We start from the raw sequence: 53,855 nt of genomic DNA, 5'->3' as shown, positions 1-53,855 counted from the left end.
AGCAGCCTCCGTCCTTCGAACGCGCGGCCCAAGGTGACCTCGTCGGCGTACTCGAGATCACCGCCCACAGGCAGACCGCTGGCCAGTCGTGTCACCTTGATGCCCATCGGCTTGACCAGACGGGCGAGGTAGGTCGCCGTCGCCTCCCCCTCGAGGTTGGGGTCGGTGGCGAGGATGAGCTCGGTCACCCGGCCGTCGGCCAGGCGGGTCATGAGCTCACGGATGCGCAGATCGTCGGGGCCCACCCCGTCGATCGGGCTGATCGCGCCGCCCAGCACGTGGTAGGTGCCCCGGAACTCGCGCGTCTTCTCGATCGCGACGACGTCCTTGGACTCCTCCACCACGCAGATCACGTGGGTGTCCCGGCGGGGATCACGGCAGATGCGGCACTCCTCCTCGGAGGCGACGTTGCCGCACGTACGGCAGAAGCGCACCTTCTCCTTGACCTCGAGCAAGGCGTGCGCCAGCCGCTTCACGTCTGCGGGATCGGCCGCGAGCAGGTGGAAGGCGATCCGCTGCGCGCTCTTGGGACCGACGCCGGGCAGCAGCCCGAGCTCGTCGATCAGGTTCTGGACGACCCCTTCGTACATGGCCTAGAACCCCGGCAACTGTCCGAGACCGCCGCCGCCCAGCCCCTGGGCCAGCGGGCCGAGCTTCTCCTGCTGCAGCTCGTCGGCCGCGCGGAAGGCGTCACGGACGGCGGCGATCACCAGGTCCGCGATCGTGTCCGCGGTGTCCTGCGCGTCTCCGGCGTCGATCACGCCCGGGTCGATCTTCAGTTCGAGCAGCTCGCGTGCGCCGTTGACCACGGCGGTGACCATGCCGCCACCCGCCGAACCCTCGACCTGCGCGTCGTTGAGCTCCTGTTGGGCGCTCGCGAGCTGCTGCTGCATGAGCTGTGCCTGCTCCAGCAGCTGCTGCAGGTTGACATCCCCTGGATTCACCTTCGTGCGCTCCTCATGGCTCCGCGTCTTTGACTGCCACGAGCCTACGGTGTTTGGGCACAGTCCCGCACTGCGGAGAGCAGGTGTTTCCGTTTGATGGCCGGGTCCCGGCCCCCCTCCAGCGTCCGGGACCCGGCCAGCACGCCGGCCGGAGCGGCCGCACCACGCCGACGTTTCAGTGGAGCACGCTAGCGACGCCAACGTTGCACACAGGTTGCGATCGTTCAATCACCCTGTGCAATCCCCCGAACGGCTTGCGCTGGGAACCCTTGACCGGGAGGGTGATTCATAGGGGTTGACTACTTGGAGTGGCCGATGAGTTACGCCAGTCTCGATGCGTACTCCCGCAAGTTGCGCGGGGCCCAGGAAGCCGCATGGACGGGGGCCACCTTGCCGGAGGGCGCCCCACGGCGGCTCATCTCGGCGTCCTGGGAGCGATCCATCGAAGCCGGCGTCGATCCCGAGGGCACCACGGCCCCGCTCGTCTACGACGTGACCAGCCTCAACGAGGTACGCGACGCGCACCCGCTCCAACCACTGCTGCCGCTCCTGGCCGGCACCCTCACCACCATGGCCGACGCCAGCGGGCACGTCGCCGTCATCACCGACGGTGACGGCAACGTCCTCTGGCGCGACGGCAACCGCACGATGATGCGCCGCGCCGACCGCGTCGGCCTCGCCGACGGCCACAAGTGGGCCGAGGGCAGCGTCGGCACCAACGGCATCGGCACCGCGCTCGCCGACCGCAGGCCCGTGCACGTCTACTCCGCCGAACACCTGATGCGGGTCCTGCACGTCTGGTCGTGCAGCGCCGCCCCGATCGTCGACCCCGACACCGACGAGGTGCTCGGCATCGTCGACATCAGCGGCACCGCGCCCAGCCTCCACCCCGCCACCGTCGCCCTGGTGACCGCCACCGCGCGGCTGGCCGAGTCACAGCTCACCGTCCGCATGTACGAGCGCGACGAACGGCTGCGCCGCCGCTTCGACGGCCTGCGCGACCACGCCGGCATCCTGGTCTCCGGCACCGGCCGGGTCATCGCCGGCGACCCCGGCGGCCTGCTCGGCGAACGCATCCCCCGGCCCGTGGCCGGCAGCCGCTACGTCCTTCCCGGCGGGCGCGCCGTACTCCTGGAGCCCTTCCACGACGGCTACCTCCTGCGCGCCGCCACCGACAGCGCGCCGCCGACGCTCCAGCTCACCTTTCTCGGCGAGGGCCAGCCCACCGCCCGCCTCGGCGGACGCCACATCGCGCTGTCCCTGCGCCACGCCGAGATCCTCGCCCTGCTCGCGCTGCACCCCCGCGGCCTCACGGCCGAACAACTCTGCTTCTACCTGTACGGCGACGCCGGCAACCCGGTCACCATCCGCGCCGAGATCCACCGGCTCCGCTCCCAGCTCGGCGACACCGTGGGCGCGAAGCCGTACCGGCTGACCTCGCCCGTCGAGGCCGACTTCGTGGAGCTGCGCAGCCTCCTGGCCTCAGGCGACCCCTCCGCCGTGGCCCGCGCCTACCCGGGCCCGCTGCTGCCCCGCTCGGAGTCCCCCGAACTACGCAGAGCCAGAGACGAACTGGAAGTCCAGGTACGCGCCAGCCTCCTGCGCAGCGGCTCCCCCGAAGACCTGTGGATCTACGCGCAGACGGCCAACGGGCGCGACGACATGCAGATCCTGGAACGCCTCAGCACCACCCTGCCCACCACGGACCCACGCGCGATCACCGCCAGAATCCGCCTACGCTCCCCCTGACGGCCGGGTGTGCCCGACCTCGTTCCCACTGACGGCAACACGGCCGTTTTCGCGGCACTCCCGGACGGCTGCGCGCGGTCGATCTCGCGGCGTTCCCTCTGACGGTCAGGTGTGGTCGATCTCGCCGATCACCTGGGCGCCGAGTTCGCGCTGGAGCAGGGCCATGCCGCCCACGGCGTCGATGTCGGCGTCGGCGTCGTTGAGCGGGTCGACGTCGTCGGAGTCCGCGCCCTTGTTCCGGCCGGGCACCGCGTCCGGCCAGGCCGAGGCACCGCCCTGACGGGGCTTGGGCGCCCGCGGACCCGACTGGGCCGCAGCCTGGGCGGCCGAACGGGCGGCGGCGAGGCCACCGGTCTTGAGTGTGGTCGCCTGGCCGGGCTTGATCGTGGCCGTCTGGCCGGGATCGGGCATGGGCGGCGTACCCGGGCTCATGTCGTCGGGCGCGTCCGGCCAGGACTCGTCCGTGGTGGTTCTGGCCGCCGCTCCCTGACCGTCCGCGGCTTGGCCCGTGGGGCTCGTTGCCGCCAGATCGTTCTGAGCAACCGCCGCGCCGTCCTGACCATCCGAGCCCGACTGCCCCTGCGCGGCCTGGGCCGGACCGCCGTGCTGAGCGCCAGAGGGGCTCGCCGGGCCACCCTCCTGCGCTCCGGCGCGACCATCTTGCGCACCGACCCCCTGCGCAACCGGAGTGCCGGGCTGGCCCCCCTGCGGCGCTTGAGCACCACCCTGCGGACCAGCGCCACCACCCTGAGGTCCCTGGTGACCGGTGCCGCTCTGAGGCCCTTGGTTGCCCTGGGGACCGCCGCTGCCCCCCTCAGGCCCTTGGTTGCCGCCCTGCGGGCCGTAGTTGCCGCCTTGGGGTCCTGGGTTGCCGGCCGGAGGGCCCGGGTGGCCGCCCTGAGGACCGGGCTGCGGTCCGCGACCACCGGGCGCGGGCGAACCACCGACAACGGCTTCGACCCGCCACTTACCACCGAGCACGTCACCCAGGGCGCTGGCCACGACGGCGTCCTTGCCACCGCCGGTGAAGTTCTTCATCGCGCCGACCTGGGCGAAGCCGAGCGTGACGATGTTGCCCTCGACACCCACGACCTGCGCGTTGGTGCTGACGTTCGCCCAGACGACGATGCTCCGCTGCTTCAGCGCCGCCAGTACGGCAGGCCACTGCGACTGAATCGCCCCAGCCCCACCAGCCGCCACCGGCCCAGCACCCATGCCGCCGGAATCCACACCCCCGGAGCCACTGACAGCCCCACCGGCACCAACCGGCCCACCTGCCGACCCTCCGGCCACGCCTCCCGGCCCAGGAACGCCCCCTGAACCACCGGCCATGCCCGCCGAGCCACCGGCACCGGGCCGCACCGCCTCAGGCCAGTCACCATCCGCCCCGCCGGCGCCGGCACCCGCAGCACCGCCCTGAGCAGCCGGTCCAGCGTGAGCCGCAGAACCGCCCTGCCCCGCAGAACCGCCCGGCCCTCCGGGACCGCCCTGCGCAGCAGAACCGGCGTGAGCCGCGGCCCCGCTCTGCCCTGCCTGGCCGCCTGCGCCATGACCCGCGGCCACCGGGTCACCCGGCCCAGCGCCATGGCCCTGACCGGCGGAGACCGGTGCGGGCGCACCGCCCGTTCCACCGGCCTGGCCGCCATGGGCGACGGGGCTGGAATGGCCTGCCGTACCCGATGAAGCGCGCGCGGCCATCTGGGCGACCACGCCGCCACGCTCCAGGCGCTCCAGGCGGGCCAGCAGCGCTTCCTCGCCCGCCGTCGCGCCCGGCAGCAGCACCCGCGCGCACATCAGCTCAAGCAGCAACCGCGGCGACGTGGCGCCGCGCATCTCGGTGAGGCCCGCGTTGAAGACCTCGGCGGCGCGGGTGAGCTCGGCCGGGCCCATGGAGGCGGCCTGGGCGACCAGGCGTTCGAGCTCGTCGGCGGGCCGGTCGAGCAGGCCGCTGGTGGCGGCCTCGGGAACGTTGGCGAGGATGACGAGGTCGCGGAAACGTTCGAGGAGGTCGGCGGCGAAACGGCGCGGGTCGTGGCCGCCCTCGATGACGCGGTTGACCGCGCCGAAGACCTTCGCACCGTCGTGCTGGGCGAAGGCGTTGACGATCTCGTCGAGCAGGTCGCCGTCGGTGTAGCCGAGCAGGGAGACGGCCTTGGCGTAGGTGATGCCGTCGTCCTCGGCTCCGGCGAGGAGCTGGTCGAGGATGGACAGCGAGTCGCGCGCCGAGCCCGCGCCCGCGCGCACGACGAGCGGCAGCGCGGTCGGCTCGTAGGGGACGCTCTCGGAGCCGAGGATCTCCTCCAGCAGCGCCCGGAGCGTCGCGGGCGGCATCAGCCGGAAGGGATAGTGGTGGGTACGCGACTTGATCGTGCCGATGACCTTTTCCGGCTCGGTCGTCGCGAAGATGAACTTCAGGTGCGGCGGCGGCTCTTCGACGAGTTTCAGCAGCGCGTTGAAACCCTCGCGGGTCACCATGTGCGCCTCGTCGATGATGTAGATCTTGTAGCGCGCGGAGACGGGGGCGAAGAACGCCCTCTCCCGCAGGTCGCGCGCGTCGTCGACGCCACCGTGCGAGGCCGCGTCGATCTCGATGACGTCGAGGTGTCCCGGCCCGGTGGCGGCCAGCGCCACGCAGGACTCGCATTCACCGCAGGGGTCGGGAGTCGGGCCCTTCTCGCAGTTGAGGCTTCTCGCCAGGATTCGGGCACTGGAGGTCTTGCCGCATCCGCGCGGGCCGCTGAACAGGTACGCGTGGTTGATCCGGCCCATGCGCAGCGCCTGGCGCAACGGCTCCGTGACGTGCTCCTGCCCCTTGACCTCCGCGAAGGTCCCGGGGCGGTACTTGCGGTAAAGCGCAAGGCTCATGCGACCATCCCGCCTGCAGGGGGCTCCCAACGAAGAGACCCCCCGCACACCCGCCAGAGCCCGCTTATCCTTGCTGCCTTCCGGCCCTGGGGAGGTTCACAGGATGACGCCGCGCGAGGGGTCCTTGGACAGTCTAGCCACAACCGGCAGTGCTTGCTGCAGCGAAATCGTGGTCTCCAGACGGCCGGGAGTCCGGTAAGCTCATCCGCGGAGGATTCGCCTAGTGGCCGAGGGCGCACGCTTGGAAAGCGTGTATAGGGCAACCTATCAGGGGTTCAAATCCCCTATCCTCCGCCAGCTCAGAGGGCTCATGCCGAGATCGATGGCATGGGCCCTTCTGCTTTGGGTCTCAGTTGTTCTCGTCGCGGGCCGCGGCAGGGGTCCTGTGATGCACTGATCTCCATGGAAGCCGTCATCACCGCGTTGATCGCGATCGCCGGGACCTTGTTAGGGTCCTTCGTGACACATCTCTTCCAGAGCCGGACCACCGCACGGGCCGAGGAGTTCACGATCTACGCCCGCCTGCGCGAGGAGCGGATGACCGTCTACAGCGGGTTCGCCGGCACGATCCTCGAGTTCCGCTCCGCCCAGTACAGCCGTGCTCTTCGCGCCTTCGAGGGCACGGACACCCCGGCATACGCGGACGCCAGGGCCACGTCACAGAGGGTACGTGTGGTCGCCTGGCAGGCGCTCTACCGGATCCGTCTCATCGCCGGCAGTTCCGAGGTGCGGGAACTCGCCGAGAACGCCATGACACTGGCGGCCGACATGCACGAGTCCGCGGACAAGGCGACCCTGAGCACGCGGGGAAATGACGTCCGCGCGGCCGTTGAGGCTTTCATAGCCGCGGCTACGGCCGAGGTCGCCGTGGGGAACGGGCTGGTCAAGCCGAGAACCGCCCCGTCCGTGGAACGCGGCGCCGCTTCGGTCTAGACCCGATGAAGTGCGGTGCCGGAGACCGCCGCGGCCAGGGCTGGGCCGATGGTCACGGCGGCCCTGATTCAGACCTGGTTGATACGCACCATGTTGCCCGCCGGGTCACGGAAGGCGCAGTCCCGCAGGCCGTACGGCTGGTCGGCCGGCTCCTGGATGACGTCGGCGCCGGTGGCCTGGATGCGCTCGAAGGCGGCGTCCAGGTCGGGGGTGCTGAGGACGACGGCCGCGTAGCTGCCCTTGGCCATCATCTCGACGACCGTGCGGCGCTCGTCGTCGCTGAGGCCCGGGTCGCTGGCGGGCGGTTCGAGGATGATCGAGGTCTCCGGCTGGCCGGCCGGCCCGACGGTGATCCAGCGCATGCCCTCGTAGGCCACGTCCTTGCGTACCTCGAAGCCCAGCGCGTCACGGTAGAAGGCGAGCGACTTGTCGTGGTCGTCGGCCGGCAGGAACATCTGGTGAATCGTGAGGTTCATGCGCCTCACGCTAGGTCGGTACGGGCGGCGGACGCTTCTCGATTCCTGATCGGTCGCATGATCCGTTTGGCCACGCACGCGGGGATGCCGTCGGCGTCGTGGGCGGCCAGGCGGCGGTAGGTGCTCGGGGACATGCCGACCAGTTCGGAGAAGCGGGTGCTGAACGTGCCCAGCGACGAACAGCCCACCGCGAAGCAGACCTCCGTGACCGACAGGTCGCCGCGCCGCAACAGGGTCATGGCCCGCTCGATGCGCCGGGTCATCAGGTAGCTGTAGGGCGATTCGCCGTAGACGGCGCGGAACTCCCTGCTGAGGTGCCCGGCCGACATGTGCGCGCCGCGCGCCAGCGCCCGCACGTCCAGCGGCTGCGCGTAGTCGCGGTCGATCCGGTCGCGTACGCGGCGCAGCAGGACGAGCTCGCGAAGGCGTGCGTCGGATCTGCCGGTCACGGCTACCAGCCTGCCCTGGCGGGCGCCGCCGTGTCCACGCGTTGGCTATGCCGGCGCCAGGAAGCGCAGGGCGCCGCTCTCGCGGGCGGTGGCGGCGGCCGACAGGCGGGCGAAGGCGTGCGGCCTGAGCAGCTCGGCGGCGCGGTCCATGGAGAAGAAGCCGTAGTCGTCGAGCTCCTCGGCCTGCAGCGTGATCGGGGCCGCGGGGTCGAGGGTGCCGCAGTCGAACATGAAGTGCATCGACGGCAGCGGACAGGTGTCCAGGGGCATGAGCCACTGGGTCACCAGCAGGTCGCCGGGCGTCGTGGTGAGGCCGAGCTCCTCCTCCAGCTCGCGGGCGCACGCCTGGGAGGGGTGCTCGCCCTCGTCGATGAGACCTCCCGCGAAGTTCCAGTGGTCGCGGTAGTTGGGCTTGACCAGGAGTACGCGCCCCCGCGGATCCGTGATGTAGGCCGCCGCGGCGGCGACGAGCTTGTTGACCGACATCCAGAAGTCATCCACCCGATCACCCTAGGGCTCAGGCGACGGCCGCCCGGGTGCGGTCGGTGGCCATGTGGACGGCCATCACGCCGAGGACGCTGCCGGTCACGTAGCGCTGCACCCGCACCCACTGCGGGCGCGTCGCGAGGAACGCCGCCAGCGCCCCCGCCGACATCGCGATCAGGGCGTTGACCAGCGTGCCGATGAAGATCTGCACCGACCCGAGCGCGAGGCTCTGCAGCAGCACGTGTCCCATCGCCGGGTCGATGAACTGCGGCAGCAGCGAGAGGTACAGAATCGCGATCTTGGGGTTGAGCAGGCAGGTGAGCAGCCCCATGGCGAACAGCCTGCGCGGCCGCTCGACCGGCAGTTCACGGGCCTCGAAGGCCGAGGTCCCGCCGGGCCTGACGGTGTTCCAGGCCAGCCACAGCAGGTACGCGGCGCCGGCCAGCTTCAGCGCGGTATAGGCGGCGGGCACGTAGGCGAACAGAGCGGTCAGTCCAAGGCAGGTCGCCGTCAAATAGACAGTGAACCCGAGCGCCACACCCATCAAGGAGATCAGACCGGCACGCCGGCCCTGGGTGATCGATCGGGAGACGAGATAGATCATGTTCGGCCCGGGCGTCAGCACCATGCCCAGCGAAACCAGCGCAATTCCCACCAAACCAGCAGTCATCCCACAAGGGTAGCCCTGTGTCAGAAATGGCTGATTACGGAGCGTACTCGGAAGGCGACCCGGGAAGTCGTCTCACATGCAGTTCGACGATGACGCGAAGCTCGACCCGTCCGAGATCGAGGACGTGCGAGCGACGGGCCCGAGGCAGGGCGGCGGCGGGGGGCGAATGCCGGCCGGATGCGCGTCGCTGCCGATCAGCGGCAAGGGCGGCGGCTGTCTTCTGCTCATCCTGGCGGTGGCCGCGCTGTTCGTGTTCAAGATCGTCCCATCCCCGTTCACCGGCGACCCCCAGCAGCAGCCGCCCCAAGGCGGACAGGCGCCGCCCGCGCCCGTCACGCCCAGCGGGAACCTGGCCGAGCGCTGCAAGACCGGCGCCGACGCCGACCAGTCGGAGGACTGCCGCATCGTCGGCATCGTCAACAGCATCCAGACTTACTGGAAGCAGGCCTTCGCCGCACGCGGCGGCAGCGCGTACACGCCGGCCAAGACGGTGCTCTTCTCCCGGGCCGTCAACACCGCCTGCGGCGCCGCCGACTCGGCCGTCGGCCCCTTCTACTGCCCCCGCGACCGCAAGGTCTATCTCGACCTCACGTTCTTCAACACCCTCCAGCGCGACTTCGGCGCCGAAGGCGGGCCCTTCGCCCAGGCGTACGTCATCGCCCACGAGTACGGTCACCACGTCCAGAACCTCCTGGGCACCATGAACCGGGTGGGCAACAGCCGCCAGGGCGCGACGAGCGGAGCCGTACGCCTGGAACTGCAGGCGGACTGCTACGCGGGAGTCTGGGCGAACAACGCCGTCAAGACGGGCTTCTACAGCGAGCCGTTCACCCAGGCCGACATCGACCAGGCGCTCAGCGCGGCCGCCGCGGTCGGCGACGACAGCATCCAGCGCAAGGTCCAGGGCCGGGTCACGCCCGACGCGTTCACCCACGGCACCTCGCAGCAACGCGAGAAGTGGTTCACGGTCGGCTACGAGACCGGCGACCCCAAGCGCTGCGACACGTTCACCGGAGCCATCTAGGGGCAGTTGCCCGGCATGGACTTCCGGGACAACGCCGAGTTAGACACCAGCCAGGTCGAGGACCGCGGCAGCGGCGGCGGTGGCGGATTCCGCGGTGGGCCGATCGCCATCGGCGGCGGCATCACCGGCATCATCGCGCTCATCGCGACCCTGCTGCTCACCAACATGGGCGGCGGCGACGAAGGCGGCGCACAGGACCCGGGCGGCAGCCTGTCGCAGCAGTGCCAGAGCGGCAAGGACGCCGAGCAGTCAGAGAAATGCCGCGTGGTCGGCGTCGTCAACAGCATCCAGGACTACTGGCGCCAGACCCTCCCGGACTACCGCACCGCCCGCACGGTCCTCTACTCCGGCGGAGTCAGTACGGCCTGCGGCGCCGCGTCCTCGGCCGTGGGCCCCTTCTACTGCCCGGCCGACCAGCGCGTCTACCTGGACCTGAGCTTCTTCGACGAGCTCCAGAGCAGGTTCGACGCCAAGGGCGGGCCGTTCAGCCAGGCGTACGTGATCGCCCACGAGTACGGTCACCACGTCCAGAACCTCAACGGCGCCCTGCGCGAGGGCTCTTCGGTCAAGACCGAACTCCAGGCCGACTGCTACGCCGGAGCCTGGGCCAAGAACGCCGTGGACACCGGCTTCTACGAGAAGGCGTTCACCGAGGCCGAGATCGCCGAGGCGCTGGACGCCGCCGCCGCGGTCGGCGACGACCGGATCCAGAGCAGGACCCAGGGCCGGGTCGACCCGGAATCGTTCACCCACGGCTCCTCCGAACAGCGTGTCGCCGCTTTCCGACAGGGCCACACCGCCGGTGATCCCGGCAAATGCGAGCCCTCCGACCTGGGCTGACGGCGGTGGAGAGCGCAAGAAATCGGATTCTCTCCTAAAATCAATGGGTGATCTTTAAGTTGGTCGGCGACGGACGCCCTTATCCCGAACATGGTCTGACACACCGCGAGTGGGCACAGATACCACCGCGGCAGGTCCGGCTCGACTCGCTGATCACCACGAAGGCCATGCTCGACCTGCACTCGCTGCTGGCCGCCGACTCCACGTTCTACGGCGACCTGTTCCCGCACGTGGTCCAGTGGCAGGGCGAGCTCTACCTGGAGGACGGCCTGCACCGCGCGCTCCGGGCGGCGCTGCACCAGCGCTCCATCCTGCACGCCAGGGTCCTCGAACTGCCCTCGGGCTGACGTTCAGCGACGGTAGTACGGCTTCGCCTTGACGCTGGCGTAGCGCTGCCAGAGGCCGCCGTTGTCCTCGAAGTCGTACCAGGCGTCCTCAAGGCGGTCGTCGACGACGTTGCAGGTGCTGCTGCGGGAGTGGCCGCGCTTGATCGGGCCCACGTAGACGGTGCCCTTGCCGACGTAGCGGCCGTTGACGTGCAGGCGGCAGGTGCCGCCCACCCAGGCGATGTCGCGGCGGGTGTTGTTGATCACCTTGATCTTGATGGCGCAGGCGGTCTTGCACCACCCGAAACTGATCTTCAGCCGGGCCCGCCCCGCGGCGGCCTGGGCCGGAGGGGTGGCCAGCGTCCCGGCCAGGGCAAGGCCGGTGACGAGCGCGAGCAGACGTTTCATGGGAGGCCCCCGGTAAAGAGTCCGTCAATTCCGGGCCATGATCATACGCTCACGAAAACACAGAAGAGCCGCCGACCCGAGGGTCGGCGGCTCCGTGTCACTGGCGGTGGTGGTGGGATTTGAACCCACGGATGAGTTGCCCCATCACACGCTTTCGAGGCGTGCGCCCTCGGCCACTAGGCGACACCACCGCGGACGAGCTTACCGGATCCGCCGAGTGGCGAAGAACTCCTTAAGCACCGCGGAACACTCCTCCGCGAGCACTCCCATGACGACCTCGGGCCGGTGGTTGAGGCGGCGGTCCCTGACGACGTCCCACAGGGAGCCCACGGCGCCGCCCTTCCGGTCCACCGCGCCGTAGACGATCCTGTCGACTCTGGCCAGCACCGCGGCGCCCGCGCACATGGTGCACGGTTCGAGGGTGACCACGAGGGTGCAGCCGGTCAGGCGCCAGGAGCCGCGTGCCTGGGCGGCCTGCCGTACGGCGAGGATCTCGGCGTGGGCGGTGGGGTCGGCGCTCGCCTCGCGGTCGTTGCCCGCGCGGGACAGGACCTCCCCCTCGGCGGAGACGATCACGGCGCCGACGGGGACCTCGCCGCGCGCCCCCGCCAGCCTGGCCTCTTCGAGGGCCAGGCGCATCGGGTCCGCGTAGGTCAACGCAGGCGGTCCAGCTCGTCGGCGAAGGCCAGGCGCTCGGCGATGACCGAGAGGATGTCGGCGGGCAGCACGCCCTCCTCCATGCTGAGCTCCAGGAGCTCCTCGGAGCTGACGCCGAGGTCGCTCAGCAGCTCGAAGTCGCCCGACGGCTTCACGCCGAGCCCGTTGGCCTCCTTGTCGGGCGCCACCCCGGCGAACTCGGCGAACAGCTCGCCGAGAGTGTCGGTCTGGACGGCGTGCGCGTCGGACAGGAAGACGCGCGGCTCCTCCTCGCCGGTGTAGCGCGCGATGGCGAACCACTCGTCCTCGACCTCGACGCACAGCAGCGCAAGCTCGTCGCCGACCAGTCCGAGACTCTCCTGTACGGCGTCGCCGAGATCGTCGACGATCTCCGCCTCGCTGAGGTCGACCTCGGCACCGCTCCAGCCGTCCTTGGTCCTGACGAAAGCCGCAGAGAAGGTGTTAGAGGCCATCCCGAACTCCCGTGAGTCAGCCGAAGACCGATTCGATGGCGCGCTCGAACGGCTCGGAGAACCCGAGTCGCCCGGCGATGCTGGACAGGACGTCCTCGGGCAGCAGGTCGATGTCGCCGGACAGGATGCCCAGCTCCATCTCGTCCAGACCGAGGTCGGCGAAGATCGACAGGTCTCCGGCGGGCAGCACCGTGTCCTCGTCCTGGAGGATCTCGTCGAGTTCGTCCTCGTCGGGGATGGGGACGTCGATGTACTCGAGGACCTGCTGGGCCAGCGGGAAGTCCCAGGAGGCGGCGATGTCGGACAGGAAGACATCGACCCGCTCTCCGAGAACGCGCAGCGCCACGAAGAACTCATCCCCCACGGCGACCAGGCCAATCGTGCCGCTCTCGCTCGGCTGCTGGCGCAAGGCGTGGATCAGGCCGTGCAGGTCGGAGGTGAGCCCGACGGGGAGTAGCTCGGCGTCCCAGCATCCGTCCTCGCGGTAGACCACGACGGCGAAATCAAGGGCGTCTTCGTCTGCCATCGTCCATCCACCCGATCCCTGACCTGACGGCCACTAGTAGGGCACCCAATCGTTCCAGACGTGCCTACCCGCCGTGGGGAGCTCCGACCAAATTGTGATCAAAACCAGTTCCGCGACGTGCCGGTACGTTCCACACAAGATAGCGTTGTCCCTTATGGAAACCCTCGTCGTCGATCATCCGCTGGTGGCGCACAAGCTCACCGCGCTGCGGGATGTCCGCACCGACTCACCGACGTTCCGCAGGCTCGCGGACGAGTTGGTGACGCTGCTCGCGTACGAGGCCACGCGTGACGTCCGGGTGACCGATGTCACGGTGCGCACGCCCGTCGCCGAGGCCCATGGGGTACGGCTGGCGCGGCCGTACCCGCTGGTGGTCCCGATCCTGCGCGCGGGGCTCGGCATGCTGGAGGGCATGACCAGGCTGCTGCCCACGGCCGAGGTCGGTTTCCTGGGCATGATCCGCAACGAGTCGACGCTCCAGGCGGAGACCTACGCCACCCGGCTGCCCGACGACCTGTCCGGCCGGCAGTGCTACGTCGTGGACCCGATGCTGGCCACCGGCGGCACGCTGGCGGCGGCGATCCAGTTCCTGTTCGACCGGGGCGCGGTCGACGTGACGGCCCTGTGCCTGCTGGCCGCCCCGGAGGGCCTGGCGCACATGGACAAGGTGTTCGCCGACTCCGGCAAGCCCATCCGCGTGGTCACGGCCGCGCTTGACGAGCGCCTGAACGAGAACGGCTACATCGTGCCCGGCCTCGGGGACGCGGGCGACCGTCTTTACGGCGTGGTCTGAGAACCTCTTTCCCTCTCCATAGACCTGCTCCTCGTTACATACTGTGTTGGTGTGGGTACGAAGAGTAAGGAAGCCGTCCCATTTTCCGGGATGCGGGCGTGAGGGAGCACGATGAACGATCGCACCGAAGCCGATCCGAGTCCGTACGCGGAAGTCGAGACGGCGCTGCGCGACGAGTTCGCCGGCGTCCACTCCGCGACCACGGTCACACGCTGCGTCGAAGCCGCCCATTACGGTGCGCTCGAAGTGACCGGCTACGCCCACGCGGGACTGGTCGAGCGGATCGCGCGCAAGCACCTTCACGTCCTGGCGCTCGTGGCCAGCGAGCGCGGCTAAGAAGATCACAACTAACCGGCGCAGTTGCGCTTTACCCCGGCTAGGTAGTGGGTAACGTATACGGCGGGTGTAGTGGGTAAGTGGTACGGAGGCGACAGTGCAGGTCAAAAAAGTCCTCACCTACGGTGGTATCGCGTTTGTCGCGTACTACCTGTTCGCGCGACCAGCGGATGCCGCTGACGCGGTCAGGGGTGCGTTCGACACGGTCTTCAACGCGGCCGACTCGCTGGCTCAATTCGTGAACAGCCTCGCATGAGACTTGTGACCCACGGGGACTCTGCTCCGTCGTCGGTCAACCGCTACCTACTCCCCCACGAACACCAGGTCATCATGGTACGGCGTCACCCAGCCGTGCTGCTCCGTCCGGTCGCCGAGGTCTTCGGCGGCCTGATCATCGCCGGGCTGCTGAGCAAGTTCTTCGGCGACAAGGGGGGCGGCACGGCCCTCGTCGTCGTCTGGTGGCTCTGGTTGCTGCTCTTGATCCGCTTTGTCTGGAAAGTCGCGGAGTGGTCGGTTGACTACTTTGTGGTGACTTCTAAGCGGATGTTGCTGACCACGGGTTTGATCACCCGTAAGGTCGCGATGATGCCGCTGCAGAAGGTCACGGACATGAGCTTCCAGCGGTCCCTGCTGGGGCGGATGCTCGGTTACGGGGAGTTCATCCTGGAGTCGGCCGGCCAGGACCAGGCCCTGTCCACCGTGGAGTACATTCCCTACCCCGAGACCCTGTATCTGGAGGTCTGCCAGATGCTTTTCCCCAGCAAGGACGAGGGGGACGATTAATCTCCCCGTAGGGAATTCTTCAGGCGGGGATACCCGATTCGGCTACTTCATGCAATCATTTGCGTGTTGTTGACCCTTCCCCGCCTTGAGAGATGAGATGCCGAGTCAGGGAACCATCGGTGACCGCGTCCGAGGACTGCGGCTGAACAGGCGGATGTCCCAGGCGCAGTTGGCCGGGCCCGACCTGTCGGACAGTTACGTCTCACTCATCGAGTCAGGCAAGCGCACGCCGACTCCTGTCGTGGCCCGCCTTCTCGCCGAACGGCTGGGCTGCACCACCGAATTCCTCCTGCACGGCATCGAGCCCAGGCAGCGTATCGACACCGAGCTCGGGCTGCGCCATGCCGAGCTTGAGCTGCAGCACGGCGACGCGGCCACGGCAGCCGAGCGCTTCACGGAGATCGTGAAGGCCGCGGACGAGGAAAACGCCATGCTCACCGCGCAGGCCCGCTTCGGCCGCGCGCGTGCGCTCGAAGCACAGGGCCGCCTCGGGCAGGCCGTCGAGGCGTTCGAACGGCTGCGCCGCGAGGCCGCCGCCCACCCCGAGCGCCTGGCCGACCTGCCGCTGACCGTGGCGCTGAGCCGCTGCTACCAGCGGGCCGGCGACCGGCTCAGGGCACGCGATCTGGCCGCGGGCGCGCTCGCGCAGGCGTCCAGGCTGGCGATCATGCAGGGTGAGCTCGCGGTGGACCTCGCCGCGGCGCTGATCGAGACGCAGGGGGAGGGCGACTCGGCGGCGATCACCTTCGTCAAGCAGGTCCTGGACGTGAGTGGTGTACCACGCGTTGTGGACCGTTCCGGAGAGATCCACGCACTGTGGCAGGCGAGCATCGCCGCGGCAGCGGGCGAGGACTCCGCTCTGGCGGTCCGCCTGGCCGACGACGCCATCATGGCCGGTCGCACCGGCCGGATCGGACGGCAGCTCGCCTTCACCGCCATGCGGTGGGCGAAGCTGGAGACGTCCCCGGTCGACGAGGCCGAGGTGCTGGCCGCCGCCGCCACGACCGTCTTCGCCGGGCTGCCCGGCACGGCGGCCGAGCACGGCGAGAGCCTGGTCGCCCACGCCCAGGTACGCCTGCGCGCCGGCGAGCCCGCCAAGGCCGGTGAGCTGGCCGGAGCCGCGATCGACCTGCTCAACGGCTCGCCGAGCAGGGCCGAGGCGCACCTGGTGATCGCCAAGGTCTCGATGGGCCTGGGCGCCGATGCCTTCCAGCACCTAGACGCCGCGCGCGACGTGCTCGCCGGGCTCGGCCGTCCGATGTACGGCTCCGACCGGCAGGCCGCGCGTTCCTGGCGCGAGCTCGGCGACCTCTACGGCGAGGCGAACGCCACCGGCCAGCAGACGGCGGCCTACCGCCGGGCGCTGGAGGCGGCAGGCGTACGCTCGTTCATGGCGGGGGTCACGGCCGACGCCCACATCACCCACGGCACCAGCTAGCCGCCTCCGCTGACCAGGGCCTTTCGGGTGGAGGCCCTGGTGATGGCACCTGCCCGGCAGGCTTAGACTTGCGCCTCTCAGGCAGGAATAATTAGGGTCTACCAGTCATTGACTCATAGGATGATTGGTTTCCCCGGAGGAGGCAGACTGTGAGTCTGCGTACGGCACAGCGGGCATCGCTCGTGGACCAGGTGATCGATCAGCTCAAGGAGCAGATCACGTCAGGGTCGTGGCCGTTGAACGGCAAGATCCCGACCGAGACCGTCCTGGCCGAGCAGCTCGGGGTCGGCCGCAACACGGTCAGGGAAGCCGTACGCGCGCTCACCCACGCCGGCCTGCTCGACTGCCGCCAGGGCGACGGCACCTACGTACGGGCCACCTCCGAGCTGTCCGGGGCCATGCTGCGCCGGCTGCGCCAGGCCGAGCAGTTGGAGATCCTCGAGGTCCGCCGGGCGCTGGAGGTCGAGTCGGCCCGTCTGGCCGCCACCCGGCGTACCGACGCCGACATCCTCAACATCGAGAGCCGCCTGGCCGAGCGCGACCGCGCCTGGGAGGCCGACGACCCCGACGCGTTCGTGGAGGCCGACCTGGCCTTCCACATGGCCGTCGCGCACGCCACCCACAACCTGGTGCTCATCGACCTGTACGAGGACTTCTCGGCCGCGCTGCGGGCCAGCATCACCGCGGCGGGCACCTCGCTCAACAAGAGCTACATCCCGCACGACGCGATCGCCCGCGCCATCGCCGCCGGCGACGCGGCCGCGGCTGAGCGGGCGGGGCACGCGTGCATGGAGCACATCCTCATCGCCCTCACCGACGAGAGCTGACCCTTCCTCCTTTCGCGTCACCCGTCCTCGTCAGTTTTTTCGTCACTCTTTTTCGTCACTCCAGGCTGCCTTCCTCGGCCACCACCAGGGCGTCGATCGCGGCGAAGAAGGCCGCGATCCCGGGGAGGTTGGCGCCCTTCTCCCGCGAGGCGGCGAAGTCGTCGGGTGAGCGCCACTCGACGATGTCGAGCCATTCGTCGCCGGGCAGGCGTACCAGGCGAGCGTTCAGGAACCCCGCCCGATCCTTCGCGAAGTCGGCCAGCATGGCGGGGCGCGCCGCCAGAAGTTCCTCGGCCTTGGCTGCCTTGAAACGGGTGAGTTCCACAGTCGTCATCCGCCTATTATAGTCATGATCAGTGACTAAACGGAGGTCGCCTTGCGGCGCAGCGAGTACAAGAAGGTGGACCCTGACCTGGGGATACTCGCCAGCCGGACGTTGTTCGCCTTCCAACGGGAGCTGTTCACCACCCTTGCCCAGCAGGGCCATCCCCGCCTTCGTCCCCGGCACGGGGCCGTGCTCGCCTACCTGGATGCCGAGGGGAGCCGCGCCACCGACCTGTCCGCGCAGTCCGGGCAGCACAAGCAGGTCATCGGGACGTTGGTGGATGAGTTGGTGGAACTTGGATACGTGGAACGCCGCCCCGACCCCAAGGACCGCCGCGCCAAGCTGATCGTGCCTACCGAGTTGGGGCTGGACCAGATGGCCAGGAGTGACGCGGTCGTACAGGAGATCGAGCGGCGGCATGCCGCGACGGTCGGGGAGGCCGAGTGGGCGGCCTTCAAACGCGTGTTCCGCGAGATCACCACCTGAACCGGCGGCGATCCACGGTTTGATCTCGCGATCCCACGATCCCGCGCGTCATGATCCCGCGCGTCGTGACCCCTGTCCCCATCCCGCGGTTGGTGATCCCGCGGTCAACGCGCCCGCATACGGCCGAGAGCGCTCAAACGCCCTTGAGAACACGATCAAGTGCCGCGCGGCCGGCGGGTCCCCAGTGGGGCTTGCCGCCGGGAAGGCCCTGATCTCCGTTCTGCCCCATGAGCATCAGGAAGAGGCACTTCAGGGCGGCCAGTCCGCGGGCACGCCGGATCGCCGCTTCGTCCGCATGCGCGTACGTCTCGAAGAACCGTGCGGCCATGCCATCGGGCAGCAGGACCCATGCGGCGGCGAGGTCCCAGGCCGGATCGCCGACGAATACGTCGCCGAAGTCGACGATGCCGCAGAGCGTCCCGTCCGAGACGACGACGTTGGCCGGATGGAGATCGCCGTGCACCCACACCGGCGGCCCCTCCCACCCGGCGGCCGCGACGGCGTCGTCCCAGACATGCCGGACATCGGCGGCATCCTCCGGCGACACAGCCTCCAGGAACCTCTCGAAGCCGCCCGTGCAGTCCCGGGGGTGAGTACCGCGGTCCGTAGCCGTCGGCGCGTCGGCCGGCGCCTCCACGTGAAGCGCCCGCAGAAACCCCGCCAGCACGTCGGCCGCATGGTCGCCGCGACTGATCGCCCCATGATCCAGCGGCTCCCCGGGAACCCACGTCATCACGGTCCAGTGCTTGGGAAACCGCTCGGACGGTTCACCGAACCGCACCGGGGTCGGCACCGGAAGCGGCAGCCGTGGAGCCAGCACGGGCAGCCACCGCCGTTCCTTGAGCTGAAGTTCGGGGGTGGGATCCATGCGCTGCATCCGCACGGCCAACTCGTCCCCGAGCCGCCACATCTGATTACCCCAACCGCCCGCCACCTCGCGGATGGACAGGTCCGCGAGATCTGGATGTTGCTCCAGCAGCAAGTCACGGACCAGGTCTGCGGTGATTTCGCGCTCAGTGTCGGTCATGCGGATCCACAATACTGGTCAAGGTGGGCCGTTGCGGTGGGGCATTTGTCCGGCGTGAGAAGCGATCCCCACGATCGGCGCCCGCGCACGGCGGCGGGTGGCGTGGGGGTGGCTTGCCGTAACGGATGGGGGTGGGGGTTGGGACGAAAGGTCAGCCTTGGCGGAGGGACATCACCAGGTAGCGGAAGGATGGGTCGGCGTCGCCGGGGACGTCTTGGATGAGGGCGGGGCGGGTGGAGGATTCCATGTTGATGCGGGCCAGTTCTGTCTGGACGCCGGTTAGGCCGTCCAGGAGGAAGTGGGACTGGAAGGCCATCTGGATCTCGTCGCCGGTCAGGTCGCAGTCCACGATCTCGGTGCCTCTTCCGATGTCGCCGCCGCCTGCCTGGATCAGGACCTGGTTCTTGCTGAACGTCAGTCTGATCGCCGTGTTGCGCTCGGCTACCAGGGCCACCCGCTTGATGGCCTCTATGAAGGGGGTCACTCTGATGTCGGCTCGGATGGACCAATCTGCCGTGAGCCGGGTGCGGTAGTCGATGAACTGCTCGTCCAGCAGGCGTACCGTGGTGCTTCTGCCCACGCTCTCGAACCCGGCCACGCCGTCGCCCATCGCGATCAGTACCTCGCCGCCGCGCAACGACTTGGCCACCTCGACCAGCACCCTTGCGGGCACCATCGCCGATACCGCTACGTCGGGGCCGGCGGGGCGCCAGGTGAAGTCCCGGGCGGCTATTCGGTAGCGGTCGGTTGCCGCCATCGCTACGTTTTCGCCCTCTATGTCTACTCGGATGCCGGTGAGCATGGGCAGCGTGTCGTCTCGGCTGGAGGCGGGCGCGACCTGGGTCACGGCCTCGGCGAACACTCCTCCGCCGATCGCGCCGATGCCCGGCGGCATCGTGGGCAGGGTCGGGAAGTCGTCGACCGGCATCGTGATGAGGCCGAACTCGGCGCTGCCGCAGGTCAGGATGGCTTCGGCGCCCTCGGTCACGACCTGGACGTCCTCGGCGGGCAGGCTGCGGCTGATCTCGGCCAGCAGGCGGCCGGGGATGAGCACCTTGCCGGGCTCGGCCACGTCGGCCTCGATCCTGGCCTGCGCGGAGACGTCGTAGTCGAACGCCGCCAGGCTCAGGTCGTCGCCCGCCTCGATCAGCAGCCCGGACAGGACGGGGACGACAGGCCGACTGGGCAACACCCTGGCCGCCCACGCCACCGCGTCCGCCAGCACATCACGGCTAACCCGGAATTTCACCTGATCTACCCTTTCGTGTCACCTGCCTCCTATGAAAGGTATCCGGTACCACCGACAAACCCCTCCCCCTCCTGCAGTTGTACGGCGGAGCCCACGGCAACCAGGTACCCCACAAACCTCCGGAAACCGGTACGGACAAGCAGCTCCGGCAACGTTGGAGCCAGCGGCAGCGGAGCAGCGGCGCGGGAGAAAGCGGCGTGGAGGTCGGCCGGCGCGGTGTCCGTGTGGAGGTGGGGCGGAGGCCGGAGGGCCGGCAGGGGGTCAGCGAGGGCGGCGCGCCGTCGGGGCAGCGTGTGTGAACCAGCGCGGAGGGGTGAGCGGGTGCGCAGCGGGGCGGGGCGGTAGGTGTGAAGTGGGGGTTAGCGGCTGTTCAGGTAGGCGAGGACGGCCAGAACGCGGCGATTGTCGTCGTCCGATGGTGCGAGGTCGAGCTTGGCGAAGATGTTGGCCGTGTGCTTGGCCACTGCGCTCTCGCTCAGGTAAAGGCGCTGCGCTATGGCCGCGTTCGACCGGCCCTCGGCCATCACCTCCAGCACCTCCCGCTCTCGAGGCGTAAGACCCGCCAGCGGCTCGTTGCGCGCGTTGCTGGCCAGCAGCTTCGAGATGACCTCCGGGTCCATGGCGGTGCCGCCCGCCGCCACCCTGCGCACCGCGTCCACGAACTGGTCGGCGTTGAAGACCCGGTCCTTCAGCAGGTACCCGATGCCGCCCGAGCCGTCGGCCAGCAGTTCGCGGGCGTAGAGCTGCTCGACGTGCTGGGACAGCACCAGCACGGGCAGGCCGGGGATCTTGCGGCGCGCCTCCAGTGAGGCCTTGAGGCCCTCGTCGGTGAGGGTGGGCGGGAGCCGTACGTCCACGACGGAGACGTCGGGCCGCAGCTCGACCAGGGCCTTCAGCAGCTCGGGACCGGTCTCCACGGCGCCCACGACCGTGAAGCCGTGCGCCTGCAGCAGGCGGACCAGGCCGTCGCGCAGCAGGTACAGGTCTTCGGCAATGAGGACGCGGTTCAGCATCGGTTGAACAATAGGCGCGGAGGAACCGATGTGGCGAACCGGCCCTTCTGGGAATGGGCGGCGGGGATCAGGACGGCCGCCACGTACATGCTGCCGCCGACCAGCATCATCAGGGCGATGACCGGCCACTGCCAGGGTTCGTCGAGGTAGAGGGCGAGGAACCAGGCCTTCTCGTCGATGGAGAAGATCTTGAAGATCGCCGCCACCACTCCCTGCGGGAAGAACGGGCACCACGCGGTCAGCCACAGGAAGACGACCACGCCGGTCTTCCACAGCGGCATCTTGGGCAGCGCGCCGCTCGTCCACTTCTCCGGCAGCGAGCGCGGCAGCTCCATGGTGACGGTCGTGGGGCCGCCGGGCGGGCTGTGCAGGGCGAGCACGCCGTCGAAGGCGGCCAGCCTGCGTTCGATCCCGGCCAGCCCGCTGCCCTTGGCGGGGTCGGCGCCGCCGAGGCCGTCGTCCTCGACGGTGATGCGCAGGTCGCCGTCGTGCTGGCTGATGTCGACGCGGGCGTGCTCGGCCTGGCCGTGGCGGGCGGCGTTCGACAGCAGCTCGCTCACCGCGAAGTACGCCGCCGCCTCCACGGGCGCCTCGGGCCGCTGCGGCAGGTCCACCTCGACCTCGACACGCAGCGGACTGTCCATCGCCATCGCCCGTACGGCGTCGCCGATCCCCCGCTCCGCCAGCACGGGCGGATGGATGCCGCGCACCACGCGCCGCAGCTCGGTCAGCGTGTCGGCGGAGGCGTCGCGGGCCTTGGCCAGCAGGGCCTTGGCGGCGTTCGGGTCCTTCTCCAGGAGTTCCTCGACGGCGCCGAGCGTCATGCCGAGCGCCACGAGCCTGGCCTGGGTGCCGTCGTGCAGGTCGCGCTCGATCCTGCGCATCTCGGCCGCCTGGGTGTCGTTGGCCAGGTTCCGCACCCGGTCCAGGTGGCGTACCCGGAGCGCCAGCATGCTCGCCGCCGTGGGCGAGAGCAGGACGCGCGCCCACAGGGCGTACACGCGGACCCCGACGCGCGGCAGGAAGATGAGCAGCGGCGCGAGCACGAGCTTGACGACCGGGTCCCAGAGCAGCCACAGCGAGTCCCGCCAGGTGGCGATGTCGCCGATCAGCCACTTCCAGCGGTTGCTCCAGTCGGGGATGCGCGGGGTCTTGTAGAGCGTGCGGTCGTGGCGGTACCAGCCGTCCGGCTGACGCTGCGCGGGCGGCGGCTTGGGCAGGTACGGCGAGGCGATCTCCACCCCGGCCCACTCCCGTGCCCAGCGCCTGGTCAGCTCGGCCGCCCGCCTGATCATCATGACCTGCGGGGGAAAGAGGAAGACCATGCCGAACGCGAAGGCGAGCGTGAGCATCGGGACCGCGACCAGCAGTATGCCGACCTCGACGAACGCCGTCGCGAGCAGGAGCAGCGCGCGACCGGATCTCATGTCCTCAGTGTGCCGGAACGCGCCGAATCAGACACTGCATCTAAGTACACCCTTGCTTGGGAGCTAGCGCGATTCCGCCGCGGACCGGCCGTTCCTAGCGTCTGTGGCATGGATCTGATCGAAGTCACCAACCTCCGCAAGACCTACAAGGATCATGTGGCCGTCGAGGACGTCTCGTTCTCCGTCGAGGAGGGCGAGATCTTCGGCATCCTCGGGCCGAACGGAGCCGGCAAGACCACCACCGTCGAGTGCGTCTCCGGCCTGCGCCGCCGCGACGGCGGCCAGGTCAGCGTGGCCGGGATCGACCCCGGCCGCGACCGGGACCGGCTGCGCCGCATCCTCGGCGCCCAGTTGCAGAGCTCCCAGCTACCCGACCAGATCAAGGTCTGGGAGGCCATGGACCTGTACGCCTCCTTCTACCCCGACCCGGCCGACTGGCGCGAACTGCTCGACCTGGTCGGCCTGACCGCCAAGCGCGACGCCCGGTTCGCCAAGCTCTCCGGCGGCCAGCGGCAGCGGCTGTCGGTGGCGCTGGCGCTGGTGGGCCGGCCGCGCGTGGCCGTACTGGACGAGCTGACCACCGGGCTCGACCCGCAGGCGCGGCGGGACGTGTGGGAGCTCGTGGAGCGCATCCGCGCGGACGGCGTCACGATCCTGCTGGTCACGCACTTCATGGAGGAGGCCGAGCGGCTCTGCGACCGCGTCGCGCTCATCGACGGCGGCAAGGTGGCCGCCGTGGACACCCCCGCCGGGCTGGTCGCGGCCGTGGACGGGGACCAGGAGGTCAGCTTCCGCCCCTCCTCCCCCGTGGACGAGGCCGTCCTGCTCGCCCTGCCCGAGGTGCGCGCGGTCGAGCGCAGCGGTGTCCGCCTCGTCGTCACCGGCTCGGGCAACCTCGCGCCCGCGGTCACGCTCGCGCTGGCAGAACACCGGATCGTCCCCAACGACCTGCGCATCGAGCAGGCCAGCCTGGACGACGCCTTCCTCGCCATCACCGGAAAGAAGCTGATCTCATGAAGAAGATCCTCGCCGTCGAGACCAAGCTCCAACTGCGCGAATGGCCCGGCATCGCCTTCACCATCGCGCTCCCGCTGGCGCTGCTGCTCGTCCTCGGCAGCATGCCGGGCTTCTCCGAGCGCAAGCCCGAACTGGGCGGCCAGTCGCTCAACGAGACCCAGATGCCGGCCATGATGACGATGCTGGCCCTGCTCACGCTGGCCTTCACCGTCCTGCCGACGACCCTCACGGCCTACCGCGAGCGCGGCGTGCTGCGCAGGATGTCGACCACGCCCGTGCACCCCGCGCGGGTGCTGGCCGCGCAGCTCGTCATCAACGTCGCGATCGCCGTCCTGTCCAGCGTGGTCCTCATCGTCAGCGCCCATCTCGTGCTCGGCACCGTCCCGCCGCGCGCGCCCCTCACCTTCGCCCTCGTCTATCTCCTCGGTACGGCCGCGCTCATGGCCATGGGCCTGGTGGTGGCGGCGAGCCTGACCAACAGCAAGGTGGCGGCGCCGGTCGGGTCGGTCATCATGTTCCCGCTCATGTTCGTCGCGGGCATGTGGATCCCGCGCGAGCTGATGTCACCGGTCCTGCGCACGATCGGCGACTTCTCGGTGGCCGGGCCCTTCGCCCAGGCACTGCGCGACGCCTGGGCGGGCAACGCGCCCCAGCTTCCGCACCTGGCCGTCATGGCCGGTGGGCTGCTGGTGTTCGGCGGGCTGGCCGTGCGCCTGTTCCGGTGGGAGTGAGCTTGCTACCCCCAGACCGGGCGGGCGCCGCGCACGCCGGACAGGATCGAGTACAGCGACGAGGTGGCGGTGACGAACAGGCGGTTGCGCTTGGGGCCGCCGAAGACCAGGTTCGCCACCTGCTCGGGGAACTTGAGGCGGCCCAGCAGGGTGCCGTCGGGGTGGTAGCAGTTGACCGCCTTGCCGCAGGCCGCCCAGATCCGGCCGGTGTCGTCCAGGCGCAGGCCGTCGAAGCTGCCGTGCTCGGTGTCGGCGAAGACCTTCCCGCCGGACAGGCGGCCGTCGTCGTGCACGTCGAACACGCGGATGTGGTTGGCCTGGGTGTCGGCGATGTAGAGCTGCTTCTCGTCGGTGGAGAACGCCAGGCCGTTGGGACGCTCGAAGTCGCCGGCCACCTGGCGTACCTCGGCGGTGCCCGGGTCGACGCGGTAGACGTGGCAGCCGTCGATCTCGGGGTCGGCCCGGTGGCCCTCGTAGTCGCTGGCGATGCCGTACGACGGGTCGGTGAACCAGATGGACCCGTCGGAGCGCACGACCACGTCGTTGGGGCTGTTGAGGCGCTTGCCCTTCCACCGGTCGGCGAGCACGGTGACGCGGCCGTCGGCCTCGGTGCGGGTGACCCGGCGGGTGCCCTGCTCGCAGGAGATCAGCCGGCCGACCCGGTCGAGGGTGTTGCCGTTGACGTAGTCGGCGGGCTGGCGGAAGGGGCCGACGTGGCCGGTCATCTCGTCCCAGCGCAGCATGCGGTCGTTGGGGATGTCGCTCCACACCAGGAAGCGTCCGGCGGGGAAGTAGACCGGGCCCTCGGCCCAGCGGGCGCCGGTGTGGAGCACCTCCGTCCACAGGTCGCCGCGGATCTCGGCGGCGCGCGGGTCGAACGGCTCGAACTCGGTGGGAATCGTGGTCGTCATAGCAGAAGCAAACCTCATTCGGCAATGGAAGGCCATGGCCGACTACCATCCTGTTGTGGACAACATTGACAGGATGCTGATCGGTCAGCTCCAGGAGGACGCCACGCGTTCCTACGCCGAGCTCGGCAAGGCGGTGGGGCTGTCCAGCGGCGCCGCCCACGAGCGGGTGCGCAAACTCCGCGAACGCGGCGTCATCCGGCGCACCACCGTCGAGGTGGACCCGGTCGCCACGGGACGCGGCGTGCTCGCGTACGTCCTGGTGGACGGCAGCGTGTGGATGGGCGGCACGGCCGAGCCGCTCAAGGCCATCGACGGCGTCGAGGAGGCCCATGTCATCGCCGGGCCCGCCGCCGTCCTCGTCAAGGTCCGTACGGCCGGCACCGAGCAACTCCAGCACATCCTGCGCAAGATCTTCGCCATCGACGGCGTCACCGGCGCCCAGACCATCGTCGTGCTGGAGACCCTTTTCGATCGCCCGACACAGGTGACATAGGCTGCGCAGATGAGCAAGGCGCCGTGGAATTCCAAGGAGCTCACCGTCGGCCAGTTGTCGGAGCGCAGCGGCGTCGCGGTCTCCGCGCTGCACTTCTACGAGGCCAAGGGCCTGATCGTCAGCCGCCGCACCGCCGGCAACCAGCGCCGCTACTCGCGCGACACCCTGCGCCGGGTGGCCTTCATCCGGCTCGCCCAGCGCATCGGCATCCCGCTCAAGACCATCAAGGACGCCCTCGCCGAACTCCCCGAGGAGCGCACCCCCACCCGCGAGGACTGGGCCAAGCTGTCGGCCGCCTGGCGTACCGAGCTCGACGACCGCATCGAGCAGCTCCAGCGGCTGCGCGACGACCTGACCGACTGCATCGGCTGCGGCTGCCTGTCGCTCGACCGGTGCGTCCTGGCCAACCCCTTCGACCGCCTGGGCGACGAGGGGCCGGGAGCCAGGCGCATCGACACCCGGCTCTCCCCGGCCTCCAGTTGCGCGTCCTGCTAGGACTTCGCCGGCGGCACGATCAGGGTCGGGCGGTGGGCGTGGTGCAGCACGTGGTTGGACACGCTGCCCAGCAGCACGGAACGCACCCCGGCAAGACCCCGCGAACCGGTCACGATGACGGAGGCGTCGATCTCCTCGGCCGCGTCCACGATGGTGCGCCAGATCGACTCGCGATCGGCCACCGCGCGGGCGGTCACGTCGGTCAGGCCCGCCTTCACGGCCAGCTCGGCGCCCTCCTGGGCCTGCTGCTCGGCCAGCTCCTTCCACTCCTCGCCCTGGTCGGTGATCAGCGCGGGACCGGCGATGGGATGCCTCCTGAGCTGCACCAGCAGCGGCTCCCACACCGTGAGCACGACGGTGGCCTCATGGGCGAGATGCTTGCCCGCGAACTCGATGGCGGCCTTCGCGTCGGCGGAACCGTCATAGGCGATCAAGATGGTCATGGCGACGTCCCTTCTCCCTAGTCACCCCGTAGAGCAATGCGAAGATCAGCCCGATTCCGCCGCCGCGTGTCTACTGGGTCACACCGGCGGCCACGCCTCGCCCCACGCGGTGTCGCGGGCCGCGCGGTAGAGCTCGCCGTCGCGCTTGGAGACGTTCCTGTCGCCGACGCCCTCGCCGCACAACGTCAGCGTCACCAGCCCCTTCCTGGTACGCGGATGCCGCAGCACGCGCGCCCCAGGCGGCGTGACCGGATCGGTGGTCGCCACCACATAGGAGAACTTCTCGTCCTCGAAACCCAGCGAGCCCGCCTTGAGCCGCCGGTGCAGGCTCTCGCGCGGCAGCCGGGCGGCGAAGTGGCACCAGTCGCCCGGCCCGAGCGGGCACGCGCCGTCGTGGGGGCAGGGGGCGGCGATGTTCATGCCCAGCTCCACCAGGAGGTCACGCGCGGCCAGCACCCGCTCATACCCCTCCGGCGAGCCGGGCTCGACCACCGCCAGCATCCCGGCCCGCCCGGCCAGCCGCCTGACCAGCGGCAGCCTGGCCGCCTCGGGAAGCTCACCCAGCACGTACGACACGGTCACCAGGTCGGCCGGCTCCGTGGTGACGTCCTTGGCCAGGTCGGCCTGGCGCCAGGCGGCCCGCCGTACCCCGGGATGGGGGGAACGGGCGGCCAGGGCGCGGCCGAGGCCCGCCGCCGCGCGGTCGCGCTCCAGGACGGTCACCTCGGCCAGGTCCGGCCAGCAGTCTGCGGCGGCCCAGACCGCGGCGCCGGTGCCGCCCCCCACGTCCAGGTGCGTACGCGGGCGGAAACCCGGCGCCACGGCCGCCGCCTGACCCAGCGCGGACCGCACGGCGGCGAACGTCGCGGGCATGCGGACGGCGGCATAGGCGGCGACGTCGGTCGCCGACCGCAGCGCGGGCCGGTCGATGGGACGGTGGTAACGCGCCGTGAGCTCGGCGGCCGAGGCGGCCAGGTCGTGCTCGCGGTGGGAGTCGAGCTCTTCGGTCAGGGCATGCCTGAGCTCGGCAGGCAGGGCATACAACAGGAGACTCCTCGGCTGGGTCCTCGGCCTGCATGGGCACGTCCTGGGGATCGCCAGGCAGGCTAACTCCGCGGCGGCGGGCGCGTCATCCGGTTTTCCGGCGTCAGTGCTGGGCCATGTCGACGAAGCGGCTGTAGTGGCCCTGGAAGGCCACGGTGACGGTGGCGGTGGGGCCGTTACGGTGCTTGCCCACGATCAGATCCGCCTCGCCCGCACGCGGCGACTCCTTCTCGTAGGCGTCCTCGCGATGCAGCAGGATGACCATGTCCGCATCCTGCTCGATCGAGTTGTGGACGCTGATCCCGTTGGCCACGAAGTTGTGGGTGCCGAGCACGGTCGCGTCGTAGACCGGCTGCTCTCCCAGGCTTTCGACGGAGGCGATCTCATCCCAGAACACGTCGTTCGTGGCGAGGATGTCCAGCTCCGCGTCGTCGAGAATGGCGGCGATCTTTCCCAGCCGGCCGCGGCTGGGCGCGGGCTTCCCCGTCGCGCCGCCGGAGAGCTGGGCGGCGAACTGGCGGTGGGTGGTTCCCCGCTCCGTCAGGACGTCGCGCACGCGCTCCCACACCTCACGCGGAACGGTGTCGACGCCGGTGTCGCCGGTGACCTTCCGGAGCGAATCGGTGCACCGGCCGGCCTGGGCGGACCCCTCGCCGTGCACCCCCACCTCGTCCAGGAAGCGGAGCTGGTTCTCCGCGTCGTCGATCACCAGCTGATATCCCGGCCGGTGGTCGTCGTCCTTCCGGATCTTCCTCACCCGCGTCATCACGTTGAAGCGCATCAGCAGTCGCGCCACGTCGTCGACCAGGCGCCGGCTGCCGGAGGCATAGGAGATCCGCGTCCGCCCGGCCTTCTCGTCCCACCAGACGCATCCGCCGCTCGCCCACAGGTGCCGCAGGAACAGCGCGATCTGCCGCTTGGAGAGCGAGAAGACACCGTCGGGGACGAACATCTCGTGGCCGCGCGGCCCGGAACCCGCGCCGTCACCGGCCACGCGTCCGAGCAGGATCACCTGGTCGTCCGGCCACTCCTGGAGCCGGCGGGGCGCCGGGGTGTGGCGTGGGACGGCGAGGCGGGCGCCCGTGGTCAGCTCGCCCAGGGGGCGCCAGCCGTCCAGGGTCATGAAGGGGTGATTGGCGGTCGCGTCGATCTCCCGCCCCGACCGCAGCCGCAGCCGGAAGACCTCCTTCACCCCGCTGGGAAACACGTGGGTCATGGTTCTGGGGACGAGCCGGAGCCGCTCGTCCAGCGACCACACCGGGATGTCGCGCGCCCCGGACTCCAAAAGTTCACCCAGCGACACCTCCGCCCCGGTGTCGGCCCGCAGGACGCGGGTGGCGGCGGTGAGACAGCCGGATTCGCGCAGGTCGCTCACCTGGGGGCGTTTGTCCGTGCGTTGTTCGGGACCGCGGTTGAGCTGGGACATCGCGATGACCGGGACCTCGAGCTCCTTGGCCAGCAGCTTGATGCCTCGCGAGATCTCCGAGACCTCGTTCTGGCGGCTCTCGGTCTTCTTCGGCGAGCTCATGAGCTGGAGGTAGTCGATGATGACGAAGCGCAGGTCGTGGCGCTGTTTGAGGCGCCGGCACTTGGCCCGGATCTCCATCATGGACATGTTCGGCGAGTCGTCGATGAACAGCGGCGCCTCGGCCACCTCGCTCATCCGGCGGGCCAGGCGGGTCCAGTCGTCGTCGCTCATCATGCCCGAGCGCATCGCGTGCAGCGCGACCCTGGCCTCGGCGGAGAGCAGGCGCATGGTGATCTCGTTGCGCGACATCTCCAGGGAGAAGATGACCGTGGTCATCCCGTTCTTGATCGCCGCCGACCGGGCGAAGTCCAGGCCCAGGGTGCTGTTGTGGGTGGGGACGCAGGCCCTGCTCGCCAGGTACATGTGGTCGGGGTTGTCGACCTCGACGCAGCGGACCGGGCGCGAGGCGATCGGGCGGACGGCGACGACGTGACGGGCGCCGGTGGTGGAGAGCTCGATCGTGTGGCCGGAGGCGCTCAGGCTCGCGTGGTGGCCGAGGCTGAGGATCAGCTCAAGGGTGTCCTCGGCGAGCCGCCGGTTGGCCAGCGTGAGCTCCGTGCCTGCCAGGGAGTCGAGGAGACCGGCCAGGAGGTCGCGGCGCTGCCGCTCCGAGGCGCGCAGGTACGCGCTGGGGATGCCGGCGGGTTCAGCGGCGCTGAGTAGGCGGCCCAGTTCGTGGGGAGGCGTGGGCAGGGAGCGCTCAGGGAGGTCGAAGGCGGCGGCAAGCGGGACCGCGTGGTTCGAGCGCAGCGTGGCGGCGATCTCCTCCGTGGTCACCACCGCGGTGGTCTCCAGCGTCGCCACGGCCCCGCGGCGGGCGGGAAGGCTTCCGGCGGGCGTGGTGGTCCGCCACTGGTGCTGGGCGTCGGCGACGATCACCGTGCCGTCGCCGAACTCCACCTCGTAGCACGGCCTGCCGTACATGATCTCCGTGGCCGCCACGACGCGGGTCGGTCTGCCGTCGGCTCCGATCAGGTGGTCGCCGACGGCGACCTGCCCCATCGTGGTCCAGCCCGTGGGCGTGGGCAGCGGGGTGTCGAGCGCGAGGGCCTTGCCCATGGCGGGGCGGGCGGCAACGACGATCATCTGCCCCGGGTGGAGGCCGTTGGTGAGCTGGTCGAGGTCCTGGAAGCCGGTGGGGACGCCGACCATGTGCCCGCCGCGGCTGCCGATGGCCTCCAGCTCGTCGAGGGCGCCCGGCATGATCTCCGACAGCGGGCGGTAGTCCTCGGAGGTGCGCCGTTCGGTGACCTTGTAGATCTCCGCCTGGGCGCGGTCGACCAGGTCGTCGACCTCCTCGTTCTGGCCGCCGTAGCCGTAGGAGACGATGCGGGTGCCGGCCTCGATGAGGCGGCGCAGGATGGCCTGCTCGCGCACGATCTTCGCGTAGTAGCCCGCGTTGGCGGCCGTCGGGACGACCGCGGTCAGCGTGTGGAGGTAGGCGGCGCCGCCGACCCTGGCCATCTCGCCGCGCTTCTGCAGCTCGTCGAAGACGGTGACGGCGTCGGCGGGCTCGCCCCGGCCGTAGAGGTCGGTGATGACGTCGTGGATGATCTGGTGGGCGGGCCGGTAGAAGTCGTCGGAGCGCAGGATCTCGATGACGTCGGCGATGGCGTCCTTGGACAGCAGCATGCCGCCCAGCACCGACTGCTCCGCCTCAATGTTGTGGGGCGGGGTACGTTCGAAACTGGGGCCGCCGCTGCCCGGCTCTTCGTCGTCCATGCTCACCGCGCCCCCTCGAACTAGCAGGCGGTCGCACCACCCCCACTTGTAGCCGACCGGTCTGACAGTTTCGCGGGTTCCGCGAGGTACGGCAACGCGGCCTGTGGACAAGCCTGTGGCCAAGCTGTGCACGACTCGCCTCAGGGTGTGGGAGCACTGTGGACAGCCCTGGGGATAACTCTGGACAGCACCCCCAGACATGCCGTTGACCTGCGGAAACAATGTCCACCGATTGTGGAGGAAAGAAAGTTGCCGCGACACGCCGCGTAAGGCTCATACTAGACGAATGCCCATTACCACCCAGGATCGGGAGATTCTCCGGCTAGCCGTGCCCGCCTTCGGCGCGCTGGTCGCCGAACCGCTTTTCCTGCTCGCCGACTACGCCATCGTCGGCCACGGACTGGGCACCACCGCGGTCGGCGCGCTGGGGGTCGCCGGCACCGTGCTCGCGACCGTGGTGAACCTCTGCGTCTTCCTCGCCTACGGCACCACCGCCTCCGTCGCCCGCCTCACCGGAGCCGGCGAGCACGCGCGGGCCATGCGCAGCGGCGTGGACGGTCTCTGGCTGGCGATCGGCATCGGACTGGCCGTGATCGTGGCCGGCTGGCCGCTCGCGCCCGCCGTGGTCGGCCTGTTCGGCGCGGCGCCCGACCAGGCCGGGCAGGCCGTCGTCTACCTGCGCATCAGCCTGCTCGGCGTCCCGGGCATGCTCGTGGTGCTGGCCGGCACCGGCGTGCTGCGCGGACTGCAGAACACGCTCGCCCCGCTCGTCGTCGCGATCGGCTCGTTCGCGCTGAACGCCGCGCTCAACGCCTGGTTCGTCCTCGGGCTCGACTGGGGCATCGCCGGCTCGGCCTGGGGCACGGTCGCCGCCCAGACCGCGGGCGCCGCCGTCTACCTCGTGATCGTGGTCCGGGGCGCGCGGGCCAGGGACGTCTCGCTGCGTCCCGACTGGGCGGGGATCGGGAGGGCGGGCACGGCCGGGTTCGCGCTCCTGGTGCGGACCGTCTGCCTGCGCGTGGTCCTCGTCGTCGCGACCGTGGTGGCCACCCGCATGGGCCGTCCGGAACTGGCCGCGTACGCCATCGCCACCCAGGTCTGGACGCTCCTGGCCTTCGCCCTCGACGCGATCGCCATCGCCGGGCAGGCGATCACCGGGCGGGCGCTCGGCGCCGGGGACGTGGCCGCGACCAGGGCGGCGACCAAGCGGATGGTGCGCTGGGGGCTGTGGTCGGGGGTCGTGCTGGGCGCGCTGGTGCTGGTGGCCAGGCCGTGGGTGCCGGGGCTGTTCGCCGCCGACCCGCAGGTCACCGCGGAGTTGCTGGCCGTACTGTGGCCGGTCGCGCTCTTCCAGCCGATCTGCGGGATCGTGTTCGTCCTCGACGGCGTGCTCATCGGCGCGGGCGACCAGAGGTACCTGGCGTGGGCCGGGGTGTGGACGACGCTCGCCTACCTTCCCGCCGCCCTGCTCGCCTCCGGATGGGGCATCGTTGCGCTTTGGTGCGCGCTAGGGGTGTGGATGGTGGCAAGACTGATCACGCTGGTACGGCGGGCCGCCGGCACTGCATGGCTGGTGACCGGGGCGTAACCGTCCCGTGCTTGTCGTCGGGTGAGCGGTGAGGCACTGTGAGCGAGTTCACAGAGCTGGGTGGGTTGCCCTTGTCCACGATCTTACGCCGTTTACCACCGTCCGAGGCCACCGGGTTACGCACAGGCGCCCGGCACCGCCTCGCGCAACTCTACCGTCCCGCCGACCTCGTGGTCCTCGGCCTCGGGGCGACGATCGGCGCCGGCATCTTCAGCATCGCCGGAGTCCAGGCGGCCACCGCCGCCGGTCCCGGCGTGCTCGTCTCCTTCATGATCGCGGGCATCGCCTGCCTGCTGGCGGCCCTGTGCTACGCCGAGCTGTCCTCCACGATGCCGACCTCCGGCACCGCCTACACCTTCGCCTACGTCATCTTCGGCGAGGTCTGGGCGTGGATCATCGGGTGGGCGCTCATCCTGGAGCTGCAACTCGCCTCCGCGGTCGTGGCCAGGGCGTGGGCCCTGTACGCCGCCCAGTTGCTGACCGACTTCGGCATCCGCCTGCCGTACCCGGAGGCGTTCTCCAACGGGTTCGCCCTGTTCATCCTGGCGCTGCTGACCGGCATCGTCTCGCTCGGCGCGCACATCGGGCTCCGGGCGCTGTGGGTGATCGTCGGCGCCAAGCTGCTCGCCATCGCCGCGGTGCTGGTCGTCGGCGCGCTGCACATCGACGTGGCCAACTTCGGCGACTTCTTCGTGGAGGCCAAGCCCTCGCCGACGCCGCCGGACACGGTGCTGGAGGTGGTGTTCGGGCAGAGCCAGACGTTCGGCTGGTTCGGGGTGTTCGCCGCCGCCTCGGCGATCGCCTTCGCCTACATCGGGTTCGACCTGGTGACGACGGCCGCGGAGGAGACGGTCAACGCGCGGCGGGCCGTACCGAAAGGTGTCATCAGGAGCCTGGTGATCGCCACGGTCATCTACCTCGGCGTCGCGATCGTGATGATCGGCATGGTCCCGTACGAACGGATCGACGTCGACGCGCCGCTGTCGGGCGCGTTCAGGATCGCGGGCGTCGACTGGATGGTGCACGTCATCGACGTCGGCGCGGTGCTCGGCCTGACCACGGTCATCCTGGTGCTGCTGGTCGGGCAGACGCGCGTGATGTTCTCCATGGCCCGCGACGGCCTGCTCCCCCGCGGCCTGGCCACGATCAGCCGCCGCTTCCACACCCCCTCACGGGTGACATGGGTGATCGGCGTGATCGCGATGCTGCTCACCCAGTTCGTGCCGGTGCTCACGCTGCAGGAACTCGTGGTGCTGGGCGCGCTGTTCGCCTACATGTTCGTGGCGGTGGGCGTGATCGCGATGCGCCACCGCCTGCCCGACCTGGAGCGCGGCTTCACGGTGCCGCTCTCGCCGTGGCTGCCGGGCCTGTCGATCGTGGCGACCGTCTGGCTGATGATCAACCTTCAGGTCGTCACGTGGGGGTGGTTCGCGCTGTGGATGGCCTTCGGCCTCGTGGCCTATCTCCTGTACGGCAAGCACCACAGCCTCCTGGCCGCCGACCAGGCCAAGGCCGGCCGGGGCCGGCACAGACGCTAGAACCGCCCGGACTCCAGCACGGTGCTGAGGAAGTCGCGGGTACGCGCGTGCTCGGGATCGGTGAAGATCTTCTCCGGCGGCCCCTTCTCCAGCAGCACGCCGTCGTCCAGGAAGCACACCGTGTCGGCGATGTCGCGGCAGAAGCCCATCTCGTGGGTCGTGAGGATCATCGTCATGCCGGCGTCCTTGAGCTCCCTGATGACGCCCAGCACCTCGCGGACCAGCGCGGGGTCGAGCGCCGAGGTCACCTCGTCCAGCAGCATCAGCCTGGGCCGCACGGCCAGCGCCCGGATGATCGCCACCCGCTGCTGCTGCCCGCCCGAGAGCCGGTCGGGATAGGCCCCGGCCTTGTCCGCCAGCCCGAACCTGGCCAGCAGTTCCCGAGCCCGCTCCTCCGCCTCCCGCCTGCCCATCCCGTGGACCTGCCGGGGCGCCAGCGTGACGTTGTCGAGCACGCTCATGTGCGGGAACAGGTTGTACGCCTGGAACACGGTCCCGATCCGCCTGCGCACGTCGTCGACGTTCACGCGCGGATCGGTGATCTCCTGCCCCTCCAGGTACACGGCGCCGTCGTCGACCGTCTCCAGCAGGTTCACGCAGCGCAGCAGGGTCGACTTGCCGGAGCCAGAGGCCCCGATCAGGCAGACGACCTCGTGGGAGCGTACCTCCAGGTCGATGCCGCGCAGCACGTGGTGGCCGTCGAAGTTCTTCCAGACGCCCTCGATCGTCAGCACGCTCATGCCCCGCGCCGCCTTCGGGATCGGGCGGCCAGGTAGTCGGTGAACCTGGCCATCGGGATGGTCAGCAGGATGAACAGCAGCGCCGCCACCAGGTAGGAGGTGTAGTTGAACGTCTTGGCGGCGTAGATCTGCGCCGCGCGCAGCGCCTCGATGGCGCCGATGGTCGCCACCAGCGCCGTGTCCTTCTGCAGCGAGATGAAGTCGTTGAGCAGCGGCGGCACGACCCGCCTGGTCGCCTGCGGAAGCACCACGAACCGCATGGTCTTCGCGTGGCTCAGGCCCAGCGACCTGGCCGAGGCCACCTGACTCGGATGGATGGAGTCGATGCCCGACCTGAACACCTCGGCCACGTACGCGCTGTAGGACAGCGTCAGCGCGATGACGCCCAGCGTCACCGGGTCGGACGGAACACCCTGGAGGTTGAGCGCCGGAAAGCCGAAGCCGACCAGGTAGATCAGCAGCAGCGTGGGGACGCCGCGGAAGAAGTCGACGTAGAGGACCGCCAGCACCCGCAGCGGGAAGAAGACCGGGGCCTTCAGCCCTCGCGCGAGCGCCACCAGCAGCCCGACCACGAGAATCAGCGGCTCGGCGATCAGGAAGATCTTCACGTTGAGCAGGAAGGCTTCCGCCACGTCCGGCAGCGCCCTCATGAAGTGTTCCGGGTTGAAGAAGGTCTCCTGGACCCGCGGCCACCCCGGCGCGTTGACCACCACCCCCGCGACCAGGAGCAGGAGGATGATCGTCGAGCCCGTGGCGACCGACACCGAGCGGCGGGCCCGGGACTTCCGGACCCGCTCCCGCTCGACCTGCCGATCGCTCTTGACCCAGGCGGTGGTCACTTCAGTTCCGGCGCCCCGGCGGCAGAGCCCAGCCAGGTCTGCTCGATCCTGGCCAGCTCACCCTTGGACTTCAGCGCCTCGACGGCCTTGTCCACGCAGGGCTTCAGCGCGCTGCCCTTCTGCATGACCAGCCCGAACTCCTCCGGCGCGCCCCCGGTCGAGCTGAACTGGCCGACGATCTTGGAGTTCTCGACCTGGGCGGCGGTCACGTAGAAAGCGGTCGGCAGGTCCACCACGAGGGCGTCGACCTGCTTGTTCTTCAGCGCGGTGACCGCGTCGATCTGCTCGTTGTACACGTTGGGGTCGGTGGCCGGCTGGATGACGCCCTTCACCGCGTCCAGCGAGGTGGTGCCGACCTGGACGCCGATCTTGGCGTCCTTGAGCTCGGCCAGGCTCTTCGCGCCCGCGTACTTGCCGCCCTCGACGGCCACGATCGCCTGCTTGACCGTGTAGTAGCCCTTAGAGAAGTCGACGACGTTGGCGCGGTCAGGCGTGATCGAGACCTGGTTGACGTCGAAGTCGAACGCCTTCGGCCCCGGCGCGAACGCCGAGTCGAACTTCACCGTGTTCCACTGCACCTCGTCCCGGTCGAACCCCAGCTCACCGGCTACGGCGAAGGCCACGGCACTCTCGAACCCCTGCCCGTTGGACGGGTCGTCGTCCTTGAACCACGGGTCGTAGGCGGGCTTGTCGGTGCCGATGGTCAGCTTGCCGGCGGTGGTGAGCTTGAGCTGGTCTTTGGTGCAGGCGGTGGAGGTCGCGGGGGCCGCGCTGGCGCCCGTGGTGTTGTCGGCCGGTGCACAGGCGACTACGGCGGCCGCGAGCGCGCCTAGCGCGAACAGCATCGGGGGACGGACCATGGCTGAGCCTCCAGGGAACACGGGGAAGAACGTTCCACATTCTACTGTGGACAGCTAGGAAATAAGCCACGACCAGCCCTTACACCCCGTAACCCACAACCCCCCGATCGCCAGCCCCGATCACCCGCAACCGGATACGCCGCGTGCCCAGCCCAGCCCAGCCCAGTCCAGCCCAGCACACGCCAGGCACCGAGGGCGGCCAGACCAGGGCTCGGTCAGGCAGCGGCGCTGGGCAGGGTGCGGCAGGCGGCTGGCGAGACGAGGTGGGTGGGCAGAATGGCTGGTCAAGGGGGGCCGTTGCGGTGGGGAGCACGTCCGACGTGAGAAGCGATCCCCACGATCGGCGGAAACCCACGGCGGCGGGTGGCGTGGGGGTGGCGGAGCCGTAACGGAAAGGGCTTCTCGAACAGCACCACAACGGGCAGAGCCCCCTCCCGCAGCAGCGGGAGAGGGCCCTGAACGGAGCTGACGACTCAGCCGGCGATGACTTCCACGTCGATGGAGGCGGATACCTCCGGGTGGAGCTTGACGCTGACCTTGTGGCTGCCGAGGCTCTTGATCGGGTTGACGATCTCGATGCGGCGGCGGTCGAGGATCGGGCCGCCGGCGGCCTTGACCGCGTCGGCGACGTCGCCCGTGGTGACCGAGCCGAACAGGCGGCCGCTGTCGCCGGCGCGGGTGGCCAGCTTGACCTTGAGGGCGCCGAGCTGGCCGGCGACCTCCTTGGCGGTGCCGAGGTCGCGGATCTCGCGGGCGTCACGAGCCTTCTTGATGGACTCGATCTGCTTCTCGCCGCCACGCGTCCAGCGGATCGCGAAGCCGCGCGGGATCAGGTAGTTGCGGCCGTAGCCGTCCTTGACCTCGACGACGTCGCCGGGGGCGCCGAGGCCGGAGACCTCGTTGGTGAGGATGAGCTTCATATCGACGAAACCTCCCTTAGCGCGCGGTGCTCGTGTAAGGCAGCAGAGCCACCTCACGCGCGTTCTTGATCGCGGTCGCCACGTCGCGCTGGTGCTGGGTGCAGTTGCCCGTCACCCGGCGTGCACGGATCTTGCCGCGGTCGGAGATGAACTTCCGCAGCAGAGCCGTGTCCTTGTAGTCGACGTAGGAGATCTTGTCGTGGCAGAACAGGCAAACCTTCTTCTTGGGCTTGCGCAGTGCCGGCTTAGCCATCGTGGTGCTCCTTTCAGAGCCCCGCTGTGATGCGGGAATGGACTCGGGCTTGTGGACTGGTGATTAGAAAGGCGGTTCGTCGCTGAAGTCGTTGCCGCCGCCGAAGCCGCCGCCGCCCTGCTGCTGCTGCTGACCGCCGCCGTAGCCGCGGTCGCCGCCGCCGCCACCGAAGCCGCCGCCCTGGGACGGGGCCGGGGACGCCGAGGCCCACGGGTCGTCGGCGGGACCGCCGCCGAACCCGCCGCCACCGCCGCCGCCACCACCCTGACGGGAGGTGCGGTTGACCTTGGCGGTGGCGTTGCGCAGAGACGGGCCGACCTCGTCGACCTCGACCTCGTAAACGGTGCGCTTCTCGCCTTCCTTGGTCTCGTAAGACCGCTGCTTGAGCCGCCCCTGGACGATGACCCGCATGCCGCGCTGCAGCGACTCGGCGGCGTTCTCGGCCGCCTGACGCCACACGTTGCAGGTCAGGAAGAGGCTTTCGCCGTCCTTCCACTCGTTGGTCTGGCGATCCATGAACCGCGGAGTGGACGCGACTCGGAAGCGGGCCACGGCTTGACCCGTAGGGGTGAAGCGCAGCTCCGGGTCGTCGACGAGGTTGCCGACGATGGTGATGACGGTGTCGCCTGCTGCCATGGCTAGGAGCCTTCCTGAACTTCTTGGGTTACCGGCTCAGAGTACGGCTGCCGCCCGACAAAAGCCGGGCAACAAGCTTGCTTAGTGCACGTCGGGGCGGAGGACCTTGGTGCGCATGATGCCCTCGTTGAGGTTCATCTGGCGGTCGAGCTCCTTGACCGTCGCGGGCTCCGCGGACAGGTCGATGACGGCGTAGATGCCTTCCGACTTCTTGTCGATGTCGTAGGCGAGGCGGCGACGGCCCCAGACGTCGACCTTCTCCACGGTGCCGCCGTCGTTGCGGACGACGGTGAGGAACTGGTCGAGGGACGGCGCCACAGTGCGCTCATCGAGCGAAGGGTCCAGGATGACCATTACTTCGTAACGACGCATGCGGGACTCCAACCTCCTCTGGACTCTTGCGGTCACGACGATCTGTCGTGACAGGAGGACGCTGACGTTTCTGCCCCGGCGCCCCTTTCGGCGCCAAAGGTCAATCACAACGCAGCCTGACCAGGTTACCAGCCGCTCACGGATGGGAAGGCCTGTAAGGACAAGGGGGTGGTGACCGTGCCACACATGCTGGAACCGTCCGACAGCGAACGCTCCATGCTCGCCCTCAACAGCGACGGCCACGCGCATCCGCGCGAGAACGCCCTGGCGGTCGCGACCCTGGTCGTCGGCCTCGTGGCGTTCGTGGCGACGTTCTTCACCGGCGGGCACGTCGTGGCGTCGTGGGCCGGCGCGCTCGGCTTCGGCATGGGCCTGTACTCGCAGTACGTCTCGGTGACCACGGGCGAGCGGGTGCTCAACATCATCGGCATCGTCGCGGCGTTCGTCGGCGTGGCGCTCGGCATCGCGCGCGGCGGCTTCCTCCCGTAACGGGCTTCCGGCTATGGAAAATCTGTGGGGCCGCGAGGGCCCCGCAGACTCATCCGCCCAGGTGCAGATCGACACCGAGCAGGATCAGGAACCACAGGAATATGGCCAGCAACGCCTCGGCCAGGTCTTTGAGCAGGGCCGGGGTGATGTAGTCGTACACCCACGCGACGTAGATGCCGACGATGACGTAGATCAGGAATATCAGGCTCACGCCTCTGCGGTACAGCGCCATCACGCTCCTCAGATGGTCGGGGGGCTCCAGGCGACTGCCCTGAGAACGTCGGACCAAACGGCTAGTCTCAAGCCATGGTGCTCATCGGTGCTCATGTCGACCAGGACGATCCCGCCGCCCACGCCGCCGAGGTCGGCGCCGAGGTGGTGCAGTTCTTCCTCGGCGACCCGCAGGGCTACAAGGGCCCGGTGCTGCCGGACAAGCCGGTCGAGGGGGTGGAGATCTACATCCACGCCCCCTACCTGGTCAACGTGGCCACCACCAACAACAAGATCAGGATCCCCAGCCGCAAGCTGCTCACCCAGCACCTGACGGCCGCCGCCGACCTCGGCGCCAAGGGCCTGATCGTCCACGGCGGCCACGTCGGCAACAACGACGACCCGCAGGTCGGCTTCGACAACTGGCGCAAGGTGTTCGAGCGCCTGGAGGAGACCCGCATCCCCGTCCTCATCGAGAACACCGCGGGCGGCGGCAACGCGATGGCGCGCAAGCTGGATCGCATCGCCCGGCTGTGGGAGGCGCTCGACGGCTTCGACGTCGGTTTCTGCCTCGACACCTGCCACGCCCACGCCGGCGGCGAGGAGCTGATCGACCTGGTCGACCGGGTCAAGGCCATCACCGGCCGCATCGACCTGGTCCACTGCAACGACTCGCGCGACGACTTCGACTCCGGCGCCGACCGCCACGCCAACCTCGGCGAGGGGAAGATCGACCCCGAGCTGATCCTCGCGGTCTGCCGGGCCGCCGGCGCCCCCGTCATCGTCGAGACCCCCGCGGCGGGCCAGGCGGAGGACATCGCCTTCCTCCGCAAGAACCTCTGATACCCACAGCCTGTGGATAACTTCCCTGGATTACCGAGCCGCATGAGTGGGTAAGGACGTTCACCCCGCCCAGGCGCCCGTGAGGAACCGCACGGTGTTGAGCACCATCAACGGCCCCGACACCATGGCGTACGCCGCGATCACCCACCGGTGCCGCAGCCGGGAGATCGCCACCCACAGGGGAAACCACAGCAGCAACGAGCGCGGGATCGACAGGTAGTAGGCCGAGGTCATCAGGGCCCCGGCCTGCAACCCGCAGTAGACCGCCTCGCTCCAGCGCCGCATGGCCAGCAGCCACACCAGGCCCAGCACGGCCACGCCGACCCCGGCGATCTCCATGCGGAACGCGACCGCGAACTCGTCGCCGCCCATGGCCGCCGCCCACGTCTTGGCGAACGACTCCCAGGGCCACACCATCTCCCTGCCCCAGCCCGCCTCCTGCGCGTGCTTCCACGCGAACCAGTCACCCGAGCGCGTGTAGTGGAAGAACGAGTACCCCACCAGCGGCAGAAAGGGTACGGCCAGCCAAGGCGCCTGCCGGAGCGCGGGCCGCGAGGCGGCGAACTCCACCCACAGCGCCAGCGCCAGGAACAACCCGGTGATCCGCACACACGAGGCGCCCGCGGCCAGGACGACGGCCAGCGGCCAGCGCCGCTGCCTGGCCGCCAGCCACGCCGGCACCGCGAAGGCCAGGAACAGCGCCTCGCTGTAGCCGGCCGCCAGGAAGACCGCGGTCGGGAAGAGCAGCAGCGCCAGCACGGCCACCCAGCCGGTCCCGCCCTCGAAGTCGGCCAGCCGGGCCAGGAAGACCGTCGCCACCGCCCCCGCCACCAGCGAGATCAGCAGCCCGGCCAGCGACCAGTCCGGTACGACCAGGTGCACCAGCCGCAGCGCCATCGGCATCCCGGGGAAGAACGCGGGCAGCCCCGCGTCCGGCGCCTTGCCGGGCGCGCCGTCGTAGCCGTGCTCGGCGATGACGACGAACAGCCCGGCGTCCCAGGCCCGCCACTTGCCCAGGTAGTCGTGCAGGGAGACGCCGAGCAGCGTCGCCACGAGCAGCCCGGCGCGCGAGCCGAGCCACAGGAGCAGCGCGTCCCGATCGGCCGAACGAGTGATCATCGAGCGGCGGGCAACAGGGTGTAGCGGTCGCGGGCGCCGTCGAAGACGCCGCCAATCTGGTCGTCGATGCCGCCCTGCCGTACCACGTCCTTGTCGGGGCGGAGGATGTCGCGCACGACGAAGGCCATCATGATGCCGATCGTGATCACGCGCCCCCACACGGCGGTGAAGTACGTGTCGTCGCCGATGCCCAGGTCGGCCCGCTCCAGCGGCGGCTGGGCCAGGAGGTAGAGCCAGATGGCGAAGAAGTACCAGACCTCGGCCACCTGCCACAGGGCCAGCGGCTTCCAGTTGGGCCTGGCCAGGACCGCGAACGGCACCAGCCACAGCACGAACTGCGGCGACCACACCTTGTTCGTCATCATGAACGCGGCCAGCGCCAGGAAGCAGATCTGCGCCAGCCGGGGCCGGCGCGGCGCGCCCAGCGTGAGCACGGCGATGCCGAGGCAGAGGACGGCCAGCGAGGCGGTGCCGAGCATGCTCACGTCGGCGGTGCCGAGCACGGGCCAGCCCTTGTTCTGGAAGAACAGCCAGGGCGAGCCCCAGTCGACGCCGCGTTCCTGGGAGAAGACGTAGAAGCGGCGCCAGCCGTCCCAGGCGAAGATCATGAAGGGCAGGTTGACCAGGACCCAGGCGGTCACCGCGCCGGCCAGCGTGACGAGGAAGGGCCGCCATCGCGCGGTGCGCATCGTGAGCAGGAAGAGCGCGCCCAGGAACATCAGCGGGTAGAACTTCGTGGCGATCGCCAGCCCGAGCAGGACTCCGGCCAGGACCTGGCGCTGCCTGGCCCAGGCCAGCAGCACGCCCATCGACAGGGCGCCGGCCACCAGGTCCCAGTTGATGTAGGCGGCGAGGATCACCGACGGCGCGAGCGCGTACCAGAGGGCGTCCCAGCGGCGGGTCGGGCCGGCCACCGCGGCCATCAGCAGCACGCCGATCACCAGGCAGACGCCGAGCAGGACGACGGTGATGTCGTAGAAGCGCACGCCCTGCGTCGCGACGTCGCCGGCCGACCTGACCAGCCACGCGATGACCTGCATGACCTCGCCCAGCACGACCGGGTACTCGACCTGCTTGTCGAAGGGCACCTGGGCGAAGTAGGGGTCCTGGGTGGCGAGCTGCCGGTCGAAGTAGAGCGGGTAGATGTCGGTGTAGCAGAAGTTGGTGTAGGTGGTGACCTGGTCGTTCCACCCGCCGGTACGGCACGGCAGCCTGACCAGGTACGCCAGCGTCGCCCCCAGGGCGGCGAACAGCCCCAGGGGCAGGTACGAGACCGCCCTTATGTGAACAGGCGGCTTGACGTCGACCGGCGGGTTCATCCGTCCTCGGGGCGGCTCGGCATCGGATCGGGAATCTCCGCGCCGCCCATCATGCCGTCGTCGTCCTCGGGGAAGCCCTGCTCGTTGGGGTCGACGCTGACGTTGCCGTCGTCCTCACAGGCCGGGTCGAGGAGGGGGCAGTCGGTCGGGTCCTCGAACGGGTTCTCCGGGTCGACCGTGCGCGTGGGCGTCGGGGTGGGCTTGGGCGCCAGGTTCTCCGGCACCCCGGCGTCGGCGCGCGGCGGGAACTGCTCGACCTTGTCGTTCTTGGTCGCCTCCAGCATGAAGGTCTTCCAGATGGCCGCCGGGTAGGTGGCGCCCTGGTAGCCGCCGGGCAGCGGGACCTCGTACGGGGAGGTGTACGGCTTCTGCGGCGTGTACTTCTTCTCCTTGGCCGGGTCCTTGCCCCGGTACCAGGGGCAGTTGTCGTGGACCGGAGGCACGACCTTGCCGCCCTTGGTCTTGCACTGCTGGCGGAACATGCCGACCGCGGTGGAGACCTGCGGGGTGAAGCCGACGAACCAGACGTCCTTGTTGTCGTTGTTGGTACCGGTCTTGCCGGCCACCGGGCGGTTGTAGAGCGCGGCGTTCCTGCCGGTGCCGCTCTTCACCACGGCCTGCAGGGCGACGGTGGCGTCGGCCGCGGCCTCCTCGGAGATCACCTTGACCGTGGGGTACTGCTTCTCGTCGAGGACGACCTTGCCGCCCCGCTGGGTGGCCTTGATGATCACGTGGTTCTCGGTGTGCTTGCCGGCGTTGGCGAAGATCGAGTACCCGCCGGCCTGCTCGACCGCGGTCACGCCGCTGGAGCCGATGGTGAGAAGGTACTTCTGCGAGTTCTTCACCTCCTCCAGCCGATCCCTGTTGATGCCGGCGCGGGCCGCGATGTCCACCACGCTGTCGAGGCCGACCTTCTCCCCCATCTTGGCGAAGGCGGTGTTGACCGAGCTGGCGGTGGCCTTGACGACGTCGACGGCGGTGGTGCCCGAGGCGTGGTCGTTGTCGATCGCGGTGGTGCCCTCCAGCTTGATCGGCCCCTTGGCGGGCAGATAGCTGCGCAGGCTGTAGCCCTGGTCCAGCCAGGCCGCGAGCACGTAGGGCTTGAAGGCGGAGGCGGCCTGCTTCACCGACTGGAAGGCGTCGTTCCACGCGTCGTGCTGGTAGTCGTCGCCGCCGTAGAAGGCGATGACCCGCCCGTTGGTCGGGTTGACCGCGGCCAGCGTGGCCATGACCTCGGCGGGGGCGTTGCGGGTGTGCTGGTTGACCGCCCGCTTCGCGGCGTCCATCAGGTCCTTGTCGAAGGTGGTCCTGATGTCGTAGCCGCCGACCTTGAGCTCGTCGAGGTCGATGTGGGTCTTGCGCTCCATCTCGTTGATCGCGGCCATGATCATGTAGCCGTCGACGCCGCTGAAGTAGTCGATCTGGCGGTCCTTGGTGCGCTTGGGCGCCTTGGGCGACTTCGCCTTCAGGTTCCCGTACGCCGCGGGGTCGAGCTTGGCCATCTGGTCGAGCACGTACGAGTAGCGGAACTCCGTCGGGCCCAGGTTGCCCGCCTTCTCCGCGGCGTCGAAGGAGGACGGGTTCTGGATCCGGCCGGCGAGGTAGGCGCTCTGCTCGGGGGTGAGGTCGCTGACCTTCTTCTTGTTGAAGAACGCCTCCGCCGCAGCGCCGATGCCGTAGGTGCCCCGGCCGAAGTAGATGGTGTTGAGGTACTGCAGGAGGATCTGCTCCTTGGTCAGCGACTTGTTCAGCTTGACCGCGACGAAGATCTCCTTGACCTTGCGCTGGAGCGAGCGTTCCTGGGACAGGCCGTCGTAGTAGTTGCGCGCCATCTGCTGGGTGATGGTCGAGGCGCCCTGGACCTGCTGGCCGGAGGCGGTGCTCCACAGCGAGCGGACCATGCCGGAGAAGGAGATGCCGGAGTCCTCGCGGAAGGAGCTGTTCTCGGCGGCGATCACCGCGTCCTGGAGGTGCTTGGGGATCTCGGAGAAGTTGTCGATCTGCTTGCGCTTGGTGCCGATCTTCGCGAACACCTTGCCGTTGGCGTAGCGGATCACGCTGCCCTGGTCGTCGACGCTCGCCTGCGCCTGCTCCTGTGTGGGCATGGGCGTGAGGGAGTAGCCGACCATGATCATGCCGAAGATGCCGGCGGCCACGACCACGACGCCGACCACGAGGATCTTCCAGCTCGGCAGGAAACGGCGCCAGTCGCGGCCCTCGCCGTCACCCCTGCCGGGGCCGGCGGGCGGAGGCGGCGGTCCCTCGGGGCCGCCGCGGCCACGCCCGCGGCGCGGCGGCGCCTGGCTCACCATGGTGTCCTGCTGCTCCTGGGGGCGACGGCGCGAGGTGCGCTGCGCGCCCGTGCCGGGCTGCTCGGGGTACGCGCCGGTCTGGCCGGGGTACGCGCCGGGCTGCCCGGGGTGCCCCGGTTGGCCAGGGTGCCCCGGCTGGCCGGGGCGCGGGCCGGGCTGACCGGGCTGACCCGGCTGGCCGGGCTGGGCGCGGCGGGGCTCCGGCTGGTCGAAGCCCGGACCGCCCTGCTGCGCGGCCATCGCGCCGGTCTGCTCGTAGGCTGCCTCCGGACGACGTGGCGGCTGCGCCGTACCCCATGAACCGGTCTGCGGGGTCTGCCCCTGGGGCGTTGATGAACGGGGTGAGCTTGAGCGACGGCGCCTTCCTTGGCGTCCCGTCCCCTCGTTGCTGCTGTAACTCACACGTCCTCGCATCGTCGTCGGATGGCACGGCGGGTGGGCGTGAGGCTCCTCGCCGCCCTCGGTCTCACGGTTGGCCGACGAGGTCAGGCGGTCCGTTGCCGAGGACGTACGAGACCGTCAGGTGGTTCCAGGAACAACCTTGGCAGACCTCGACGACGTACACCCTGAACTCGTCGTAATCATGGGCCATGTCGACGAGTTCTGACGTGGCCTTTGCCTGACCAGCATGGCGGCCCAGGGAATCCCCGTAGACATAGGTCACGTTGGTGACGTTCTCCCTCTCACACACCGGGCAGGTGCGTTCGGTGGCCTCGCCGAGGTGGCGGGCCGCGCGAAGGAGGTACGGCTGTGCGTCACAGACCTCGCTGGGCACAGTGCGCCCTGAGCGCACCGAGCGGACCACCGCCCGCTTGGCGAGGCCGTAATCCACCACCCTTCGCTGTGACCACATGCGCGCCAGACTACGGCTTTTTACCGATTCCTCCCAACGTCTTGGCAAAGTCATTAATTGCGGCCATATAGCGGAGCGACGTATCCTCAGGATGTATCGAGCCGATACATCGACGCGAGAGGAGGGCGGTTCCATTGGTCAGCGGACAGGGCAGAGTGCTGGAACTCGCCGTGCTCGGGTCGCTGCACGAGACGCCGCTTCATGGCTACGAGCTGCGCAAACGGCTCAACGAGCTGCTCGGCATGTTCCGTGCGTTCTCCTACGGTTCGCTGTATCCCTGCCTGAGGTCGCTCTTGGAGCAGGGGCTGATCGTGGAAGAGCAACCCACTCGGGTGAGCGGCAGATCGAAGATCGTCTACAAGCTCACCGCCGAAGGCAAGGAGCGGCTTCAGGAGCTGCTCACCCAGGCCGGGCCGTCCGCGTGGGAGGACGAGAGCTTCGGCATCCACTTCGCCTTCTTCCGCCACACCGAGGCCGAGGTGCGCCTGCGCATTCTCGAAGGCCGCCGCAGCCGGCTCGAGGAACGACTCGACGCCGTCCGCACCGCGCTCGCACGAACCAGGGAACGGCTCGATGCTTACACCTTGGAGTTGCAGCGTCACGGTCTGGAATCGGTCGAACGCGAGGTGCGTTGGCTGAATGAACTGATCGCGACAGAGAGACGGGCCTCGGAAGAGCCCGCGAGAAATAACACAGATGAGTAAGGGAGCGAGTGCGATGGGTTCGGTACGCGTGGCCGTTGTCGGTGTCGGCAACTGCGCGGCATCGCTGGTCCAGGGCGTGCACTACTACAAGGACGCCGACCCGGACGCCAGGGTCCCCGGCCTGATGCACGTCAAGTTCGGCGATTACCACGTCGGTGACGTCGAGTTCGTCGCCGCCTTCGACGTGGACGCCAAGAAGGTCGGGCGCGACCTGTCCGAGGCGATCGTGGCCAGTGAGAACAACACGATCAAGATTACGGACGTGCCGCCCACGGGCGTGATCGTGCAGAGGGGCCACACCTTCGACGGTCTCGGCGAGTTCTACCGCGAGATCATCGAGGAGTCCGACGAGGCCCCCGTGGACGTCGTGAAGGTCCTCAAGGACAACCGGGTGGACGTCCTCGTCTCCTACCTCCCGGTGGGCTCGGAGGAGGCCGACCGCTTCTACGCGCAGTGCGCGATCGACGCCAAGGTCGCCTTCGTCAACGCGCTGCCGGTCTTCATCGCCACCGACCCCGAGTGGGCGGAGAAGTTCGAGGAGGCGGGCGTCCCGATCATCGGCGACGACATCAAGTCGCAGGTCGGCGCCACCATCACGCACCGCGTCATGGCCAAGCTCTTCGAGGACCGCGGGGTGGAGCTGCTGCGCACGTACCAGCTCAACTTCGGCGGCAACATGGACTTCATGAACATGCTGGAGCGCAAGCGCCTGCAGTCCAAGAAGATCTCCAAGACGCAGTCGGTCACCTCGCAGATCCCGCACGAGATGGGCAAGGCCGACGTGCACATCGGCCCGTCCGACCACGTGCCGTGGCTCGACGACCGCAAGTGGGCCTACGTCCGCCTGGAGGGCCGCTCCTTCGGCGACACCCCGCTGAACCTGGAGTACAAGCTCGAGGTTTGGGACTCCCCCAACTCGGCCGGCATCATCATCGACGCCGTGCGCGCCGCCAAGATCGCCCTGGACCGGGGCATCGGCGGCCCGATCCTCAGCGCCTCCTCCTACTTCATGAAGTCGCCGCCCGTCCAGCACAGCGACGACGAGGCACGCGAGTACGTGGAGAAGTTCATCCGCGGAGAAGTCTCCCGCTGACGGCCCTGAGCCGGGCGCCGCGACGGCGCCCGGCTAGGTGGCCCTGGCGGCCGGAGGCAACTGCTCCTCCGGCGCCGTCTCCCACGCCATCGGGTCGGCCCCCAGCTCGGCCAGCAGCGGAACCTGCTCCTTGCACCACGGCGAGATCGCCAGCAGGCCGTTGCCCACCCCTTCGGCGAACTCCTTCCACGGCATCCACAGGACCTCGCCCACCTCGTCGGGGTTCGCGTCGACCTGCCCCTTCACCGTGACCCGGTAGACCGGGCACAGCTCGTGCTCCACGATGCCGTTGGGCATGACCGCGCGGTAGGAGAACGTCGGCAGCATCAGGTCGGCGCGTTCGGCGTCCAGGCCCAGCTCGTAGGAGAGCCGGCGCAGCACCGCGTGCTCGACGGGCTCGCCGGGCAGCGGGTGGCCGCAGCAACTGTTGGTCCAGATCCCGGGCCACGTCAGCTTGTGCCCCGCGCGCCTGGTCAGCAGGATGCGTCCGGCCTCGTCGAAGACGTAGCTGGAGAAGGCCAGGTGCAGAGGGGTGTCCTGGCCGTGTACCGACGTCTTGGGTGCGGCGCCGATCGCGTTTCCCTCGCCGTCGACCAACACCACGAGTTCCTCAGTCGTCACGCAACGAAGCGTACGGGAACCTGTGCGCGGTTCTCTTCCTCCCCTTCCCTGTGCGGATGGGGTGATTTCCTCCGGAGGGTGTGCGGTTTCCTCCCCGGGTGGTGCTGACCCCCACCGCGACAGGACGAGGCGGCGGCTAGGCTGGCTGCGTGTCATTTGTCGCCGATCTCCGTGTGGTCCTGCGGGGCCGGGACTACCGACGGTTGTTCGGCACCCGCCTGGTCTCCCAGTTCTCCGACGGCATCTTCCAGTTCGGCGTCGCCGGATTCGCCTTCTTCAGCCCCGAGAAGCAGACCACCGCGCTGCAGGTGGCGGCGGGCATGGCGGTGCTGTTCCTCCCCTACAGCATCCTGGGGCCGTTCGTCGGCGTCTTCATCGACAGGTGGTCGCGCCGCCAGATCCTGGTGATCGCCCCGGTGGTCCGCGGGCTGCTGTTGCTGGGCGCCGCCGCCCTGGTCGCCCTCGACACCCCCGACGAGCTCTTCTACGCGGCCGCGCTCGGCGTCCTGGGCGTCAACCGGTTCTTCCTGGCCGCGCTGGGCGCCTCCCTGCCGCACGTGGTGCCCAGGGAGCAGTTGATGGCGGCCAACGCGGTCACGCCGACCATGGGCACGGTCATCACCTTCGTCGGCGTCGGCGTCGCCACGCTGATGCGCGGGGTGTTCGGACCCGGCGACGCGGGCGTCGCGCTCGTCCTGGTCACCTCGGGCGTGCTGTTCAGCCTGAGCGCCCTGGTCGCCAGGACCATGCGGCGTGACCTGCTCGGCCCCCACTACGACCCCAACCGGCCGCAGGTCAGGGAGGCCGTGCGCAACGTCCTCAAGGGCCTGGTCGAGGGCGCCAGGCACCTCGCCCACCGGCGCAGGGCCGCCGCGGCGATGGGCGCCATGGCCGCCCACCGTTTCATGTACGGCATGGCCACCGCCCTGGGCATCATCCTGTACCGCTACTACTTCACCGACGGCGACTCCGAGGCGGCGCTCAGGGGCATCGGCATCGTCGTGGCCACCTCGGCCGTCGGCTACGCCCTGGCCGTGGTCGTCACCCCGCTGGCCACGGAGCGCATCCCCGTCGAGCGTTACGTGCCGTTGATGCTGGGCGCGGCCGGAGTCCTGGCCGCGATCCTGGTGACGCCCTTCCAGGAGTGGGGCCTGTGGATCTCCGGCTTCGTGCTGGGCCTGGCCGGGCAGAGCGTCAAGATCTGCGCCGACACCTCCGTCCAGCGCGACGTCGAGGACGCCTACCTGGGGCGCGCCTTCTCCATCTACGACATGTTGTTCAACGGCATGTTCGTGCTGGCCGCCGGGGTGTCGGCAGCGATCCTGCCCGCCGACGGCAAGTCCTACCTGGCCGTCGGCATCATCGCCGTGGGCTACCTGGTCAGCGCGGTGGCGTACCGGATGGTCACCGCGCCCGCGCGGGTCGCCTCCACGCGGTGAGAAAGCCGCGCGGGCGCCCCCTTCGAGCAGGACGCCCGCGCCGCCGCTAGCTCTGCTCCCGCGACCACGCGCGCAGCGCGTCCGTGGCCGCGTCCTTGCCGACCACGCCCTGGTCGAGGCGGAGGTCGAGCAGGAACTTGTAGGCCCGGCCCACCATCGGGCCGGGGCCGATGCCCAGCACCCGCTGGATCTCGTTGCCGTCGAGCTCCGGACGGATCTTGGCCAGCTCCTCCTCGTCGGCCAGCCTGGCGATGCGCTCTTCGAGCTGGTCGTAGGTACGCGAGAGGTTGGCCGCCTTCCGCTTGTTGCGGGTCGTGCAGTCGGCCCTGGTCAGCTTGTGCAGGCGGTCGAGCAGGTGACCGGCGTCGCGGACGTACCGGCGCACCGCGCTGTCGGTCCACTCCCCCGAGCCGTAGCCGTGGAAGCGCAGGTGGAGCTCGACCAGCCGGGCCACGTCGGCCACCACGTCCTTGGGGAACCTGAGCTCGGTCATGCGCTTCTTGGACATCTGCGCGCCGACGAGCTCGTGGTGGTGGAAGGAGACCCGGCCGCCCGGCTCGTGCCGCCTGGTCTTGGGCTTGCCCACGTCGTGCAGGAGCGCCGCCCAGCGCAGGATGCGGTCGGGCTTGCCGTCCTCCTCCTGGGCGATGGCCTGGTCGAGAACGGTCAGCGAGTGCTCGTAGACGTCCTTGTGCCGGTGGTGCTCGTCGATCTCCAGGCGCAGCATGGGCAGCTCGGGCAGCACATGCGCGGCCAGGCCCGTCTCGACCAGCAGCCCCAGCCCCTCGCGTGGGTACGCGCCACAGATCAGCTTGTCGAGCTCGTCGCGGATGCGTTCGGCCGAGACGATCTCGATGCGCTCGGCCATCTCGGTCATCGCCCTGAGCGCCTCGGGCGCGACCGTGAAGCCGAGCTGGGAGGCGAAGCGGGCGGCCCGCAGCATGCGCAGCGGGTCGTCGTCGAAGGACTGCTCGGGCGTGCCGGGCGTGCGCAGCAGCCGCGCGGTCAGGTCGGAGACGCCGCCGTAGGGGTCGACGAACTCGTGGTCGGGCAGCCGCACGGCCATCGCGTTGATCGCGAAGTCGCGGCGCTCCAGGTCGGCTTCCAGGGTCTCGCCGTAGACGACCTCGGGCTTGCGCGACTTGGGGTCGTAGGACTCGCTCCGGTAGGTGGTGATCTCCAGCAGCCAGTTGCCCTTGCGGACGCCGACCGTGCCGAAGTCGATCCCGATGGTCCAGACGGAGTCGGCCCAGTCCTTGACGATCTCGAGCACCCGCTCCGGCCGGGCCTCCGTCGTCAGGTCGAGGTCGTTGCCGATGCGTCCGAGGAGGATGTCGCGCACCGAGCCGCCGACCAGGGCGAGCTCGTGCCCGCGGGCGGCGAACAGCTCGCCGAGCTCGTCGGCGACCGGCGCGATCTTGTGAAAGTGCTGATTTGAGTCGGACAAGCTGGGTAGGTCCTTCACGCATTACGGAACATATCCCCCGAGCCACACCAGGTCCGGGTTACCGTCGGTCAGAGACCGTCGGGGGCCATGGAACGAGGCTAGGAGCTCATTTATGAAGGACGCCCTCGCGATCCACCGCTGGCTCCTCGCACACCAGGTCCATCATGAGATCGTACGCCTTCCGCGCCCCATGACTTGCGCGGACGAGCTGCCCGAGACGATCTCCGCAGCCCCTTCCCGCTGCGTGGTCGTGACGGTGTTCGAGGCGGTCACCAGGCTGGGCCGGGAGGCCGTCGCCGTCGTCTCCACCGTCGCCGCACCGCCCAGGCCGGGCGTGGTCGGGGGACTGCTCGGGGCCAGGAAAGTACACCTCGCCCCGGCCTTCGTGGTCAACGAGGTTACCGACTACGCCGCCGGGCTGGTCTGCCCGCTGCTGCTGCCGCCCACGCTCACCGTCCTCATCGACGACCGGATCAAGCCCGATTCCCAGGCCGTCTTCCTGGCCACCGGTGAACGCCACACCGCCCTCACCTTGCGCGCGTTCGACCTGCTGTCACTCATGTCCGGCAAGTCCATGGACCTGCGCGCGCCAAGGCCCAGAGGATCCCGCCAGACGGTCGCGCTACGGCACTGAGCCCGTACCATTGCGGGCGTGCGCCGTACTCCACCCCGGACTGACGCGTGATCAGAAAGGCCACGCTTCTCGCAGTCCTCTCCGCCGCGTTGCTCGCCCCCGTGGTCGCGACAACGCCGGGTACGGCTGCCGCCACCACGGCCAAGCAGGAGCTGACCCTCACCGTCAGGGCGATCACGCCCGAGCTGCCGACCAAGCCCACCGACCAGATCAAGGTGTCGGGCACCTTCCGCAACGGCACCGGGGCCGCGCTGTCCGGCGTGCGCGTCCGGGTGCGCTACGGCTTCCAGCGCATGACCGACCGCGCCGCGATGAAGGCCTTCGCCGAGGACCAGGCCGCACAGCTCCCCCAGGCGTCCAACTCGACGTTCATGGACTTCCCGCTGGTCGACAACGGCACCAGCGCCGCCTGGGAGCTCACCTTCACGCCGGTGCAGCTCGGCATGAACTCCTTCGGCGTCTACCCGATCACGGTCGAGGTCGTCCCGGCCGCGGCGTCCTGGCAGCCGCTGGCCAAGGCCCACACGTTCGTCACCTACATGCCGCCGACCACGCCCAAGCTGCCGCGTAACCGGCTGTCCGTGGCGTTGCCGATCATCGACGCGCCCCACCGCTCCGACGACGCCACGTTCGTCGACGACAAGCTCACCGCCGCGCTCAAGACCGGGGGCCGCCTGGCCGACCTCGCCGCCCTCGCCAAGACGGCGCCGAAGAACGTCACCTGGTTCGTCGAGCCCGGCCTACTCGACGACGTGCAGGCGATGACCAAGGGCTACACGCTCAGAAACGGCAAGAAGCAGCCCGCCGACCCGGCCGCGGCGGCGTGGCTGGAGTCGCTGCGCACCTCGCTCACCGGCGCGCCCGTCGTCGCCGTCCCCTACGGCGACCCCGATGTGGCCGCGCTGGCCCATCAGGGTCTCGACAGCGGCGTGGACCGGGCGGTCAAGGCCGCGGACTCGGCGGCCGACCGGCAGTTCAAGCGGGACATCCCCGTCTCGTCCAACTGGCCGGTGGCGGGCAAGCTCGACGACGACGCCCTCGACCTGCTGTCGGTCAGCGCCGTGCGCACCGTGCTGCTCAACCCGGCCAACCTGCCGCCCCAGACTCCGGCCACGACCACGCTCGACGCGGCCGCCACGCTCGACAGCGTCTCCGGCCCGGTCACCGCGCTCCTGCCCGACGAGGAGCTGAGCCGGATGTTCGAGCTCGACTCGGCGGCGGGGCGCACCGCCGTACTCAACAGGCAGCGTTTCATCGCCGAGACGGCGATGATCGCCGCCGAGCCCGGCCAGGTCAGGGCCAGGAACCTGGTCGTGGCGCCGTCGCGGCGCTGGGACCCGGACCCCGCGTTCGTCGCGGCGCTGCTCAAGACCGCGAGCCGGCTGCCGTGGCTGTCCTCGGGCGAGCTCGGCGCGATCAAGCCCGCCAAGGCGCAGACGCCGCGCGCCGGGCTCGTCTACACCGAGCAGGACCGCAAGGAAGAGCTGAACGAGAAGTACCTCGAACCGGTCAAGGAGGCGGCGACCGAGGCCGACCTGGCCACCCGGATCACCACCGACAAGCGCTCGGCCGGGTTCGACAACGCCGTGCTCCGCCTGGCCTCCTCCGCCTGGCGCAACAGCACGCGGGCGGGGCGCTCGGCCACCAAGCAGGTCGACGCCGCGGTGGGCAAGCGGCTCGGCCTCATCACGATCAGCGGGGCCAGCCGCACCCAGCCGATCACGGTGGCCGGCGTCGACGGCCAGGTCCCGATCAGCGTGCGCAACGGGCTCAGCACGTCGGTCACGCTCATGGTCGACGTGTCCTCCAGCAACCGCGACCTGCTGCAGATCCATCCGAAGTACGTCAAGAAGCCCATCACGGTGGGCAAGGGCGAGGTCGGCACCGTGCAGGTCCCGATGCTGGTCAAGACCAGCGGCGACGCGGCCATCACCGTTCAGCTGGAGACGGCCGACGGCGTGCCGTACGGTGATCCCGTCAAGTTGACCATCAGGACCACCGGCTACACCGGCATCGCCCTCGTCATCGTGGGCGGCGCGCTGTCGGTCATGCTGGCCGCCGTGGTCACCCGCATCCTGCGGCGGCGCTCGGAGAAGCGGCCGGCGCGAGCGG

Annotated in this window: 60 protein-coding genes, 2 tRNA genes and 1 other RNA gene (2 of these 63 cut by a window edge); 27 read left to right on the top strand and 36 right to left on the bottom strand. The window is 69.6% G+C overall.

The genetic code is table 11. The annotated features are described in order from the left end of the window. On the bottom strand, positions 1-590 hold the 5' portion of the coding sequence (gene recR, locus ACIBEJ_RS40360; RefSeq protein ID WP_397188225.1) for a recombination mediator RecR. Its footprint begins 10 nt before the window's first position; 590 of the gene's 600 nt are visible here — the first part of the coding sequence; the start codon lies at positions 588-590; its stop codon lies beyond the left edge, outside the window. Between the two features lie 3 nt (positions 591-593). Continuing rightward, positions 594-944, bottom strand: coding sequence for a YbaB/EbfC family nucleoid-associated protein (locus tag ACIBEJ_RS40355; RefSeq protein WP_397106170.1), 351 nt, complete (start codon positions 942-944; stop codon positions 594-596). Positions 945-1,259: 315 nt separating this feature from the next. On the opposite strand from ACIBEJ_RS40355, the gene ACIBEJ_RS40350 reads away from it, so the two are divergent. Next, positions 1,260-2,693 (top strand): GAF domain-containing protein, encoded by a 1,434-nt coding sequence (locus ACIBEJ_RS40350; protein ID WP_397188224.1) that lies wholly within the window; start codon positions 1,260-1,262, stop codon positions 2,691-2,693. Positions 2,694-2,798: 105 nt separating this feature from the next. Here the strand turns inward: ACIBEJ_RS40350 and ACIBEJ_RS40345 are convergent, their stop codons facing one another. Together ACIBEJ_RS40345 and ffs are read right to left on the bottom strand one after the other, a co-directional pair. Further along, a complete protein-coding gene (locus tag ACIBEJ_RS40345) occupies positions 2,799-5,558 on the bottom strand; it encodes a DNA polymerase III subunit gamma and tau (protein ID WP_397188223.1) in 2,760 nt (919 codons plus the stop codon). A gap of 30 nt (positions 5,559-5,588) precedes the next feature. After that, positions 5,589-5,684: signal recognition particle sRNA small type (gene ffs / locus ACIBEJ_RS40340), an RNA gene on the bottom strand. Between the two features lie 83 nt (positions 5,685-5,767). On the opposite strand from ffs, the gene ACIBEJ_RS40335 reads away from it, so the two are divergent. Beyond that, positions 5,768-5,855, top strand: a tRNA-Ser gene (locus ACIBEJ_RS40335). Positions 5,856-6,017: 162 nt separating this feature from the next. Beyond that, positions 6,018-6,491: a hypothetical protein gene (locus ACIBEJ_RS40330; protein ID WP_397188222.1), complete on the top strand. Its 474-nt coding sequence runs from the start codon at positions 6,018-6,020 to the stop codon at positions 6,489-6,491. 68 nt (positions 6,492-6,559) lie between these two features. Here ACIBEJ_RS40330 and ACIBEJ_RS40325 read toward each other — a convergent pair whose 3' ends face one another. From ACIBEJ_RS40325 to ACIBEJ_RS40310, 4 genes are read right to left on the bottom strand one after another with little or no spacing between them, the layout of a single operon-like run. Then, on the bottom strand, positions 6,560-6,967 hold the full coding sequence (locus ACIBEJ_RS40325) for a VOC family protein (RefSeq protein ID WP_397188221.1): 408 nt from the start codon (positions 6,965-6,967) through the stop codon (positions 6,560-6,562). A 5-nt stretch (positions 6,968-6,972) separates the two neighbouring features. Then, the gene (locus tag ACIBEJ_RS40320) at positions 6,973-7,416 is read right to left on the bottom strand and encodes a helix-turn-helix transcriptional regulator (protein ID WP_397188220.1); all 444 of its coding nucleotides are present in this window, start codon (positions 7,414-7,416) and stop codon (positions 6,973-6,975) included. 45 nt (positions 7,417-7,461) lie between these two features. After that, positions 7,462-7,917: an NUDIX domain-containing protein gene (locus ACIBEJ_RS40315; protein WP_397188219.1), complete on the bottom strand. Its 456-nt coding sequence runs from the start codon at positions 7,915-7,917 to the stop codon at positions 7,462-7,464. Positions 7,918-7,933: 16 nt separating this feature from the next. Then, on the bottom strand, positions 7,934-8,572 hold the full coding sequence (locus ACIBEJ_RS40310; RefSeq protein ID WP_397188218.1) for a LysE family translocator: 639 nt from the start codon (positions 8,570-8,572) through the stop codon (positions 7,934-7,936). Positions 8,573-8,648: 76 nt separating this feature from the next. Here ACIBEJ_RS40310 and ACIBEJ_RS40305 point away from each other — a divergent pair, with 76 nt between their 5' ends. Genes ACIBEJ_RS40305 through ACIBEJ_RS40295 form a run of 3 tightly spaced genes read left to right on the top strand, consistent with a single transcriptional unit; the run spans position 8,649 to position 10,783 of the window. After that, a complete protein-coding gene (locus ACIBEJ_RS40305) occupies positions 8,649-9,596 on the top strand; it encodes a neutral zinc metallopeptidase (protein ID WP_397188217.1) in 948 nt (315 codons plus the stop codon). Between the two features lie 15 nt (positions 9,597-9,611). Continuing rightward, the gene (locus tag ACIBEJ_RS40300; RefSeq protein ID WP_397188216.1) at positions 9,612-10,436 is read left to right on the top strand and encodes a neutral zinc metallopeptidase; all 825 of its coding nucleotides are present in this window, start codon (positions 9,612-9,614) and stop codon (positions 10,434-10,436) included. A gap of 47 nt (positions 10,437-10,483) precedes the next feature. After that, complete coding sequence (locus tag ACIBEJ_RS40295) at positions 10,484-10,783, top strand: type II toxin-antitoxin system VapB family antitoxin (RefSeq protein WP_397188215.1); 300 nt, start codon at positions 10,484-10,486, stop codon at positions 10,781-10,783. A 3-nt stretch (positions 10,784-10,786) separates the two neighbouring features. Here ACIBEJ_RS40295 and ACIBEJ_RS40290 read toward each other — a convergent pair whose 3' ends face one another. From ACIBEJ_RS40290 to ACIBEJ_RS40270, 5 genes are all read right to left on the bottom strand, one after another. Further along, on the bottom strand, positions 10,787-11,170 hold the full coding sequence (locus tag ACIBEJ_RS40290) for a hypothetical protein (RefSeq protein WP_397188214.1): 384 nt from the start codon (positions 11,168-11,170) through the stop codon (positions 10,787-10,789). A gap of 101 nt (positions 11,171-11,271) precedes the next feature. Then, a tRNA-Ser gene (locus ACIBEJ_RS40285) sits at positions 11,272-11,361 on the bottom strand. Between the two features lie 10 nt (positions 11,362-11,371). Next, positions 11,372-11,809: a tRNA adenosine(34) deaminase TadA gene (gene tadA, locus ACIBEJ_RS40280; RefSeq protein WP_397188311.1), complete on the bottom strand. Its 438-nt coding sequence runs from the start codon at positions 11,807-11,809 to the stop codon at positions 11,372-11,374. A 14-nt stretch (positions 11,810-11,823) separates the two neighbouring features. Further along, a complete protein-coding gene (locus ACIBEJ_RS40275; protein WP_397188213.1) occupies positions 11,824-12,300 on the bottom strand; it encodes a tRNA adenosine deaminase-associated protein in 477 nt (158 codons plus the stop codon). A 16-nt stretch (positions 12,301-12,316) separates the two neighbouring features. After that, positions 12,317-12,826 (bottom strand): tRNA adenosine deaminase-associated protein, encoded by a 510-nt coding sequence (locus tag ACIBEJ_RS40270; RefSeq protein ID WP_397188212.1) that lies wholly within the window; start codon positions 12,824-12,826, stop codon positions 12,317-12,319. A gap of 154 nt (positions 12,827-12,980) precedes the next feature. Between ACIBEJ_RS40270 and upp the strand changes: the two genes are divergently transcribed. From upp to ACIBEJ_RS40240, 6 genes are all read left to right on the top strand, one after another. Beyond that, a complete protein-coding gene (gene upp, locus ACIBEJ_RS40265) occupies positions 12,981-13,619 on the top strand; it encodes a uracil phosphoribosyltransferase (protein WP_397188211.1) in 639 nt (212 codons plus the stop codon). Between the two features lie 111 nt (positions 13,620-13,730). After that, positions 13,731-13,955, top strand: coding sequence for a hypothetical protein (locus tag ACIBEJ_RS40260; RefSeq protein ID WP_397188210.1), 225 nt, complete (start codon positions 13,731-13,733; stop codon positions 13,953-13,955). 97 nt (positions 13,956-14,052) lie between these two features. Beyond that, positions 14,053-14,211 (top strand): hypothetical protein, encoded by a 159-nt coding sequence (locus ACIBEJ_RS40255; protein WP_165977494.1) that lies wholly within the window; start codon positions 14,053-14,055, stop codon positions 14,209-14,211. Further along, entirely contained in the window at positions 14,208-14,738 is a 531-nt protein-coding gene (locus ACIBEJ_RS40250; RefSeq protein WP_214318985.1) for a PH domain-containing protein, read from the top strand. Before ACIBEJ_RS40255 ends, ACIBEJ_RS40250 begins: the two co-directional genes overlap by 4 nt. Positions 14,739-14,835: 97 nt before the next feature. Then, complete coding sequence (locus ACIBEJ_RS40245) at positions 14,836-16,176, top strand: helix-turn-helix domain-containing protein (protein WP_397188209.1); 1,341 nt, start codon at positions 14,836-14,838, stop codon at positions 16,174-16,176. 149 nt (positions 16,177-16,325) lie between these two features. Beyond that, complete coding sequence (locus ACIBEJ_RS40240; protein WP_184959174.1) at positions 16,326-17,003, top strand: FadR/GntR family transcriptional regulator; 678 nt, start codon at positions 16,326-16,328, stop codon at positions 17,001-17,003. A gap of 55 nt (positions 17,004-17,058) precedes the next feature. Here the strand turns inward: ACIBEJ_RS40240 and ACIBEJ_RS40235 are convergent, their stop codons facing one another. Continuing rightward, the gene (locus tag ACIBEJ_RS40235; RefSeq protein ID WP_397188208.1) at positions 17,059-17,337 is read right to left on the bottom strand and encodes a hypothetical protein; all 279 of its coding nucleotides are present in this window, start codon (positions 17,335-17,337) and stop codon (positions 17,059-17,061) included. 42 nt (positions 17,338-17,379) lie between these two features. Here ACIBEJ_RS40235 and ACIBEJ_RS40230 point away from each other — a divergent pair, with 42 nt between their 5' ends. Then, positions 17,380-17,814 (top strand): MarR family winged helix-turn-helix transcriptional regulator, encoded by a 435-nt coding sequence (locus ACIBEJ_RS40230; RefSeq protein ID WP_397188207.1) that lies wholly within the window; start codon positions 17,380-17,382, stop codon positions 17,812-17,814. Between the two features lie 133 nt (positions 17,815-17,947). On the opposite strand, the gene ACIBEJ_RS40225 is transcribed toward ACIBEJ_RS40230, so the two are convergent. The 4 genes from ACIBEJ_RS40225 to ACIBEJ_RS40210 all read right to left on the bottom strand — a co-directional run bounded on the left by ACIBEJ_RS40225 (position 17,948) and on the right by ACIBEJ_RS40210 (position 22,530). Next, positions 17,948-18,841 (bottom strand): aminoglycoside phosphotransferase family protein, encoded by an 894-nt coding sequence (locus ACIBEJ_RS40225; RefSeq protein WP_397188206.1) that lies wholly within the window; start codon positions 18,839-18,841, stop codon positions 17,948-17,950. Between the two features lie 151 nt (positions 18,842-18,992). Further along, entirely contained in the window at positions 18,993-20,090 is a 1,098-nt protein-coding gene (dnaN, locus tag ACIBEJ_RS40220) for a DNA polymerase III subunit beta (protein ID WP_397188205.1), read from the bottom strand. Positions 20,091-20,449: 359 nt separating this feature from the next. Further along, positions 20,450-21,103, bottom strand: a complete 654-nt coding sequence (locus tag ACIBEJ_RS40215; RefSeq protein ID WP_397188204.1) for a LuxR C-terminal-related transcriptional regulator — start codon at positions 21,101-21,103, stop codon at positions 20,450-20,452. Continuing rightward, positions 21,097-22,530, bottom strand: coding sequence for a sensor histidine kinase (locus tag ACIBEJ_RS40210; protein WP_397188203.1), 1,434 nt, complete (start codon positions 22,528-22,530; stop codon positions 21,097-21,099). The genes ACIBEJ_RS40215 and ACIBEJ_RS40210 overlap by 7 nt, the downstream gene beginning before the upstream one ends. 108 nt (positions 22,531-22,638) lie before the next feature. Between ACIBEJ_RS40210 and ACIBEJ_RS40205 the strand changes: the two genes are divergently transcribed. Both ACIBEJ_RS40205 and ACIBEJ_RS40200 read left to right on the top strand, forming a co-directional pair. Continuing rightward, positions 22,639-23,547: an ABC transporter ATP-binding protein gene (locus ACIBEJ_RS40205; RefSeq protein ID WP_397188202.1), complete on the top strand. Its 909-nt coding sequence runs from the start codon at positions 22,639-22,641 to the stop codon at positions 23,545-23,547. Further along, positions 23,544-24,278, top strand: a complete 735-nt coding sequence (locus ACIBEJ_RS40200; RefSeq protein WP_397188201.1) for an ABC transporter permease — start codon at positions 23,544-23,546, stop codon at positions 24,276-24,278. Before ACIBEJ_RS40205 ends, ACIBEJ_RS40200 begins: the two co-directional genes overlap by 4 nt. A 5-nt stretch (positions 24,279-24,283) precedes the next feature. Here ACIBEJ_RS40200 and ACIBEJ_RS40195 read toward each other — a convergent pair whose 3' ends face one another. Then, positions 24,284-25,189, bottom strand: coding sequence for an SMP-30/gluconolactonase/LRE family protein (locus ACIBEJ_RS40195; protein WP_397188200.1), 906 nt, complete (start codon positions 25,187-25,189; stop codon positions 24,284-24,286). A 55-nt stretch (positions 25,190-25,244) separates the two neighbouring features. Between ACIBEJ_RS40195 and ACIBEJ_RS40190 the strand changes: the two genes are divergently transcribed. Both ACIBEJ_RS40190 and soxR read left to right on the top strand, forming a co-directional pair. Then, a complete protein-coding gene (locus tag ACIBEJ_RS40190) occupies positions 25,245-25,682 on the top strand; it encodes an Lrp/AsnC family transcriptional regulator (RefSeq protein ID WP_397188199.1) in 438 nt (145 codons plus the stop codon). A 9-nt stretch (positions 25,683-25,691) separates the two neighbouring features. Then, positions 25,692-26,177: a redox-sensitive transcriptional activator SoxR gene (soxR, locus tag ACIBEJ_RS40185; RefSeq protein ID WP_397188198.1), complete on the top strand. Its 486-nt coding sequence runs from the start codon at positions 25,692-25,694 to the stop codon at positions 26,175-26,177. On the opposite strand, the gene ACIBEJ_RS40180 is transcribed toward soxR, so the two are convergent. The 3 genes from ACIBEJ_RS40180 to dnaB all read right to left on the bottom strand — a co-directional run bounded on the left by ACIBEJ_RS40180 (position 26,174) and on the right by dnaB (position 30,920). Beyond that, on the bottom strand, positions 26,174-26,620 hold the full coding sequence (locus ACIBEJ_RS40180; protein ID WP_397188197.1) for a universal stress protein: 447 nt from the start codon (positions 26,618-26,620) through the stop codon (positions 26,174-26,176). The genes soxR and ACIBEJ_RS40180 overlap by 4 nt on opposite strands. 78 nt (positions 26,621-26,698) lie before the next feature. After that, positions 26,699-27,664 (bottom strand): small ribosomal subunit Rsm22 family protein, encoded by a 966-nt coding sequence (locus ACIBEJ_RS40175; RefSeq protein WP_397188196.1) that lies wholly within the window; start codon positions 27,662-27,664, stop codon positions 26,699-26,701. Between the two features lie 103 nt (positions 27,665-27,767). Further along, positions 27,768-30,920 carry a replicative DNA helicase gene (gene dnaB, locus ACIBEJ_RS40170; RefSeq protein WP_397188195.1) on the bottom strand — a complete coding sequence of 1,051 codons (3,153 nt, stop codon included), beginning with the start codon at positions 30,918-30,920 and terminating at the stop codon, positions 27,768-27,770. Between the two features lie 280 nt (positions 30,921-31,200). On the opposite strand from dnaB, the gene ACIBEJ_RS40165 reads away from it, so the two are divergent. Beyond that, positions 31,201-32,502, top strand: a complete 1,302-nt coding sequence (locus tag ACIBEJ_RS40165; RefSeq protein WP_397188194.1) for an MATE family efflux transporter — start codon at positions 31,201-31,203, stop codon at positions 32,500-32,502. Positions 32,503-32,672: 170 nt separating this feature from the next. Continuing rightward, on the top strand, positions 32,673-34,040 hold the full coding sequence (locus ACIBEJ_RS40160) for an amino acid permease (protein WP_397188193.1): 1,368 nt from the start codon (positions 32,673-32,675) through the stop codon (positions 34,038-34,040). Here ACIBEJ_RS40160 and ACIBEJ_RS40155 read toward each other — a convergent pair. From ACIBEJ_RS40155 to rpsF, 7 genes are all read right to left on the bottom strand, one after another. Next, positions 34,037-34,780, bottom strand: coding sequence for an amino acid ABC transporter ATP-binding protein (locus ACIBEJ_RS40155; RefSeq protein ID WP_397188192.1), 744 nt, complete (start codon positions 34,778-34,780; stop codon positions 34,037-34,039). The two genes, ACIBEJ_RS40160 and ACIBEJ_RS40155, sit on opposite strands and share 4 nt — an antisense overlap. Beyond that, on the bottom strand, positions 34,777-35,619 hold the full coding sequence (locus tag ACIBEJ_RS40150) for an amino acid ABC transporter permease (RefSeq protein ID WP_397188191.1): 843 nt from the start codon (positions 35,617-35,619) through the stop codon (positions 34,777-34,779). Before ACIBEJ_RS40150 ends, ACIBEJ_RS40155 begins: the two co-directional genes overlap by 4 nt. Then, positions 35,616-36,479 carry an ABC transporter substrate-binding protein gene (locus ACIBEJ_RS40145; protein ID WP_397188190.1) on the bottom strand — a complete coding sequence of 288 codons (864 nt, stop codon included), beginning with the start codon at positions 36,477-36,479 and terminating at the stop codon, positions 35,616-35,618. Before ACIBEJ_RS40145 ends, ACIBEJ_RS40150 begins: the two co-directional genes overlap by 4 nt. A gap of 473 nt (positions 36,480-36,952) precedes the next feature. Continuing rightward, the gene (gene rplI / locus ACIBEJ_RS40140) at positions 36,953-37,399 is read right to left on the bottom strand and encodes a 50S ribosomal protein L9 (RefSeq protein ID WP_397188189.1); all 447 of its coding nucleotides are present in this window, start codon (positions 37,397-37,399) and stop codon (positions 36,953-36,955) included. A gap of 16 nt (positions 37,400-37,415) precedes the next feature. Beyond that, a complete protein-coding gene (gene rpsR / locus ACIBEJ_RS40135; RefSeq protein WP_020543048.1) occupies positions 37,416-37,652 on the bottom strand; it encodes a 30S ribosomal protein S18 in 237 nt (78 codons plus the stop codon). Positions 37,653-37,715: 63 nt separating this feature from the next. Then, entirely contained in the window at positions 37,716-38,288 is a 573-nt protein-coding gene (locus ACIBEJ_RS40130) for a single-stranded DNA-binding protein (RefSeq protein ID WP_397188188.1), read from the bottom strand. 81 nt (positions 38,289-38,369) lie between these two features. Then, on the bottom strand, positions 38,370-38,660 hold the full coding sequence (gene rpsF / locus ACIBEJ_RS40125; RefSeq protein ID WP_184959149.1) for a 30S ribosomal protein S6: 291 nt from the start codon (positions 38,658-38,660) through the stop codon (positions 38,370-38,372). Positions 38,661-38,846: 186 nt separating this feature from the next. Here rpsF and ACIBEJ_RS40120 point away from each other — a divergent pair, with 186 nt between their 5' ends. Continuing rightward, complete coding sequence (locus tag ACIBEJ_RS40120) at positions 38,847-39,149, top strand: hypothetical protein (RefSeq protein WP_397188187.1); 303 nt, start codon at positions 38,847-38,849, stop codon at positions 39,147-39,149. 49 nt (positions 39,150-39,198) lie between these two features. Here ACIBEJ_RS40120 and ACIBEJ_RS40115 read toward each other — a convergent pair whose 3' ends face one another. Continuing rightward, the gene (locus ACIBEJ_RS40115) at positions 39,199-39,360 is read right to left on the bottom strand and encodes a hypothetical protein (protein WP_397188186.1); all 162 of its coding nucleotides are present in this window, start codon (positions 39,358-39,360) and stop codon (positions 39,199-39,201) included. A 95-nt stretch (positions 39,361-39,455) separates the two neighbouring features. On the opposite strand from ACIBEJ_RS40115, the gene ACIBEJ_RS40110 reads away from it, so the two are divergent. Further along, entirely contained in the window at positions 39,456-40,202 is a 747-nt protein-coding gene (locus tag ACIBEJ_RS40110) for a deoxyribonuclease IV (RefSeq protein ID WP_397188185.1), read from the top strand. Positions 40,203-40,262: 60 nt separating this feature from the next. Here the strand turns inward: ACIBEJ_RS40110 and ACIBEJ_RS40105 are convergent, their stop codons facing one another. The 3 genes from ACIBEJ_RS40105 to ACIBEJ_RS40095 are packed head-to-tail and all read right to left on the bottom strand — an operon-like array spanning position 40,263 to position 44,952. Further along, positions 40,263-41,321 carry a mannosyltransferase family protein gene (locus ACIBEJ_RS40105; protein WP_397188184.1) on the bottom strand — a complete coding sequence of 353 codons (1,059 nt, stop codon included), beginning with the start codon at positions 41,319-41,321 and terminating at the stop codon, positions 40,263-40,265. Then, positions 41,318-42,640, bottom strand: a complete 1,323-nt coding sequence (locus tag ACIBEJ_RS40100; RefSeq protein ID WP_397188183.1) for a glycosyltransferase family 87 protein — start codon at positions 42,638-42,640, stop codon at positions 41,318-41,320. Before ACIBEJ_RS40100 ends, ACIBEJ_RS40105 begins: the two co-directional genes overlap by 4 nt. Further along, the gene (locus ACIBEJ_RS40095) at positions 42,637-44,952 is read right to left on the bottom strand and encodes a transglycosylase domain-containing protein (RefSeq protein WP_397188182.1); all 2,316 of its coding nucleotides are present in this window, start codon (positions 44,950-44,952) and stop codon (positions 42,637-42,639) included. Before ACIBEJ_RS40095 ends, ACIBEJ_RS40100 begins: the two co-directional genes overlap by 4 nt. A 117-nt stretch (positions 44,953-45,069) precedes the next feature. On the opposite strand from ACIBEJ_RS40095, the gene ACIBEJ_RS40090 reads away from it, so the two are divergent. After that, positions 45,070-45,252 carry a hypothetical protein gene (locus ACIBEJ_RS40090; RefSeq protein WP_397188181.1) on the top strand — a complete coding sequence of 61 codons (183 nt, stop codon included), beginning with the start codon at positions 45,070-45,072 and terminating at the stop codon, positions 45,250-45,252. 166 nt (positions 45,253-45,418) lie between these two features. Here ACIBEJ_RS40090 and ACIBEJ_RS40085 read toward each other — a convergent pair whose 3' ends face one another. Next, positions 45,419-45,805, bottom strand: coding sequence for a DUF5318 family protein (locus tag ACIBEJ_RS40085; protein WP_397188180.1), 387 nt, complete (start codon positions 45,803-45,805; stop codon positions 45,419-45,421). A gap of 134 nt (positions 45,806-45,939) precedes the next feature. On the opposite strand from ACIBEJ_RS40085, the gene ACIBEJ_RS40080 reads away from it, so the two are divergent. After that, positions 45,940-46,509 (top strand): helix-turn-helix transcriptional regulator, encoded by a 570-nt coding sequence (locus ACIBEJ_RS40080; protein ID WP_397188179.1) that lies wholly within the window; start codon positions 45,940-45,942, stop codon positions 46,507-46,509. 13 nt (positions 46,510-46,522) lie between these two features. Further along, positions 46,523-47,602 carry an inositol-3-phosphate synthase gene (locus ACIBEJ_RS40075; protein ID WP_397188178.1) on the top strand — a complete coding sequence of 360 codons (1,080 nt, stop codon included), beginning with the start codon at positions 46,523-46,525 and terminating at the stop codon, positions 47,600-47,602. 33 nt (positions 47,603-47,635) lie between these two features. Here the strand turns inward: ACIBEJ_RS40075 and idi are convergent, their stop codons facing one another. After that, positions 47,636-48,223, bottom strand: coding sequence for an isopentenyl-diphosphate Delta-isomerase (gene idi, locus ACIBEJ_RS40070; RefSeq protein ID WP_397188177.1), 588 nt, complete (start codon positions 48,221-48,223; stop codon positions 47,636-47,638). 149 nt (positions 48,224-48,372) lie between these two features. Between idi and ACIBEJ_RS40065 the strand changes: the two genes are divergently transcribed. Further along, entirely contained in the window at positions 48,373-49,662 is a 1,290-nt protein-coding gene (locus ACIBEJ_RS40065) for an MFS transporter (protein ID WP_397188176.1), read from the top strand. A 46-nt stretch (positions 49,663-49,708) separates the two neighbouring features. Here the strand turns inward: ACIBEJ_RS40065 and ACIBEJ_RS40060 are convergent, their stop codons facing one another. Next, positions 49,709-51,109: a CCA tRNA nucleotidyltransferase gene (locus ACIBEJ_RS40060; RefSeq protein ID WP_397188175.1), complete on the bottom strand. Its 1,401-nt coding sequence runs from the start codon at positions 51,107-51,109 to the stop codon at positions 49,709-49,711. A 112-nt stretch (positions 51,110-51,221) separates the two neighbouring features. Between ACIBEJ_RS40060 and ACIBEJ_RS40055 the strand changes: the two genes are divergently transcribed. Continuing rightward, the gene (locus ACIBEJ_RS40055; protein ID WP_397188174.1) at positions 51,222-51,743 is read left to right on the top strand and encodes a YbaK/EbsC family protein; all 522 of its coding nucleotides are present in this window, start codon (positions 51,222-51,224) and stop codon (positions 51,741-51,743) included. Between the two features lie 47 nt (positions 51,744-51,790). Then, on the top strand, positions 51,791-53,855 hold the 5' portion of the coding sequence (locus tag ACIBEJ_RS40050; RefSeq protein ID WP_397188173.1) for a DUF6049 family protein. It continues 29 nt past the right edge of the window; the window shows 2,065 of its 2,094 coding nt (coding positions 1-2,065); its start codon is at positions 51,791-51,793; its stop codon lies off the right edge, out of view.

The sequence above is a fragment of the Nonomuraea sp. NPDC050790 genome (assembly GCF_044456745.1).
In the GTDB taxonomy this organism is placed as follows: domain Bacteria; phylum Actinomycetota; class Actinomycetes; order Streptosporangiales; family Streptosporangiaceae; genus Nonomuraea.
This window is presented reverse-complemented; position numbering and strand designations above follow the sequence as displayed.

Bases quoted from the DNA above. Each gene is read 5' to 3' on its own strand.
- ACIBEJ_RS40110 (WP_397188185.1), top strand. From the start codon at position 39,456: ATGGTGCTCATCGGTGCTCATGTCGACCAGGACGATCCCGCCGCCCAC.
- ACIBEJ_RS40120 (WP_397188187.1), top strand. From the start codon at position 38,847: ATGCTGGAACCGTCCGACAGCGAACGCTCCATGCTCGCCCTCAACAGC.
- rpsF (WP_184959149.1), bottom strand. From the start codon at position 38,660: ATGCGTCGTTACGAAGTAATGGTCATCCTGGACCCTTCGCTCGATGAG.
- ACIBEJ_RS40270 (WP_397188212.1), bottom strand. From the start codon at position 12,826: ATGGCAGACGAAGACGCCCTTGATTTCGCCGTCGTGGTCTACCGCGAG.
- ACIBEJ_RS40235 (WP_397188208.1), bottom strand. From the start codon at position 17,337: ATGACGACTGTGGAACTCACCCGTTTCAAGGCAGCCAAGGCCGAGGAA.
- ACIBEJ_RS40155 (WP_397188192.1), bottom strand. From the start codon at position 34,780: ATGAGCGTGCTGACGATCGAGGGCGTCTGGAAGAACTTCGACGGCCAC.
- soxR (WP_397188198.1), top strand. From the start codon at position 25,692: ATGAGCAAGGCGCCGTGGAATTCCAAGGAGCTCACCGTCGGCCAGTTG.
- ACIBEJ_RS40310 (WP_397188218.1), bottom strand. From the start codon at position 8,572: ATGACTGCTGGTTTGGTGGGAATTGCGCTGGTTTCGCTGGGCATGGTG.
- ACIBEJ_RS40245 (WP_397188209.1), top strand. From the start codon at position 14,836: ATGCCGAGTCAGGGAACCATCGGTGACCGCGTCCGAGGACTGCGGCTG.
- ACIBEJ_RS40180 (WP_397188197.1), bottom strand. From the start codon at position 26,620: ATGACCATCTTGATCGCCTATGACGGTTCCGCCGACGCGAAGGCCGCC.
- upp (WP_397188211.1), top strand. From the start codon at position 12,981: ATGGAAACCCTCGTCGTCGATCATCCGCTGGTGGCGCACAAGCTCACC.
- ACIBEJ_RS40260 (WP_397188210.1), top strand. From the start codon at position 13,731: ATGAACGATCGCACCGAAGCCGATCCGAGTCCGTACGCGGAAGTCGAG.
- ACIBEJ_RS40300 (WP_397188216.1), top strand. From the start codon at position 9,612: ATGGACTTCCGGGACAACGCCGAGTTAGACACCAGCCAGGTCGAGGAC.
- rpsR (WP_020543048.1), bottom strand. From the start codon at position 37,652: ATGGCTAAGCCGGCACTGCGCAAGCCCAAGAAGAAGGTTTGCCTGTTC.
- ACIBEJ_RS40325 (WP_397188221.1), bottom strand. From the start codon at position 6,967: ATGAACCTCACGATTCACCAGATGTTCCTGCCGGCCGACGACCACGAC.
- ACIBEJ_RS40195 (WP_397188200.1), bottom strand. From the start codon at position 25,189: ATGACGACCACGATTCCCACCGAGTTCGAGCCGTTCGACCCGCGCGCC.
- ACIBEJ_RS40275 (WP_397188213.1), bottom strand. From the start codon at position 12,300: ATGGCCTCTAACACCTTCTCTGCGGCTTTCGTCAGGACCAAGGACGGC.
- ACIBEJ_RS40225 (WP_397188206.1), bottom strand. From the start codon at position 18,841: ATGACCGACACTGAGCGCGAAATCACCGCAGACCTGGTCCGTGACTTG.
- ACIBEJ_RS40305 (WP_397188217.1), top strand. From the start codon at position 8,649: ATGCAGTTCGACGATGACGCGAAGCTCGACCCGTCCGAGATCGAGGAC.
- ACIBEJ_RS40130 (WP_397188188.1), bottom strand. From the start codon at position 38,288: ATGGCAGCAGGCGACACCGTCATCACCATCGTCGGCAACCTCGTCGAC.
- ACIBEJ_RS40200 (WP_397188201.1), top strand. From the start codon at position 23,544: ATGAAGAAGATCCTCGCCGTCGAGACCAAGCTCCAACTGCGCGAATGG.
- ACIBEJ_RS40085 (WP_397188180.1), bottom strand. From the start codon at position 45,805: ATGTGGTCACAGCGAAGGGTGGTGGATTACGGCCTCGCCAAGCGGGCG.
- ACIBEJ_RS40100 (WP_397188183.1), bottom strand. From the start codon at position 42,640: ATGAACCCGCCGGTCGACGTCAAGCCGCCTGTTCACATAAGGGCGGTC.
- ACIBEJ_RS40165 (WP_397188194.1), top strand. From the start codon at position 31,201: ATGCCCATTACCACCCAGGATCGGGAGATTCTCCGGCTAGCCGTGCCC.
- ACIBEJ_RS40075 (WP_397188178.1), top strand. From the start codon at position 46,523: ATGGGTTCGGTACGCGTGGCCGTTGTCGGTGTCGGCAACTGCGCGGCA.
- ACIBEJ_RS40205 (WP_397188202.1), top strand. From the start codon at position 22,639: ATGGATCTGATCGAAGTCACCAACCTCCGCAAGACCTACAAGGATCAT.
- ACIBEJ_RS40350 (WP_397188224.1), top strand. From the start codon at position 1,260: ATGAGTTACGCCAGTCTCGATGCGTACTCCCGCAAGTTGCGCGGGGCC.
- ACIBEJ_RS40105 (WP_397188184.1), bottom strand. From the start codon at position 41,321: ATGATCACTCGTTCGGCCGATCGGGACGCGCTGCTCCTGTGGCTCGGC.
- tadA (WP_397188311.1), bottom strand. From the start codon at position 11,809: ATGCGCCTGGCCCTCGAAGAGGCCAGGCTGGCGGGGGCGCGCGGCGAG.
- ACIBEJ_RS40345 (WP_397188223.1), bottom strand. From the start codon at position 5,558: ATGAGCCTTGCGCTTTACCGCAAGTACCGCCCCGGGACCTTCGCGGAG.
- ACIBEJ_RS40250 (WP_214318985.1), top strand. From the start codon at position 14,208: ATGAGACTTGTGACCCACGGGGACTCTGCTCCGTCGTCGGTCAACCGC.
- ACIBEJ_RS40210 (WP_397188203.1), bottom strand. From the start codon at position 22,530: ATGAGATCCGGTCGCGCGCTGCTCCTGCTCGCGACGGCGTTCGTCGAG.
- ACIBEJ_RS40290 (WP_397188214.1), bottom strand. From the start codon at position 11,170: ATGAAACGTCTGCTCGCGCTCGTCACCGGCCTTGCCCTGGCCGGGACG.
- ACIBEJ_RS40145 (WP_397188190.1), bottom strand. From the start codon at position 36,479: ATGGTCCGTCCCCCGATGCTGTTCGCGCTAGGCGCGCTCGCGGCCGCC.
- ACIBEJ_RS40215 (WP_397188204.1), bottom strand. From the start codon at position 21,103: ATGCTGAACCGCGTCCTCATTGCCGAAGACCTGTACCTGCTGCGCGAC.
- rplI (WP_397188189.1), bottom strand. From the start codon at position 37,399: ATGAAGCTCATCCTCACCAACGAGGTCTCCGGCCTCGGCGCCCCCGGC.
- ACIBEJ_RS40095 (WP_397188182.1), bottom strand. From the start codon at position 44,952: ATGGTGAGCCAGGCGCCGCCGCGCCGCGGGCGTGGCCGCGGCGGCCCC.
- ACIBEJ_RS40055 (WP_397188174.1), top strand. From the start codon at position 51,222: ATGAAGGACGCCCTCGCGATCCACCGCTGGCTCCTCGCACACCAGGTC.